General features: G+C 66.1%; 47 protein-coding genes, 2 tRNA genes and 3 rRNA genes (2 of these 52 cut by a window edge). 24 read left to right on the forward strand and 28 right to left on the reverse strand.

Annotated elements, in window-relative coordinates; genetic code table 11:
* Positions 1 to 1,781, reverse strand: the 5' portion of a protein-coding gene (locus RS901_RS03930; protein ID WP_316151611.1) for a molybdopterin oxidoreductase family protein. Its footprint begins 328 nt before the window's first position; the window shows 1,781 of its 2,109 coding nt (coding positions 1–1,781); the start codon lies at positions 1,779 to 1,781; the stop codon falls past the left edge of the window.
* Positions 1,782 to 2,069: 288 nt separating this feature from the next.
* Between RS901_RS03930 and RS901_RS03935 the strand changes: the two genes are divergently transcribed.
* A complete protein-coding gene (locus RS901_RS03935; protein ID WP_316151612.1) occupies positions 2,070 to 3,272 on the forward strand; it encodes an ABC transporter substrate-binding protein in 1,203 nt (400 codons plus the stop codon).
* A 110-nt stretch (positions 3,273 to 3,382) separates the two neighbouring features.
* Positions 3,383 to 4,741, forward strand: coding sequence for an IS1182 family transposase (locus RS901_RS03940; RefSeq protein WP_316153348.1), 1,359 nt, complete (start codon positions 3,383 to 3,385; stop codon positions 4,739 to 4,741).
* Positions 4,742 to 4,925: 184 nt separating this feature from the next.
* On the opposite strand, the gene RS901_RS03945 is transcribed toward RS901_RS03940, so the two are convergent.
* The 5 genes from RS901_RS03945 to RS901_RS03965 form a co-directional block, all read right to left on the reverse strand.
* On the reverse strand, positions 4,926 to 5,957 hold the full coding sequence (locus RS901_RS03945; protein WP_410054168.1) for an ABC transporter ATP-binding protein: 1,032 nt from the start codon (positions 5,955 to 5,957) through the stop codon (positions 4,926 to 4,928).
* A 26-nt stretch (positions 5,958 to 5,983) separates the two neighbouring features.
* Complete coding sequence (locus RS901_RS03950) at positions 5,984 to 6,982, reverse strand: ABC transporter ATP-binding protein (protein ID WP_316151614.1); 999 nt, start codon at positions 6,980 to 6,982, stop codon at positions 5,984 to 5,986.
* 13 nt (positions 6,983 to 6,995) lie between these two features.
* The gene (locus RS901_RS03955) at positions 6,996 to 7,928 is read right to left on the reverse strand and encodes an ABC transporter permease (protein WP_316151615.1); all 933 of its coding nucleotides are present in this window, start codon (positions 7,926 to 7,928) and stop codon (positions 6,996 to 6,998) included.
* 3 nt (positions 7,929 to 7,931) lie between these two features.
* Complete coding sequence (locus RS901_RS03960) at positions 7,932 to 8,909, reverse strand: ABC transporter permease (protein WP_316151616.1); 978 nt, start codon at positions 8,907 to 8,909, stop codon at positions 7,932 to 7,934.
* 153 nt (positions 8,910 to 9,062) lie between these two features.
* Complete coding sequence (locus RS901_RS03965; RefSeq protein WP_316151617.1) at positions 9,063 to 10,649, reverse strand: ABC transporter substrate-binding protein; 1,587 nt, start codon at positions 10,647 to 10,649, stop codon at positions 9,063 to 9,065.
* Positions 10,650 to 10,979: 330 nt separating this feature from the next.
* On the opposite strand from RS901_RS03965, the gene RS901_RS03970 reads away from it, so the two are divergent.
* Both RS901_RS03970 and RS901_RS03975 read left to right on the forward strand, forming a co-directional pair.
* A complete protein-coding gene (locus RS901_RS03970) occupies positions 10,980 to 12,173 on the forward strand; it encodes a M20 aminoacylase family protein (RefSeq protein WP_316151618.1) in 1,194 nt (397 codons plus the stop codon).
* Between the two features lie 50 nt (positions 12,174 to 12,223).
* The gene (locus RS901_RS03975) at positions 12,224 to 13,249 is read left to right on the forward strand and encodes a DUF2891 domain-containing protein (protein WP_316151619.1); all 1,026 of its coding nucleotides are present in this window, start codon (positions 12,224 to 12,226) and stop codon (positions 13,247 to 13,249) included.
* A 19-nt stretch (positions 13,250 to 13,268) separates the two neighbouring features.
* Here the strand turns inward: RS901_RS03975 and RS901_RS03980 are convergent, their stop codons facing one another.
* The 10 genes from RS901_RS03980 to RS901_RS04025 form a co-directional block, all read right to left on the reverse strand.
* On the reverse strand, positions 13,269 to 14,219 hold the full coding sequence (locus RS901_RS03980; protein WP_316151620.1) for a DUF3047 domain-containing protein: 951 nt from the start codon (positions 14,217 to 14,219) through the stop codon (positions 13,269 to 13,271).
* 277 nt (positions 14,220 to 14,496) lie between these two features.
* A 5S ribosomal RNA gene (gene rrf, locus RS901_RS03985) occupies positions 14,497 to 14,609 on the reverse strand.
* Between the two features lie 126 nt (positions 14,610 to 14,735).
* Positions 14,736 to 17,616, reverse strand: a 23S ribosomal RNA gene (locus RS901_RS03990).
* Between the two features lie 296 nt (positions 17,617 to 17,912).
* A tRNA-Ala gene (locus RS901_RS03995) sits at positions 17,913 to 17,988 on the reverse strand.
* A gap of 12 nt (positions 17,989 to 18,000) precedes the next feature.
* Positions 18,001 to 18,077 (reverse strand) — tRNA-Ile (locus tag RS901_RS04000).
* Between the two features lie 62 nt (positions 18,078 to 18,139).
* Positions 18,140 to 19,671, reverse strand: a 16S ribosomal RNA gene (locus RS901_RS04005).
* The 16S, 23S and 5S rRNA genes sit together here with 2 tRNA genes alongside, the layout of an rRNA operon.
* Positions 19,672 to 20,248: 577 nt before the next feature.
* Complete coding sequence (locus RS901_RS04010) at positions 20,249 to 21,025, reverse strand: enoyl-CoA hydratase (RefSeq protein WP_316151621.1); 777 nt, start codon at positions 21,023 to 21,025, stop codon at positions 20,249 to 20,251.
* Positions 21,026 to 21,118: 93 nt separating this feature from the next.
* A complete protein-coding gene (locus RS901_RS04015) occupies positions 21,119 to 21,871 on the reverse strand; it encodes an amino acid ABC transporter ATP-binding protein (RefSeq protein WP_316153366.1) in 753 nt (250 codons plus the stop codon).
* A 37-nt stretch (positions 21,872 to 21,908) separates the two neighbouring features.
* Positions 21,909 to 22,562 (reverse strand): amino acid ABC transporter permease, encoded by a 654-nt coding sequence (locus tag RS901_RS04020; protein WP_010809912.1) that lies wholly within the window; start codon positions 22,560 to 22,562, stop codon positions 21,909 to 21,911.
* Positions 22,563 to 22,672: 110 nt separating this feature from the next.
* The gene (locus RS901_RS04025) at positions 22,673 to 23,458 is read right to left on the reverse strand and encodes an amino acid ABC transporter substrate-binding protein (RefSeq protein WP_316151622.1); all 786 of its coding nucleotides are present in this window, start codon (positions 23,456 to 23,458) and stop codon (positions 22,673 to 22,675) included.
* Between the two features lie 258 nt (positions 23,459 to 23,716).
* On the opposite strand from RS901_RS04025, the gene paaG reads away from it, so the two are divergent.
* Genes paaG through paaK form a run of 3 tightly spaced genes read left to right on the forward strand, consistent with a single transcriptional unit; the run spans position 23,717 to position 26,388 of the window.
* Positions 23,717 to 24,541 (forward strand): 2-(1,2-epoxy-1,2-dihydrophenyl)acetyl-CoA isomerase PaaG, encoded by an 825-nt coding sequence (gene paaG, locus RS901_RS04030; protein WP_316151623.1) that lies wholly within the window; start codon positions 23,717 to 23,719, stop codon positions 24,539 to 24,541.
* A 40-nt stretch (positions 24,542 to 24,581) separates the two neighbouring features.
* Positions 24,582 to 25,034, forward strand: a complete 453-nt coding sequence (gene paaI / locus RS901_RS04035; protein WP_316151624.1) for a hydroxyphenylacetyl-CoA thioesterase PaaI — start codon at positions 24,582 to 24,584, stop codon at positions 25,032 to 25,034.
* A gap of 49 nt (positions 25,035 to 25,083) precedes the next feature.
* Positions 25,084 to 26,388, forward strand: a complete 1,305-nt coding sequence (paaK, locus tag RS901_RS04040) for a phenylacetate--CoA ligase PaaK (protein ID WP_316151625.1) — start codon at positions 25,084 to 25,086, stop codon at positions 26,386 to 26,388.
* Positions 26,389 to 26,452: 64 nt separating this feature from the next.
* Here paaK and RS901_RS04045 read toward each other — a convergent pair whose 3' ends face one another.
* Entirely contained in the window at positions 26,453 to 27,583 is a 1,131-nt protein-coding gene (locus RS901_RS04045; RefSeq protein WP_316151626.1) for a murein transglycosylase A, read from the reverse strand.
* A 114-nt stretch (positions 27,584 to 27,697) separates the two neighbouring features.
* Between RS901_RS04045 and RS901_RS04050 the strand changes: the two genes are divergently transcribed.
* The gene (locus RS901_RS04050; RefSeq protein WP_316151627.1) at positions 27,698 to 27,913 is read left to right on the forward strand and encodes a hypothetical protein; all 216 of its coding nucleotides are present in this window, start codon (positions 27,698 to 27,700) and stop codon (positions 27,911 to 27,913) included.
* 13 nt (positions 27,914 to 27,926) lie between these two features.
* Here RS901_RS04050 and apaG read toward each other — a convergent pair whose 3' ends face one another.
* Positions 27,927 to 28,301, reverse strand: a complete 375-nt coding sequence (gene apaG, locus RS901_RS04055) for a Co2+/Mg2+ efflux protein ApaG (protein ID WP_010809905.1) — start codon at positions 28,299 to 28,301, stop codon at positions 27,927 to 27,929.
* 238 nt (positions 28,302 to 28,539) lie between these two features.
* Between apaG and rpe the strand changes: the two genes are divergently transcribed.
* The 8 genes from rpe (at position 28,540) to RS901_RS04095 (ending at position 35,854) form a co-directional block, all read left to right on the forward strand.
* Entirely contained in the window at positions 28,540 to 29,241 is a 702-nt protein-coding gene (rpe, locus tag RS901_RS04060; RefSeq protein ID WP_010809904.1) for a ribulose-phosphate 3-epimerase, read from the forward strand.
* Positions 29,238 to 29,981 (forward strand): phosphoglycolate phosphatase, encoded by a 744-nt coding sequence (gene gph / locus RS901_RS04065; protein WP_316151628.1) that lies wholly within the window; start codon positions 29,238 to 29,240, stop codon positions 29,979 to 29,981. The genes rpe and gph overlap by 4 nt, the downstream gene beginning before the upstream one ends.
* Positions 29,982 to 30,402: 421 nt before the next feature.
* The gene (gene trpE, locus RS901_RS04070) at positions 30,403 to 31,920 is read left to right on the forward strand and encodes an anthranilate synthase component I (RefSeq protein ID WP_013958112.1); all 1,518 of its coding nucleotides are present in this window, start codon (positions 30,403 to 30,405) and stop codon (positions 31,918 to 31,920) included.
* A gap of 20 nt (positions 31,921 to 31,940) precedes the next feature.
* Positions 31,941 to 32,510: an aminodeoxychorismate/anthranilate synthase component II gene (locus RS901_RS04075; RefSeq protein WP_114134520.1), complete on the forward strand. Its 570-nt coding sequence runs from the start codon at positions 31,941 to 31,943 to the stop codon at positions 32,508 to 32,510.
* 62 nt (positions 32,511 to 32,572) lie between these two features.
* A complete protein-coding gene (trpD, locus tag RS901_RS04080; protein WP_316153368.1) occupies positions 32,573 to 33,598 on the forward strand; it encodes an anthranilate phosphoribosyltransferase in 1,026 nt (341 codons plus the stop codon).
* An 11-nt stretch (positions 33,599 to 33,609) separates the two neighbouring features.
* Positions 33,610 to 34,413: an indole-3-glycerol phosphate synthase TrpC gene (gene trpC / locus RS901_RS04085; protein WP_316151630.1), complete on the forward strand. Its 804-nt coding sequence runs from the start codon at positions 33,610 to 33,612 to the stop codon at positions 34,411 to 34,413.
* A gap of 3 nt (positions 34,414 to 34,416) precedes the next feature.
* Positions 34,417 to 35,046 carry a CYTH domain-containing protein gene (locus tag RS901_RS04090; protein WP_316151631.1) on the forward strand — a complete coding sequence of 210 codons (630 nt, stop codon included), beginning with the start codon at positions 34,417 to 34,419 and terminating at the stop codon, positions 35,044 to 35,046.
* Positions 35,047 to 35,077: 31 nt separating this feature from the next.
* On the forward strand, positions 35,078 to 35,854 hold the full coding sequence (locus tag RS901_RS04095; protein ID WP_316151632.1) for a uracil-DNA glycosylase: 777 nt from the start codon (positions 35,078 to 35,080) through the stop codon (positions 35,852 to 35,854).
* Between the two features lie 4 nt (positions 35,855 to 35,858).
* On the opposite strand, the gene RS901_RS04100 is transcribed toward RS901_RS04095, so the two are convergent.
* On the reverse strand, positions 35,859 to 36,137 hold the full coding sequence (locus RS901_RS04100) for an acylphosphatase (protein WP_316151633.1): 279 nt from the start codon (positions 36,135 to 36,137) through the stop codon (positions 35,859 to 35,861).
* A 212-nt stretch (positions 36,138 to 36,349) separates the two neighbouring features.
* Here RS901_RS04100 and RS901_RS04105 point away from each other — a divergent pair, with 212 nt between their 5' ends.
* A complete protein-coding gene (locus RS901_RS04105) occupies positions 36,350 to 38,101 on the forward strand; it encodes an ABC transporter permease subunit (protein ID WP_316151634.1) in 1,752 nt (583 codons plus the stop codon).
* 7 nt (positions 38,102 to 38,108) lie between these two features.
* Positions 38,109 to 39,452 carry a nitrate/sulfonate/bicarbonate ABC transporter ATP-binding protein gene (locus RS901_RS04110; RefSeq protein WP_316151635.1) on the forward strand — a complete coding sequence of 448 codons (1,344 nt, stop codon included), beginning with the start codon at positions 38,109 to 38,111 and terminating at the stop codon, positions 39,450 to 39,452.
* A 12-nt stretch (positions 39,453 to 39,464) separates the two neighbouring features.
* Here RS901_RS04110 and RS901_RS04115 read toward each other — a convergent pair whose 3' ends face one another.
* The 5 genes from RS901_RS04115 to RS901_RS04135 all read right to left on the reverse strand — a co-directional run bounded on the left by RS901_RS04115 (position 39,465) and on the right by RS901_RS04135 (position 47,019).
* Positions 39,465 to 41,861: an FUSC family protein gene (locus RS901_RS04115; protein ID WP_316151636.1), complete on the reverse strand. Its 2,397-nt coding sequence runs from the start codon at positions 41,859 to 41,861 to the stop codon at positions 39,465 to 39,467.
* Between the two features lie 50 nt (positions 41,862 to 41,911).
* Positions 41,912 to 43,726, reverse strand: a complete 1,815-nt coding sequence (locus tag RS901_RS04120) for a M61 family metallopeptidase (RefSeq protein ID WP_316151637.1) — start codon at positions 43,724 to 43,726, stop codon at positions 41,912 to 41,914.
* Between the two features lie 70 nt (positions 43,727 to 43,796).
* Positions 43,797 to 44,801: an MDR family oxidoreductase gene (locus RS901_RS04125; protein ID WP_316151638.1), complete on the reverse strand. Its 1,005-nt coding sequence runs from the start codon at positions 44,799 to 44,801 to the stop codon at positions 43,797 to 43,799.
* Between the two features lie 112 nt (positions 44,802 to 44,913).
* Positions 44,914 to 45,672: a DsbC family protein gene (locus RS901_RS04130; RefSeq protein ID WP_316151639.1), complete on the reverse strand. Its 759-nt coding sequence runs from the start codon at positions 45,670 to 45,672 to the stop codon at positions 44,914 to 44,916.
* Positions 45,673 to 45,723: 51 nt separating this feature from the next.
* On the reverse strand, positions 45,724 to 47,019 hold the full coding sequence (locus tag RS901_RS04135) for a UbiH/UbiF family hydroxylase (protein ID WP_316151640.1): 1,296 nt from the start codon (positions 47,017 to 47,019) through the stop codon (positions 45,724 to 45,726).
* A 121-nt stretch (positions 47,020 to 47,140) separates the two neighbouring features.
* On the opposite strand from RS901_RS04135, the gene ychF reads away from it, so the two are divergent.
* Positions 47,141 to 48,232, forward strand: a complete 1,092-nt coding sequence (gene ychF / locus RS901_RS04140) for a redox-regulated ATPase YchF (protein WP_316151641.1) — start codon at positions 47,141 to 47,143, stop codon at positions 48,230 to 48,232.
* Between the two features lie 74 nt (positions 48,233 to 48,306).
* On the opposite strand, the gene RS901_RS04145 is transcribed toward ychF, so the two are convergent.
* The 3 genes from RS901_RS04145 to RS901_RS04155 are packed head-to-tail and all read right to left on the reverse strand — an operon-like array spanning position 48,307 to position 50,938.
* Positions 48,307 to 48,804: a GDYXXLXY domain-containing protein gene (locus tag RS901_RS04145; RefSeq protein ID WP_316151642.1), complete on the reverse strand. Its 498-nt coding sequence runs from the start codon at positions 48,802 to 48,804 to the stop codon at positions 48,307 to 48,309.
* Positions 48,801 to 49,916 carry a DUF4401 domain-containing protein gene (locus RS901_RS04150; protein ID WP_316151643.1) on the reverse strand — a complete coding sequence of 372 codons (1,116 nt, stop codon included), beginning with the start codon at positions 49,914 to 49,916 and terminating at the stop codon, positions 48,801 to 48,803. Before RS901_RS04150 ends, RS901_RS04145 begins: the two co-directional genes overlap by 4 nt.
* Positions 49,913 to 50,938: a DUF2157 domain-containing protein gene (locus RS901_RS04155; protein ID WP_316151644.1), complete on the reverse strand. Its 1,026-nt coding sequence runs from the start codon at positions 50,936 to 50,938 to the stop codon at positions 49,913 to 49,915. The genes RS901_RS04150 and RS901_RS04155 overlap by 4 nt, the downstream gene beginning before the upstream one ends.
* Before the next feature lie 315 nt (positions 50,939 to 51,253).
* Between RS901_RS04155 and RS901_RS04160 the strand changes: the two genes are divergently transcribed.
* Positions 51,254 to 52,054 carry a 5'-methylthioadenosine/adenosylhomocysteine nucleosidase gene (locus RS901_RS04160; protein ID WP_316151645.1) on the forward strand — a complete coding sequence of 267 codons (801 nt, stop codon included), beginning with the start codon at positions 51,254 to 51,256 and terminating at the stop codon, positions 52,052 to 52,054.
* Between the two features lie 49 nt (positions 52,055 to 52,103).
* On the opposite strand, the gene RS901_RS04165 is transcribed toward RS901_RS04160, so the two are convergent.
* A complete protein-coding gene (locus RS901_RS04165; protein WP_013958131.1) occupies positions 52,104 to 52,349 on the reverse strand; it encodes a hypothetical protein in 246 nt (81 codons plus the stop codon).
* 180 nt (positions 52,350 to 52,529) lie between these two features.
* Here RS901_RS04165 and hemA point away from each other — a divergent pair, with 180 nt between their 5' ends.
* The 4 genes from hemA to prmC form a co-directional block, all read left to right on the forward strand.
* Entirely contained in the window at positions 52,530 to 53,834 is a 1,305-nt protein-coding gene (hemA, locus tag RS901_RS04170; protein WP_010809882.1) for a glutamyl-tRNA reductase, read from the forward strand.
* 98 nt (positions 53,835 to 53,932) lie between these two features.
* On the forward strand, positions 53,933 to 55,015 hold the full coding sequence (prfA, locus tag RS901_RS04175) for a peptide chain release factor 1 (protein ID WP_316151646.1): 1,083 nt from the start codon (positions 53,933 to 53,935) through the stop codon (positions 55,013 to 55,015).
* A 191-nt stretch (positions 55,016 to 55,206) separates the two neighbouring features.
* Complete coding sequence (locus RS901_RS04180; RefSeq protein WP_316151647.1) at positions 55,207 to 55,536, forward strand: hypothetical protein; 330 nt, start codon at positions 55,207 to 55,209, stop codon at positions 55,534 to 55,536.
* A 144-nt stretch (positions 55,537 to 55,680) separates the two neighbouring features.
* Positions 55,681 to 56,313 carry the 5' portion of a peptide chain release factor N(5)-glutamine methyltransferase gene (prmC, locus tag RS901_RS04185; protein WP_316151648.1) on the forward strand. It continues 261 nt past the right edge of the window, so the window shows 633 of its 894 coding nt (coding positions 1–633); it begins with the start codon at positions 55,681 to 55,683; its stop codon lies beyond the right edge, outside the window.

Genomic DNA, 56,313 nt, shown 5'->3' on the forward strand with positions numbered 1-56,313 from the left:
ACGAAGGAGCTGTTGAGGAAGTTGCGCGCCGGCGGCGAGATCATCGCCAGCGGATAGCGTTCCGCCAGCTCGGGCGCGGTCAGCGGCGCCTCGTACTGCGGCACATAGTCAGGCAGCGGGTCGAAGCCGTCGCGCGCCATCGGCTCCGAATAGAACTGGCACTTGCCCGATGCGGTCGGGAAACCGCCCTCGGCGAACGGCGCCGCCGGCAGCGCCAGCTTCTGCCAGCCCTGCTCCTTCAATGATTCCCAGCTGATGCCGGCCGCGCGCGCATCGCCCGGAATGATGGCCTGCGCGGCGATGGCGTCGTCGCTGTCGGCAAAGCACGCCTCGGTAAAGCCCAGGCGCTGCGCCAGCCGGCGGAAGATCTCGGTATTGGGCAGGGCCTCGCCCATCGGCGCGACGGCGGCGTTGTTGGCCAGGAAATAGGTATGGCCGTAGGCCTTGTGCACGTCGGTGTGCTCAAGCTGCGTGGTTGCCGGCAGCAGGATGTCGGCATAGTCGGCGGTGTCGGTGCGGAAGTGCTCCAGCACCACCGTGAACAGGTCCTCGCGCGCAAAGCCTGCGGCGACCTTGCCGGATTCCGGCGCCACCGCGACAGGGTTGCTGTTGTAGACCACCACGGCCTCGATGCGCGGCGCGCCGGGCGCCGGCTCGGCCAGCAGCGCGTCGCCGATGGTGCTCATGTTGACGATGCGCGGCAGCGTGTGCGGCCAGCCAGGCAGCAGATCGGGGCGCTGCAGCGCAGCTTCGTTGATCGGGAAGAAGCCCGACGTCGACAGCTGCAGCCCGCCCGCGGGCTGGCGCCAGGCGCCCACCAGCGACGGCAGGCACGCCACCGCGCGCACCGCCTGGCCGCCGCCGTGCACGCGCTGCATGCCGTAGTTCAGGCGGATTGCCACCGGCTGGCGCTCGCGCACCGCCAGCCGGCCGTAGAGCCCGGCCAGCCATTCGATGTCCTCTGCCGGGATGCCGCAGATCTCGGCCGCGCGTGCCGGGGTGTAGGCATGCGCGCGCTCGCGCAACGCCTCGAAGCCGACGGTGTGGCGTTCGATGTAGTCATGGTCGAGCAGGTCGTCGCGGATCAGCACATGGATCAGCGCCAGCGCCAGCGCGCCGTCGGTGCCGGGCATCGGGGCGATATGGCGATGGCACTTCTCGGCGCTCAGCGAGCGGTACGGGTCGATCGCCACCAGCGTGGCGCCGCGCCGCTTGGCTTCCTGCGCGCGGGTCCAGAAATGCAGGTTGGAGGCAATCGGGTTGCCACCCCAGATGATCACGAGCCTGGCATCGACCACGTGCTCCATGTCCATGCCCACGCTCGCGCCGTAGGTGTAGCGCAGTGCGGTGGCGCCGGCGCTGGCGCAGATGGTGCGGTCCAGCCGCGACGCGCCCAGCTTGTTGAAGAAGCGCGCGGCCATGCTCTCGCCCTGCACCAGGCCCATGGTGCCGGCGTAGCTGTACGGCACGATCGCCTGCGGATCGCGCGCCGCGATCGCCTGCAGGCGGGTGGCGATGGTGTCCAGCGCCTCGTCCCAGGAGATCGGCGCGAACTTGCCTTCGCCCTTCCTGCCGATGCGCTTCATCGGCGTCAGCAGCCGGTCCGGGTGGTAGGTGCGCTCGGTGTAGCGCGACACCTTGGTGCACAGCACGCCCTGCGTGCCGGGATGGTCGGGATCGCCCGCTACCTTGACGGCACGGCCGTCCTCGACGGTGACGAGCAAGGCACAAGTGTCGGGGCAGTCATGCGGACAGGCGGCGCGGACGATGCGGGAAGCCATGGGGTCTCCGGGCGGGGTGTGTTGTTTTCGTTCGGTCGTACGGAACTGGAGATGCCGGCGCAGGCGGCGGGTAGCGGCGCCTGCACCGCGCCGGCGGGCGGCGCATTTCCCGGCCGTGCAAGGTGATGGCGGGGAGTATCTCGGCCCGATTGTATTCGATTATGATGTGCCGGCGCGCTCGCGGCACAGACCGGGACGCGCACCATGCCGCACGATCCGGGCAACTTTCCGGCGACAGACCGGCCGGGCGCGGCGAATGGGTAACCGAACCACATTTCGCGGGGGTTTATGTCTTTCCGATCCGGGGTCAATGGCCGGCTTGCCGGCCTGCTGGTGGCGTGCGCCATCGGCACGGGTGGCGCATCCTGCGCTGCCTTCGCAGCCAATACGGCGGGCACCGCCGCCACATCCGAGAACGGCGTCACCGCCGACACCATCCTGCTGGGCCAGTCCGCCGCGCTGACCGGCCCGACCGCCATGCTCGGCAAGCAGATGAACTCGGGCGCGCGGCTGTATTTCGACCATATCAACCAGCAGGGCGGCATCTACGGCCGCAAGATCCGGCTGGAGGCGCTGGACGACTACTACGAGCCCGAGCCCGCCGCCAAAAACACCAAAAAGCTGATCGACGACGACCGTGTCTTCGCCCTCTTCGGCTATGTCGGCACGCCCACCAGCCAGGCCGCGCTGCCGCTGGCGATCCAGGCCAGGGTGCCATTCTTTGGCCCGTACACTGGCGCGCGCTCGGTGCGCGAGCCGCGCAACCGCTACGTCTTCCATGTCCGCGCCGGCTACAACGACGAGGCCACGGCGATCCTGCGCCAGATCCAGACCACCGGACTGAAACGCGTGGCCGTGGTCTACAACGACGACGCTTATGGCAGGGCCGAGCTCGAGGAGCTGGAACGCGCACTGAAGACCGTGGCCGACAGCGGCGTGCAGCTGGTGGCGCGCGAGGGCGTGGTGCGCAACACCACGGAAATCGGCGACGCCATGCAGGGTTCGATAAAGGCCAGGCCCGACGCCGTGGTCATGATCAGCGCCTACCGCACCGCCGGTGCCTTCGTGAAGGAAGCGCTGCGCCGCGGCTACAACGGCCAGTTCTACAACGTCTCCTTCGTCGGCACCCAGGCGCTGGCCAACGTGGTCGGCGCGCAGGGCAGCGGCGTGATCATCTCGCAGGTGATGCCGCACCCTGGCAACGCCACGCTGCCGATCGTGCGGGAGTACCTGCGCCTGCTGCAGGCCGCCGGCAAGGCCAGCGAATTCGACTACGCCAGCATCGAAGGCTTTATCGCCGCCAAGGCCTTCACCGAAGGCCTGCGCCGCGCGGGCAAGGACCTGAACCGCGAGAAGTTCGTCACCGCACTGGAAACGATGCGCAGCTACGACCTGGGTGGATACATCGTCAATTTCACGCCAGAGAACCACGTGGGTTCGAAGTTCGTGGAGATGACGATCATCAATTCGAAGGGGCAGGTGATCCGCTGAGCTTGCATGGCCTTTCCCCTCCCTGCACTAGGAGTTTGTCGGGCTTTGCAGTCTTCCGCAAGATGACGTTGTCCGAGATAATCGCTGGCGCACAACCAAAGACCTACCCGATGAGCCGCTTCGTTCCCGTAGACCGAGATACCGCGTACCTGTTGCCGCCCTCAGTGGACGAATGGCTGCCCGATGATCACTTGGCGCGCTTCGTAGTCGAAGTCATCGAGCAGCTCGATCTGAGCGAACTGACACGCCAATACGCGGGCCGGGGTTCGGCGGCGCACCATCCCGCCGTGTTGCTGGGCTTGCTGATCTACGGCTATGCCAATGGCGTGCACTCGAGCCGCAAGCTCGAACGCGCGACCTACGACTCGGTGGCCTTCCGCTATGTGGCAGCCAACACCCACCCGGATCACGACACGCTGGCGACGTTCCGGCGTCGATTCCTGAAGGAGGTGGAGGCGCTGTTTGTGCAGGTGCTGGTGCTGGCGCGCGAGATGAAACTGCTCAAGCTCGGGCACATTGCGCTGGACGGCACCAAGATCGACGCGAACGCGAGCAAGCACCGCGCCCTGTCGTGGGGTCATGCCCAAAAGATCGAGGCGCAGTTACGACAGGAAGTGCAGGCCCTGCTTGCGCTGGCCGAGAACAGCGACCGCGCAGCCATCCCGGATGGCATGGACGTGCCGGCGGAGATCGCTCGACGCGAAGACCGCTTGAGCGCGATGGCGCTGGCCAAGGCAAAGATCGAGCAGCGCGCCGCCGAGCGTCATCAACTCGAACAGCAGGAGTACGAGGCCAAGACGGCTAAGCGCAAGTCTCAGCGGGACGCTGGCAAGAAGCCGCGCGGCAAGGATCCCGAGCCACCAGAGGCGGGGCCCAAGGATGGCGATCAGGTGAACCTCACGGATGAAGAGTCACGCATCATGCCCGTCTCGGGGGGTGGCTTCGAACAAAGCTACAACGCGCAAGCCGGGGTAGACACAGAGACGATGATGGTGGTCACCCAGCACGTGAGCCAGGCGTGCAACGACAAGCGCGAAGTCGTGCCCACGCTGGAGCAGATCGCGGCGTTGCCTGCGGTGCTGGGCGAGGTGCGCACGCTGATCACGGACAACGGCTTCTTCAGTCAGGCCAACGTGATCGCGTGCCACGATGCAGGGATCGAGCCGCTGCTGGCGCTAAGGCGGGAGCCGCATCATGCCCCTGTGCTGGAGCGCTTTGCCCCCGATGTGCCGCAGCCCCAGACCACGGACCCGGTTGTGCAGATGGCGCACCGACTGGGCACACAAGCCGGGCGCGCCCTCTACAGCTTGCGCAAGCAGACGGTGGAGCCGGTGTTCGGCATCATCAAACGGGTAATGGGTTGGCGCCAGATGAGCATGCGCGGGCTGGACAAGGCGCAAGGCGAATGGAGTCTTGTGACCATGGCCTGGAACATCAAGCGCATGCACGTTCTGCGAGCGGTTGGATAGCAAAGTGCGCCTCGACTACCCAAAGCCGAGCCCCTAAGGCGCTCCAATGTGCCATCACAGTGCCTCGTCAACCATCAAGAGCGTTCGATCAGCGCGATTGCCGTCCAAAAATCTCGTCGCACCGATCATTCGGATTCGCCCGGGCTCAAGTCCGACGGACTCCTAGGGAGGAGAAAACCACGCCCTACTCCATATCGTTCAGGTGACACGCCGAGAACCGCATCGGCGCAATCTCCTTCAGCAGCGGCTGCTCTTCCCGGCAACGCGGCATCGCATGCGGGCAGCGCGGGTGGAAATGGCAGCCCGGCGGCGGGTTCAGCGGCGACGGGATCTCGCCGCGGATCGCCACATAGGTCTTGCGGGCCACCTCCAGCTTGGGCGCCTCGGCCAGCAGGGCCTGGGTATAGGGATGGTTGGGCGCGGCGAACACATCTTCGGTCGGCGCCGATTCCACCACCCGCCCCAGGTACATGATCACCACGCGGTCGCTGATGTGCTTGACCACGCCCAGGTCGTGGCTGATGAACAGGTAGGTCAGGTTCAGCTCTTCGCGCAGGCGCATGAACAGGTTCAGCACCTGGGCCTGGATCGACACATCCAGCGCCGCCACTGACTCGTCGCACACCAGGAATTCAGGCTTGACCGCCAGCGCCCGGGCAATGCCTATGCGCGCGCGCTGCCCGCCGGAGAACTGGTGCGGAAAGCGCCGCAGCACGGTCGGGTCCATGCCCACGCGCACCAGCATGTCTTCCACATAGCCCTTCTGCGCGCCGCGCTCGACCATGCCGTGCACCACCGGTGCCTCGCCGACGATATCCAGTACGCGCAGCCGCGGATTGAGCGAGGCATACGGGTCCTGGAAGATCATCTGGATCGCCAGCTGCTTCTCGCGGCGCTTGTCGGGCGGCAGGTGGTCGAGGTTGGTGCCGCGCCAGAAACGCTCGCCCTCGGTCAGTGAGTGCAGGCCTACAGCCATGCGGCCCAGCGTGGACTTGCCGCAGCCGGACTCGCCCACCAGGCCGACCACCTCACCGGCACGGATACTCAGGTCGACGCGGTCGACCGCGTGCACCACCTCGTCATGCGCATGGGCGCCGAACAGGTTGGCGATGCGCGCGGCGGCGTCGAGCGACTTGACGAAGCGCTTGGACACCCCGCGCAGCTCCAGGATCGGCGCGCTCGGCGTGGCCCCCTCTTCTGCGGCAGGATTCGTCATCGGTCGGGATTGCAGTTCAGTTGCGCTCATGCCGCCTCCTGGTTGGCCAGCACCGGATGGAAGCAGCGCAGGCGGCGGCCGTCGGCGGCGGTCTCCAGCGGCGGCTCGGTCTTGCAGGCAGCGGTGGCGTAGGGGCAGCGCTCACGGAAGGCACAGCCGCCCGGCAGGTTCAGCAGCGACGGCGTCATGCCCGGGATCTGCCGCAGCGGCGCGCCGCGCGGATTGCGCGACGGCGCCGAGCTGATCAGCCCGTGGGTGTAGGGGTGCTCTGGGTGTTCCAGCACCTGGCGCACGTCGCCGGCCTCGACGATCTTTCCGGCGTACATCACGCACACGGTATCGGCCAGCCCCGCCACCACCGACAGGTCGTGCGTGATCCAGATCAGCGCCGTGCCCGATTCGCGGCACAGGGTCTGCATCTCGTACAGGATCTGGCCCTGGATGGTGACATCCAGCGCGGTGGTCGGTTCGTCGGCAATGATCAGGTCGGGCTTGTTCAGCAGCGAGATCGCGATCGCCACGCGCTGGCGCATGCCGCCCGAGAACTGGTGCGGATAGGCCTGCAGGCGCTCATCCGGCGACGGGATGCCGACCCGCGCCAGCGCATTGCGCGCGCGCTCGCGCGCCACCGCCTTGCCCACCTTCTCATGGGCCAGCACCGCCTCGATCATCTGCGTGTCGATGCGCAGGACCGGGTTCAGCGTCATCATCGGGTCCTGGAAGATCATCGCGATGCGGTTGCCGCGCACGTCGCGCTGCTGCGCCGGCGTGAGCGCGCGCAGGTCGCGGGTGATGCCGTCGCGGCTGGTCAGCGCGATGCGGCCGTCGACGATCTTCCCGGGCGGGTCGATCAGGCCCATGATCGAATACCCGGTCATGGACTTGCCCGAGCCGGACTCGCCCACCAGCCCCATGATCTCGCCGCGGCCCACGGTGAAGGACACGTCGTCGACGGCCTTGGCGATGCCGCCGCGCGTGTGGAATTGCGTCTTCAGGTGTTCAACCACCAACGTCGGTTGTGCCATGTTCCGCTCCTGGTTATTGCGTCTGCAGGCGCGGGTTGAGCACATCGCGCAGCTGGTCGGCCACCAGGTTCATCGCCACGATGGTGACCACCAGCGCGATACCCGGGAAGAAGCTGATCCAGTACTTGCCCGACAGCATGTACTGCTGCCCGTTGGAGATCAGCGAGCCCAGCGACGGCTCGGTGACCGGCACGCCCAGCCCGAGAAAGGACAGCGTCGCTTCCAGCGTAATGGCCGAGGCCACCTGCAGCGCCGCGATCACGATCAGCGGCGGCAGGCAGTTAGGCAGCAGGTGGCGGAACATGATGCGCATCGGCGGCAGGCCCAGGCAGGTGGCGGCCTCGATATATTCCTTGCGCCGCTCCACCAGCGCGGCGCTGCGCGTGGTGCGGGCGTAGTAGGCCCACTGCACCGCCACCAGCGCGATCACGATATTGCCCAGCCCCGGGCGCAGGAAGGCCAGCAGGATCAGCGCCAGCAGGATCGGCGGGAACGACAGCTGCAGGTCGGCCACGCGCATGATGAAGGCCTCGGTGCGCCCGCCCAGGAAGCCGGCCAGCAGGCCGAGCGTGGCCCCCAGCAGCAGCGCGATCACGGTGCTGACCACGCCCACGCCGATGCTGATGCGCAGGCCGTACATCACCGCCGACAGGATGTCGCGGCCCTGCTCGTCCGAACCCAGCAGGAAGGTCATGCCGTTGCCGGCCTGCTCGCCCGGCGCCAGGCGCGCGTCAAGCACGTCCAGCGTGGCCAGGTCATAAGGGTTCTGCGGCGCCAGCCACGGCGCGAAGATGGCGATCAGGATGATGATGACCAGCGTGGCCAGTCCGGCCACGGCAATCTTGCTGGAGAAGAACTCCGCGGCAAAGCGCCGCCACGGCGATTGTTCGCGCGCCGCGGCGGGCGGCGGCGTCTTGTCCTCTTGTTCGACAGATACGGCACTCATGGCTCAGCCCTTGTTGTCGGCAATGCGCACGCGCGGATCGAGCATGCTGTAGATGATGTCCACCACCAGGTTGATCAGGATGAACAGCGTCACGATCACCATCAGGTAGGCGACGATCACCGGCCGGTCCAGCAACTGGATCGAGTCGATGATGAGCTTGCCCATGCCGGGCCAGGCGAAGATGGATTCCGTCACGATCGCAAAGGCGATGATCGAGCCGAACTGCAGCGCGATCACCGTGACGATCGGGATCAGGATGTTCTTCAGCACGTGCACGCCGACGATGCGGGTGTTCGACAGTCCCTTGGCGCGCGCGAACTTGACGTAGTCCTGCAGCATCGCCTCCTGCGTGCCGGCGCGCGTGAGCCGGATCACCATGGCGATGTTCAGGAGCGACAGCGTCACCGCCGGCAGGATCAGGTGGCGGATGCCGTCGGCGGTCAGGAAGCTGAGCGGGATCCCAAGCACGCGCACGGTCTCGCCGCGCCCGTTGGACGGCAGCCAGCCGAGCTGCACCGCGAACACCATGATCAGCATCAGCCCGACCCAGAAGGTGGGCAGCGAGAAGCCCAGGATCGAAACCGTCATGATCGACTTGCCGGCGATGCCCTTGGGCCGCAGCCCGGCCCACAGGCCCAGCGGGATGCCCAGCACGATCGCCAGCAGGATCGCGCAGATGGCCAGCTCCATGGTGGCGGGCATGCGCTCGAAGATCAGCTTGAGCGCCGGCGTGCCGTGCGCGAACGAGGTGCCCAGGTTGCCTTGCAGCGCGTTCTGCAGGAACACCCAGTACTGCTCCCACAGCGGCTTGTCCAGGCCCAGCGCCGCGATGGTGCGCTTGATGTCCTCCTGGTCGGCCTGCGGGTTGATCAGGATGTCGACGGGATTGCCGATGGCAAAGACGCCGAGGAAAACCAGCAGCGACATGACGAAGAGCACGACCACGCTCTGCATCAGGCGCCGGATGATAAAGACCAGCATAATCGAACCACTATCCTTTCGCGCGCGAATGCACGCCACGCCCGGGCCGCGCCGTGGCGCTTCCCGGGTGTGGCGCGGCAGCCATGCGCGGCACCGCAAACTCGGCCAGCAGACAATCCGCGGGCCGAGGCTCCTGTCTGAGCTGACCGGAGCTTACTGGGGCTTGAAGTTGTGCGCGTAGGTGCGCTCGTCGGTACGCGGCACGTAGACAATGCCCTTTTGCGTGGCCCAGGTGGTCACCTGCTGGTGGATCGGGACGATACCGCCATCGTTGATCGCGATTGCGGTGGCCTCCTGCAGCAGCTTGGAGCGCTCCTTGTCATCCACGGTGGACAGCGCCTTCTCCAGTACCACGTCCATCTTGGGGTTGCAGTACTCGCCCCAGTTGGTGGTGCCGAAACCCTTCTTGCTGTCCTCGCATGCCAGCAGCGCGCGCAGCGGCGAGCTGACCTCACCGGTCTGCGCGCCCCAGCCCAGCAGCCCGAACGACCACTCGTGCTTGATGCCCTTGGACGAGTACGTCGCCATCGGCATGCCTTCGACCTTGGTGGCGATGCCGATGCGGGTCAGGTTCTGCGCAATTGTCTGCGCGATCTTCTCGTCGTTGACGTAGCGGTTGTTGGGCGTATGCAGCGTCACGCCGAAGCCGTTCGGGAAGCCGGCGTCGGCCAGCAGCTTCTTGGCGGCCTCGGGGTCGTACTTGACCGTCTTCAGGTTGGGGTTATAGCCGAACAGCGTCGGCGGCACCAGGTTGTTGGTCGGCTCGGACAGGCCTTCCATCAGGCGGTCCTTGATGCCCTGCCGGTTGATCGCCATGCTGATGGCATTGCGCACGCGCGCGTCCTTCAGCGGGTTCTTGTCCAGCGGTGCGCCTTCCTTGGTGGTGACGTAGGGCGACTTGTCGCGCTTGGCATCGAAATACAGATAGATCACGCGGTGCGAGATCTTGGAGAAGAACGACAGCTTGGGATCCTGGCGCACCTTGGGCAGGTCAGGCGTGGGCACGTTCTCGATGGCCTGCACGTCGCCCGACAGCAGCGCCGCCAGGCGCGTCGCCGGATTGGGGATGAAGCGCAGCGTGACCTTGTCCCAGGCCGGCTTGGCGCCCCAGTAGTCGTTGTTGCGCACCAGCTCGACCCGGTCGTCGCGGGCATAGCTGACGAACTTGAACGGCCCGGTGCCGACCATGCCCTTGCCCTGCGCGAAGTCATCCGAGCTCAGCCCCTGCGTGGCCTTTTTCTGCACGATGAAGATCGACGTGAGGTCGTTCAGCATCAGCGGATAAGGCTGGTTGGTGGTCAGCTGGATGGTGTACTTGTCGATGATCTTCTTGTTGACGATCGCCTTGGTGTAGACATCGAACTTGCCCGGGCTGTTCTGGATGGTGGCCGGGCGGTCCAGCGACCAGATCACGTCTTCGGCGGTCAGCTCGGAGCCGTCGTGGAACTTCACGCCCTTGCGGATCTTGAATTCCCAGGTGAGGTTGTTGACCAGCTTCCACGACTCGGCCAGGCCCGGGATGATGCGGCTGTCCGGGTCCATCTTGGTCAGCGAGTCAAAGATATGCTCGGAAACGTTGATGTTGGAGAACAGGTTGTAGAAGTGCGGATCCATCGAGGTTGGCGGCGAACTCATGGCCAGTTTGAGGTCCGCGGCCTGGGCGGTGCCGGCAAGCGCCAGGCCAAAGGCCCCGGCTGCCGCCACCACACCAATTGCCTTCTTGAAAGTGCGAAGGGACATCGCGCAATTCTCCCTGTAGGAAGTGAAGCAGACGTTTTAGGATCGGCAATGCGCCGCGGGTCACGCGGCGGCGCTGCGTTTTGGTGCGGTTTGGGGTGCGGTTGCGCATCACAAAGCGACGAAATTGCCGGCCGGGCACTTCAAGCATGAACTGTTCCAGCAGTGCGCATGTCGCGGCAATGCGGGGAAACCCACCCGCGCTGGCATATTGCACTGCGCCAACCGGGCAAGCGCGCAGGAAATCGCCGCGTTTTGGCGCTTTGCGGAGAGGCATCGTATGATCGGGGTATCCAACGCGAACGCCCCTAACGTCCAGGGCAGCCAGGCATCATGAAGCTCATTCCCGAAATCCTGCAGGCACAAGCCGAAATCCGCGCGATCCGGCGCGACATCCACGCCCATCCGGAACTCTGCTTCGAAGAACAGCGCACTGCCGACGTGGTCGCGCAGAATCTGGAATCGTGGGGCATCGAAGTTCATCGCGGCCTGGGCACCACCGGCCTGGTGGGCGTGATCCGCAACGGCAACAGCCCGCGCACCATCGGCCTGCGCGCCGACATGGACGCGCTGCCGCTGCAGGAAGCGAACACCTTTGATCACCGCTCGCAGCACACCGGCAAGATGCACGCCTGCGGCCACGACGGCCACACCGCCATGCTGCTCGGCGCGGCGCGCTACCTGGCGCAGCACAAGCCCTTCGACGGCACCGTGCACCTGATCTTCCAGCCGGCCGAGGAAGGCGGCGGCGGCGCCCGTGAAATGATCAAGGACGGGCTGTTCGAGCGCTTTCCGTGCGACGCGGTGTTCGGCGTGCACAACTGGCCGGGCATGCCGGTCGGCGCGTTCGGCACGCGCGCGGGCCCGCTGATGGCATCGAGCAACGAGTTCCGCATCGTGGTGCGCGGCAAGGGTGCGCATGCGGCCATGCCCAACAACGGCAACGACCCGGTCTTCACCGCGGCGCAGATCGTGTCGGCGCTGCAGGGCATCATCACGCGCAACAAGCGCCCGATCGATACCGCGGTGATCTCGGTCACGCAGTTCCACGCGGGCGACGCCACCAATATAGTGCCGGACCAGGCCTGGATCGGCGGCACGGTGCGCACGTTCACGGTGCCGGTGCTGGACCTGATCGAACGGCGCATGGAAGAAGTGGCGCGCGCGGTGGCGGCGGCGTTCGACTGCACCATCGAATACGAATTCCACCGCAACTATCCGCCGACTGTCAACAGCGAGGCCGAGACCGGCTTTGCCACCGGGGTCGCCGCCGAACTGGTCGGGCCGGACAACGTCGACAGCAATGTCGAGCCCACCATGGGCGCCGAGGATTTCTCGTTCATGTTGCAGCACAAGCCCGGCTGCTACCTGTTCCTGGGCAACGGCGACGGCGGCCATCGCGACGCCGGCCATGGCATCGGGCCCTGCATGCTGCACAACCCGAGCTACGATTTCAACGACGAACTGCTGCCGGTCGGCTCGACGTTCTTCGTGCGGCTGGTGGAAAAGTGGCTGGCGCCTGCGTGACATTACGTACCTGAGCGCAGCACAACGATAACAACAGGGGAGCATCCGCGATGGGCCGCCTGGCGCTGGATCGCGAGACAGCGCGCAGCTTCGCGCGCGTGGCGCTGGACAATGTCCTGCGCCGCTATCCGTACAAGCTGGACCACATGATGGCCAGCGCCGGTGACCTGGCCGAGCCGTCGGCCTGGCATCCGGTCTTTTGCGGCAGCTACGACTGGCACTCCAGCGTGCACATGCACTGGTTACTGGTGCGGCTGCTGGCCCTGTCGCCGGACTTGGAGGAGGCGCCGCGCATCCGCGAAACGCTGGATGCCCAGCTGCGCCCGGAGCACATCGCGGTCGAGCTGGCCTACTTCCAGCGGCCCGATTCGCGCACCTTCGAGCGCCCCTATGGCTGGGGCTGGATGCTGAAACTGCAGGCGGAGTTGCTGGTGCTGGCGCGGCAGGACGCCCAGGCAGCCACCTGGGCCGAGGCGTGCGCGCCGCTGGCATCGCACCTGTCACGGCAACTGGCGGATTTCCTGGATGCAGCGGTTTTCCCAGTGCGCACCGGCACCCATTACAACAGCGCCTTCGCCCTGGTGATGGCCATGGCCTATGCACGCACGCACCAGGACCTCACCTTGCGGCGCGCCATCGTGCGGCGGGCCCACCGCTGGTTCGGACATGATCAGAAATACCCGGCGCGGTATGAGCCCGGCGGCGATGAATTCCTGTCCGGCGGGCTGACCGAAGCCGTGCTGATGCACGCCGTGATGGACGGCTGCGCGTTTTCAGAATGGTGGGAGTTGTTCGTGCCGGGGCAGGTGGAACTGGCCAACTGGCTGACGCCGGTCGAAGTGACCAATCGCAGCGATCCCAAGACCTCGCACCTGGACGGACTCAATCTGTCGCGCGCCTGGTGCTGGCGCATGCTGGAGCCCGCCCTGCCCGAGCCGCTGCGGCCGCTGGCCATCCGGGCCTGGTCGGACCATCTCGAGGCATCGCTGCCGCAGGCGGTCGAGGGCGAGTATGTGTCCACGCACTGGCTGGCCTCGTTCGCGGTGCTCGCACTGGCCGAGCCCATCGGCGGCTGAGGGGCGCCGCCGGCGTCCTTCAGTCCAGCGCGATGTCGCCGTACCAGGACTCGGCCTTGCTCTTGGTGTTGTCGGTATCGGTCATGATGCCCACGGCAATGACCCGGCCGGGATCGGTCCCGAAGGCCTTGCGGTAGTCGGCGCGCAGGTCGCGCTCATGGCAACGCCACTCATTGGCGTGCTTCATGCCGCTATCCACCACGATCATGCGCACCCGGTCGGTGTGCGGATTTTTCACCACCGCGCCTTCCGCGCGCCGTCCGCCCCAGATGTACATCAGCGTGGCGTAGGGCATTTCGCGGCCGGTGGTCAGCCGCGCCATCTCGTACATCAGCTGGTCCTTCAAGGACAGCGCACCCTTGTCGCCGTCGAAGGCGACAAACAGGCGCAACGGCGAATCCTCGCGCGGGCCGTGGCTGTTGTCGGCGTTGCGGATGATGCCGCTGGTCTTCCAGGTCCAGCGCAGCATGCCGGCATCGCGATCGCGCAACGGGACATACAGGCCGGAGGCCGAGCTCTCGGCCTGCGCATGGACGACCACGCGCTGATCGACCTCTACCATCGAATAACGGGTGGGCGTCTTGTTGCGGTTGATGGTCCACGGCTGCCAGCCGACCGGCAACTGGCCGCGATGCGGTGAGACCGAGAACAACGGCAGCGTGGCCAGGGTCGCCGGCGGCGCGGCATCGGCGACTTCGCCGTCGTCACCCGCCTCGGCTTCCGCCGCACTGGTGTTGGCGGCAGCCAGCGGGTCGGGCGACGACACCGCAGGCACCGCCGGGTCTGTCTGCGCTGCCACGTACGCGGTCATGCGCCTGGCGAACGTCTGGCAATCGATCGCGGAAGTGCCGGCCGTATTGGCCGTGTCATCCGGAGGAACCGCGGAAACAGGGGGAGTGGATGCGCATCCTGCCAGCAGCAGCGCGCCGGCGACACCAGTCAAAACCAGCCGAAACACCTTGGCCGTCATGTAACCCCTCGAAACCCGAATCCGGACCTGCTCTGTTGGCAAGGGTCCGGCTATTGCTCACTACTTGCTGCAAACTGATGTTGCAACCGCCTTCGTGCCGCATGTGGGCACTTGGGTGTCGACCATAGCAGAAGGCGGGCAGTCCCGGAATGCTCGGCGACCCGCGATGCGGCATGAAAACAACGAGGACACGCATGCCTGCGCCGGCCATTGCATTTTCGCCGCGCCAAAGCAAAAACCCCCAGCCTTTTGGGGCTGGGGGTTCTGCGGTATAAGAGCCTGGCGATGACCTACTTTCACACGGGTATCCGCACTATCATCGGCGCGGAGCTGTTTCACGGACCTGTTCGGGATGGGAAGGGGTGGTTCCAGCTCGCTATGGTCACCAGGCATGAGGGGTTGCAGCGCTGGGGTTGAGGTCAACGCTGCGAATAGGGATGTAGTTGGGGTTGTGCGTCTTGTGTCAACTGTTTCGGCACAGTCGCGATCACACACCAGGTGAAACACACTGGTTATAGGATCAAGCCTTACGGGCAATTAGTACTGGTTAGCTTAACGCATTACTGCGCTTCCACACCCAGCCTATCAACGTCCTGGTCTCGAACGACCCTTCAAGGAGGTCAAGCCTCCAGGGAATCCTCATCTTCAGGCGAGTTTCCCGCTTAGATGCTTTCAGCGGTTATCTCTTCCGTACATAGCTACCCTGCGATGCCTCTGGCGAGACAACAGGTACACCAGCGGTACGTCCACTCCGGTCCTCTCGTACTAGGAGCAGCCCCCGTCAAGATTCCAACGCCCACGGCAGATAGGGACCAAACTGTCTCACGACGTTTTAAACCCAGCTCACGTACCTCTTTAAATGGCGAACAGCCATACCCTTGGGACCGGCTACAGCCCCAGGATGAGATGAGCCGACATCGAGGTGCCAAACACCGCCGTCGATATGAACTCTTGGGCGGTATCAGCCTGTTATCCCCAGAGTACCTTTTATCCGTTGAGCGATGGCCCTTCCATTCAGAACCACCGGATCACTATGTCCTGCTTTCGCACCTGCTCGACTTGTCGGTCTCGCAGTTAAGCACGCTTTTGCCATTGCACTTTAGGTACGATGTCCGACCGTACCAAGCGTACCTTCGAACTCCTCCGTTACACTTTGGGAGGAGACCGCCCCAGTCAAACTGCCTACCATGCACTGTCCCCGACCCGGATTCACGGGTCAAGGTTAGAACCTCAAACAAACCAGGGTGGTATTTCAAGGACGGCTCCACGTGAACTAGCGTCCACGCTTCAAAGCCTCCCACCTATCCTACACAGATCGGTTCAAAGTCCAATGCAAAGCTACAGTAAAGGTTCATGGGGTCTTTCCGTCTAGCCGCGGGGAGATTGCATCATCACAAACACTTCAACTTCGCTGAGTCTCGGGAGGAGACAGTGTGGCCATCGTTACGCCATTCGTGCAGGTCGGAACTTACCCGACAAGGAATTTCGCTACCTTAGGACCGTTATAGTTACGGCCGCCGTTTACCGGGACTTCAATCAAGAGCTTGCACCCCATCATTTAATCTTCCGGCACCGGGCAGGCGTCACACCCTATACGTCCACTTTCGTGTTTGCAGAGTGCTGTGTTTTTATTAAACAGTCGCAGCCACCATTTTATTGCAACCCCTTCACCCTTCTGGCGCAGGCCAGTCAAGCTACCAGGGCGTACCTTATCCCGAAGTTACGGTACCAATTTGCCGAGTTCCTTCTCCCGAGTTCTCTCAAGCGCCTTAGAATACTCATCTCGCCCACCTGTGTCGGTTTGCGGTACGGTCTCGTATGACTGAAGCTTAGAGGCTTTTCTTGGAACCACTTCCAATTGCTTCGCAGCACTAGGCCGCTTGCCCCGCATCCTTGAATTCCGCGCCCGGATTTGCCTGAGCGCCTTCTCCAATGCAGGGACCGGGACTTCCAACACCCGGACAACCTTCCGCGATCCGTCCCCCCATCGCATCATACGACGGTGCAGGAATATTAACCTGCTTCCCATCAGCTACGCATCTCTGCCTCGCCTTAGGGGCCGACTCACCCTACGCCGATGAACGTTGCGTAGGAAACCTTGGGCTTACGGCGAGGGGGCCTTTCACCCCCTTTATCGCTACTCATGTCAGCATTCGCACTTCCGATACCTCCAGCATCCTTTACAAGACACCTTCACAGGCTTACGGAACGCTCTCCTACCACGCACATTACTGTGCGTCCGCAGCTTCGGTATATAGCTTAGCCCCGTTACATCTTCCGCGCAGGACGACTCGATCAGTGAGCTATTACGCTTTCTTTAAAGGGTGGCTGCTTCTAAGCCAACCTCCTGACTGTTTTAGCCTTCCCACTTCGTTTCCCACTTAGCTATATTTGGGGACCTTAGCTGGCGGTCTGGGTTGTTTCCCTCTTGACACCGGACGTTAGCACCCGATGTCTGTCTCCCGTGATTGCACTCTTCGGTATTCGGAGTTTGCTATGGCGGGGTAATCAGCAATAGACCCCCCAACCATGACAGTGCTCTACCCCCGAAGGTGAGACACGAGGCACTACCTAAATAGTTTTCGGAGAGAACCAGCTATTTCCAGATTTGTTTAGCCTTTCACCCCTATCCACAGCTCATCCCCTAACTTTTCAACGTTAGTGGGTTCGGTCCTCCAGTACGTGTTACCGCACCTTCAACCTGGCCATGGATAGATCATCTGGTTTCGGGTCTACACCCAGCGACTCAACGCCCTGTTCGGACTCGCTTTCGCTACGCCTTCCCTAATCGGTTAAGCTTGCCACTGAATGTAAGTCGCTGACCCATTATACAAAAGGTACGCCGTCACCCGTTGCCAGGCTCCGACTGTTTGTATGCATGCGGTTTCAGGATCTATTTCACTCCCCTCCCGGGGTTCTTTTCGCCTTTCCCTCACGGTACTGGTTCACTATCGGTCGATCACGAGTATTTAGCCTTGGAGGATGGTCCCCCCATCTTCAGACAGGATTTCACGTGTCCCGCCCTACTTGTCGTACACCTAGTTCCACAACGCTGTTTTCGCATACAGGGCTATCACCTGCTATGGCCGGGCTTTCCATCCCGTTCTGCTAACAATGCTGCTAAAGAGTACAAGGCTCTTCCCATTTCGTTCGCCACTACTTTGGGAATCTCGGTTGATTTCTGTTCCTGCAGCTACTTAGATGTTTCAGTTCGCCGCGTTCGCTTCCCTGACCTATGTATTCAGTCAGGGATGACCCATACGGGCCGGGTTTCCCCATTCGGACATCTCCGGATCAAAGCTTGTTTGCCAGCTCCCCGAAGCTTTTCGCAGGCTACCGCGTCCTTCATCGCCTGTGATCGCCAAGGCATCCACCACATGCACTTGTTCGCTTGACCCTATAACGAGTGTGTCTCGATTGCTCGAAACAGTCGCTACAGGATGAGTTCTCGCATTTGTGCCGTATTCCAAGTCATCTTTCGATCACTTAAATACATTTTGGTTGATACAATCACAACCCGGTATCGCGTTTGGTACTGCAGCGTCTCATCAACGCTTCGCGACACCTTTACTACATCCCATATTGTTAAAGAACAGCCGATCTTGCGATCGCTTGGCAATGCCAAATGAAAACACTCGCAACTCAGCGTCGCGAAGCGCTTTCATTTGACAACCAATCCAAGGTACCAGGTGATGGTGGAGGATGACGGGATCGAACCGACGACCCCCTGCTTGCAAAGCAGGTGCTCTCCCAGCTGAGCTAATCCCCCTTCCGGATAACTTGGTGGGTCTGGTAGGACTTGAACCTACGACCCCCGCCTTATCAAGACGGTGCTCTAACCACCTGAGCTACAGACCCTTGGCTGTAACAGCAAACAAACCGATAAGTGTGAACGCTAGGCTTGAGACACAAGCCTCTAGAAAGGAGGTGATCCAGCCGCACCTTCCGATACGGCTACCTTGTTACGACTTCACCCCAGTCATGAACCCTGCCGTGGTAATCGCCCTCCTTGCGGTTAGGCTAACTACTTCTGGCAAAACCCACTCCCATGGTGTGACGGGCGGTGTGTACAAGACCCGGGAACGTATTCACCGCGGCATGCTGATCCGCGATTACTAGCGATTCCAGCTTCACGTAGTCGAGTTGCAGACTACGATCCGGACTACGATGCGTTTTCTGGGATTAGCTCCCCCTCGCGGGTTGGCAACCCTCTGTACGCACCATTGTATGACGTGTGAAGCCCTACCCATAAGGGCCATGAGGACTTGACGTCATCCCCACCTTCCTCCGGTTTGTCACCGGCAGTCTCTCTAGAGTGCCCTTTCGTAGCAACTAGAGACAAGGGTTGCGCTCGTTGCGGGACTTAACCCAACATCTCACGACACGAGCTGACGACAGCCATGCAGCACCTGTGTCCACTTTCCCTTTCGGGCACCTAATGCATCTCTGCTTCGTTAGTGGCATGTCAAGGGTAGGTAAGGTTTTTCGCGTTGCATCGAATTAATCCACATCATCCACCGCTTGTGCGGGTCCCCGTCAATTCCTTTGAGTTTTAATCTTGCGACCGTACTCCCCAGGCGGTCAACTTCACGCGTTAGCTACGTTACTGAAGAAATGAATCCCCAACAACTAGTTGACATCGTTTAGGGCGTGGACTACCAGGGTATCTAATCCTGTTTGCTCCCCACGCTTTCGTGCATGAGCGTCAGTGACGTCCCAGGGGGCTGCCTTCGCCATCGGTATTCCTCCACATCTCTACGCATTTCACTGCTACACGTGGAATTCTACCCCCCTCTGACATACTCTAGCCTTGCAGTCACAAGCGCCATTCCCAAGTTGAGCTCGGGGATTTCACGCCTGTCTTACAAAACCGCCTGCGCACGCTTTACGCCCAGTAATTCCGATTAACGCTCGCACCCTACGTATTACCGCGGCTGCTGGCACGTAGTTAGCCGGTGCTTATTCTTCCGGTACCGTCATCGACCCCGGGTATTAACCAGAGCCATTTCTTTCCGGACAAAAGTGCTTTACAACCCGAAGGCCTTCTTCACACACGCGGCATTGCTGGATCAGGGTTGCCCCCATTGTCCAAAATTCCCCACTGCTGCCTCCCGTAGGAGTCTGGGCCGTGTCTCAGTCCCAGTGTGGCTGATCGTCCTCTCAGACCAGCTACTGATCGTCGCCTTGGTAGGCTTTTACCCCACCAACTAGCTAATCAGACATCGGCCGCTCCTGTAGCGCGAGGCCTTGCGGTCCCCCGCTTTCACCCTCAGGTCGTATGCGGTATTAGCTAATCTTTCGACTAGTTATCCCCCACTACAGGGCACGTTCCGATGTATTACTCACCCGTTCGCCACTCGCCACCAGGCCGAAGCCCGTGCTGCCGTTCGACTTGCATGTGTAAGGCATGCCGCCAGCGTTCAATCTGAGCCAGGATCAAACTCTTCAGTTCAATCTCTGTGTGGACCCTCGCGGGTCCTCGCTCTTTCGAGCGGTCGCTCACTCTCAGAAAACTGACTGACCAGATCCGAAGATCCAGTCACGTTTTGCTGTGCGAGCACTGTATAACTTGTGAAGCAACACCGTCCGAAGACAGTGGCGTCCGCTACCCAGCGCTCACACTTATCGGTTGTTTGTTTGTTAAAGAACTTCGCTGCCGGCTTTGCCGTTCAGCGCTGCTGCGTTGTCTGCAGCAGAGAAACGAGATTATGCAGAGCTTTCTTCGTTTCGTCAACCGTTTCAGCAATCTTTTTTCGCTGCGGTCAGCGCGCTAACTTCGCTGCGCCAACCTCTCCGGTCGACCCCGCAACCCTTGCTGCGTCTGCTTTGCAGCGCTGCGTTGTGTGTTGCGAGGGGGCGAATAGTAGGCCGGATTCGCACACCTTGCAACAACTTTGTCACAACGATCCGCTAGGGGTTCCAGCGATTATGTCGTAAGCCATTGAGTGGCAAAGGAAATCCCCGAAATGACGGGTGCGGGAGAAACATAATATCCCCGTACTGCTCTCGGGTATTCCCTGATCCAGTTCTTAGCGATGCTGGAAATTCGGGCTGCGCTTCTCGATGAATGCGGCCATGCCTTCCTTCTGGTCTTCGCTGGCGAAGGTGGCATGGAACAGCCGGCGCTCGAAGTGCACGCCTTCGGCCAGCGTGGTCTCGTAGGCGGTGTTGACCGACTCCTTGATCATCATGACCACCGGCAGCGAGAACCCGGCGATGGTTTCGGCGGCCGCCAGCACTTCGTCCAGCAGCTTGTCGGCCGGCACCACGCGCGACACAAGGCCCGAGCGCTCGGCTTCGGCGGCATCCATCATGCGCGAGGTCAGGCACAGGTCCATGGCCTTGGCCTTGGACACCGCGCGCGGCAGGCGCTGGGTGCCGCCGGCGCCGGGCATGGTGCCCAGCTTCACCTCGGGCTGGCCGAACTTGGCCGAATCTGCCGCAATGATGATGTCGCACATCATCGCCAGCTCGCAGCCGCCGCCCAGCGCATAGCCAGCCACGCCGGCGATCACCGGCTTGCGGATCTTGCGGATGGTTTCCCAGTTGCGGGTGATGTAATCGCCCTTGTATACATCCATGAAGGAATACTTGGCCATCATGCCGATGTCGGCGCCGGCGGCGAAGGCACGCTCGCTGCCGGTAATGACGATGGCGCCGATGCCCTCATCCTGGTCGAAGGCGGTCAGCGCGGCACCAAGCTCGTCCATCAGCGCGTCATTGAGCGCGTTCAGGGCCTTCGGGCGGTTCAGCGTGACCAGGCCAACACGGCCACGGGTCTCGACCAGGATGTTTTCGTACGGCATGTCTTCTCCTATGTATTTGCAGGCAGATGGCACCGTCGCCACCGGCTGCCGCCTATTCTGCCACCGGTTGCGGCAAGGCGGCGCAGGCGCCGCCTAAAGCATATGCGCCAGGAATTCGCGGGTGCGCGCGTGAGCTGGTGCCCCGAACACTTCCTCAGGCGGCCCTTCCTCCAGGATCCTGCCCTCATCCATGAACACCACATGGTTTGCCACTTCCCTCGCAAACCCCATCTCATGCGTGACGACAAGCATGGTCATATGTTCTTCAGCGAGTTGCCGCATGGTGCGCAGCACCTCCCCGGTCAGCTCCGGGTCCAGCGCGGAGGTCGGCTCGTCGAACAGCATGATGTCGGGCTCCATGGCCAGCGCCCGCGCAATCGCCACCCGCTGTTTCTGGCCGCCGGACAGGCGAGCCGGGTAGCTGTCCCGCTTGGCCAGCAGGCCGACCTTGCGCAACAGCTCCTCGGCCTTGGGCACCACCGCATCGCGCGCCAGTCCCTTGACGGTCATGGGGGCTTCGATGATGTTCTGCAGCACCGTCATGTGCGGAAACAGGTTGAACGACTGGAATACCATGCCCATCTTCCGGCAGATGCGGCGCACTTCCGCGTCCGCCACATATTTGGCTGCGCCGTCAGGGCCGGCTGCCGCCAGCGCCTCGCCTTCGATTTCAAGGGTGCCGCGGTCGATCACCTCAAGATGATTCAGGCAGCGCAGCAAGGTGCTCTTGCCCGAGCCCGAGGGCCCGATCACCGCGGTGACATCCCCCTTGTGCAAGGTCAGGGAGACACCGCGCAAGACCTCCAGTGTCCCGAACGATTTGAAGAGATCCCGCGCTGCGATCATGATGCCGGGCGCATTGTGGGAATTGGCGCCGGTCGGATTAGTCATCATGTTTGGCATAGCGTTTTTCGAGATTCTGGAAGAACCAGGTCAGAATCAGCGTCATCACCAGATAGAAGAGCGCGGCGACCAGGAATGGCGTGGTGGTGAAATCACGCTGCACGATGCCGCGCGCGGTGCGAAGAATATCGTTGAGGGCGAGCACGTAGATCAGGGACGTGTCCTTGATCAGCGTAATGGTTTCATTGCTTACCGGCGGCAACACCCGGCTGACCATCTGCGGCAGCACGACCCGCCGCATGGTCTGGAAATAGGTCATGCCCAGCGCCTTGCTGGCTTCATACTGGCCGCGATCGACCGACTTGATCCCGGCGCGGAAGATTTCCGCGAAATAGGCCGCGTAGTTCAGGGCGAAGGCCACCACCGCGGCGGGAAAGTCAGGCAGGCGCACGCCGATGACCGGCACGAACGGCAGCGCGAAATAGATAAACAGCATCTGCAGCATCAGCGGCGTGCCGCGCATCAGCCAGATATAGCCATTGACCAGGCCACTCAGCCAAGGCCATGACGAGATGCGTGCCAGCGCCAGCGCAAGCCCCAGCGGCACCGACAGGGCAAGCGTGATGGCGAATAGTGTGAGCGTGACTTGCGCACCCTGCGCCAATGGCGCCAGAAGAGATAAGACGTAGTCCATGCTCGCGCGAAACAGAAGGAGGTAGGATCCCAGGCGCCGGGCCGGCGCGTGAGTCCGGATGTGGCGCGGCGCCCTGCCGGAACGGCGCAGGGCGTCACGCAGCGTCTGGATTACTTGGTGATGTCAGTGCCGAACCACTGGGTGGCGATGCGGGCCGCCGTGCCATCCTGCTTCATGGAAGCCAGGGTCTTGTCGAGCTTGCCGAGCAGCTCGGCGTCATCCTTGCGCACGCCGACGCCATATTCTTCCGTGCCGAAGTTTTCTTCCAGCACCTTGTATTCGCCAGCACGCTTGCTGATCAGGTAGCGGCCCACCACTTCATCCACCACGATCGCATCGAGGCGGCCGGTCGACAGGTCCATCAGCGCCGTCACGTTATCGCCAAAGGTCTTGAGCTCCTTCAGGCCCGCGGCGACCTGGCTTTCCTTCTTGATCGCATCCACCGCGCTGCTGCCGTCCTGCGCGCCGACGATGCGGCCGGCGAGGTCGGCCTTGGCCTTCACCTGCGAGTTGGCACCGACGATGACGATCTGGTGGTTCGTCATATAGGGCGCGGTGAAGCTGATGTTCTTCTTGCGCTCTTCGGTGATGGTCAGCCCGTTCCACAGCACATCCACGCGCTTGCCGTTGAGTTCCGCCTCCTTGGCGCTCCAGTCGATCGGCTTGAATTCGACCGTCATGCCGAGACGGCGGCTGGCCTCCTTGGCCATATCGATATCGAAGCCGACGAGCTCATTCTTGTCATCGCGAAAACCCATGGGCGGGAAGTTGTCGTCCAGGCCGACAATGATCCTGGTGGCGGTGGCCGTGTCGGCAGCAGGGGCCGCTTCTTTCTTGCCGCACGCCGCAAACAGCGCCACGGACGAAATCAGGAGTAATGCAGCGATCTTCTTCATAGGATTTCCAATGCGAATAGGCGAGCATGCCGGTATCCGCACACAGATGTCGGCCGGCAGGTTTCAGATTGTTGTTGGCAGCGCGATTATAGAGCGACGCCCGCAACCGGCATTGCGGACCGCGCCTGCCTTGGAAGCCACGTGCCAACCCGCAGCCAAAAATTAGTGCTAACATTTGCCGACCGATCGGTCGGTTTATTTAAGAGGCGCCGCCGACAACAGCCGACCGCGACAATATATCCGGCAGGAGACAACCCAATGCCCCCGATGTCCACCTCCGCTGGCCAGCCGGTCAGCATCGATGCCGGCCCGGTCTTGCTGCAATGGCAGGGCCCGGTGGCCGTGATCACCCTGAACCGCCCCGACAAGCTCAACAGCTTCACCCGCGCGATGCACCAGGCGCTGCAGCAGGCGCTCGACCATGTCGAGGCCGGCGGCGCGCGCGCCCTGCTGCTGACCGGGGCGGGCCGCGGCTTCTGCGCCGGCCAGGACCTGGCCGACCTGGATTTCACGCCCGGCCACATGACCGACCTGGGCGAGCTGATCGATACCTGGTTCAACCCGCTGATCCGCCGGCTGCAGGCCCTGCCGCTGCCAGTTGTGGCCGCGGTCAACGGCACCGCGGCCGGCGCCGGGGCCAACCTGGCGCTGGCCTGCGACATGGTGCTGGCGGCGCGCTCGGCCAGCTTTATCCAGGCCTTCGTCAAGATCGGGCTGGTACCGGATTCGGGCGGCACCTGGCTGCTGCCGCAGCGCATCGGCATGGCGCGCGCGCTGGGCCTGGCCATGACCGGCGAGCGGCTGAGCGCCGAGGAGGCCGAGAAATGGGGTCTGGTCTGGGAGACCATGGACGACCCGCTGCTGCCGGAACAGGCGCTGGCGCTGGCCACACACCTGGCCGGACAGCCGACCCGCGCCCTGGCCGCGATCAAGCGCGCCATGTATGCCAGCGCCACCGCCACGCTGGACGCCCAGCTGGACCTGGAACGCGACCTGCAGCGCGAACTCGGCCAGTCCGCCGACTATGCGGAGGGCGTCAACGCCTTCCTCGAAAAGCGCGCCCCGCACTTCACCGGCAAGTAAGCCGCGCGGGCCTGCCCGCCCCTCTATATAGGAGACCAGCTTGAAACAGGACCCCCAGGCCCTCGCCGAAGCGGCCGCCGCCGCCATGTATGAAGCCGACACCTGCAGCCGCTGGCTGGGCATCACGGTCGAGGCCGTGCGGCCCGGCTATGCCCGGCTGACCATGCCGGTGCGCAAGGAATTCCTCAATGGCCACGGCATCTGCCACGGCGGCCTGATGTTCACGCTGGCCGATTCGACCTTCGCTTTTGCCTGCAACAGCCATAACATCAACACCGTGGCGGCGGGCTGCAGCATCGAGTTCCTCAAGCCCGTGCACGGCGGCGACGTGCTGACCGCCGAGGCCACCGAGCAGGTCCTGTCCGGCCGGCATGGCATCTACGATATCCGCGTGACCAACGCCGCGGGCCAGCTGGTGGCGATGTTCCGCGGCAAGTCGGCGCAGATCAAGGGACACGTGGTGCCGCCGCCTGAAGGGACAGAAGGCACCTGAGCAAATCCGGCAAGATACTTAAGACAAACGCCCCCGTGCAGGAGACGACATGAGCACGCGCCTGACCGATCTGCCCCTGGATGCGATCGAGACCGCCAGCCGCGCCGAGCTGCAGGCCTTGCAGCTGGAGCGGCTCAGATGGTCACTCAACCACGCCTACGCCAATTCGCCGGTGTACCGCCGCAAGTTCGACGAAGCCGGGGTCCACCCCGACCAGCTGCATTCGCTGGCCGACCTGGCGCGCTTCCCGTTCACCAGCAAGCAGGACCTGCGCGACAACTACCCGTTCGGCATGTTCGCCGTGCCGCAGGACCGGGTGGCGCGCATCCACGCCTCGTCCGGCACCACCGGCAAGCCCACCGTGGTCGGCTACACGCTCCAGGACATCGACAACTGGGCGACGGTGATGGCTCGCTCGATCCGCGCCTCGGGTGCGCGGCGCGGCGACAAGGTGCACATCAGCTACGGCTACGGCCTCTTCACCGGCGGCCTGGGCGCGCACTACGGCGTGGAGAAGGCCGGCCTGACCGCGATCCCCTTCGGTGGCGGACAGACCGAGCGCCAGGTGCAACTGATCCAGGACTTCAAGCCCGAGGTCATCATGGTGACCCCCAGCTATATGCTGGCGATCGCCGACGAGTTCGAGCGCCAGGGCATCGACCCGGCCAGCAGCTCTCTGCGCGTCGGCATCTTCGGCGCGGAGCCGTGGACGCCGGAAATGCGGCTGGCGATCGAGAAGCGCATGGGCATCTCGGCAGTCGATATCTACGGCCTGTCAGAGGTGATGGGCCCGGGCGTAGCCAATGAGTGCGCCGAGACCAAGGACGGCCCGACCATCTGGGAAGACCATTTCTACCCCGAGATCATCGATCCCGACACCGGCGCAGTGCTGCCCGACGGGGAGTTCGGGGAGCTGGTGTTCACCTCGCTGACCAAGGAGGCGATGCCGGTGGTGCGCTACCGCACCCGCGACCTGACCCGGTTGCTGCCGGGCACGGCGCGTGCGGCATTCCGCCGCATGGAGAAGGTCACCGGCCGCACCGACGACATGATGATCGTGCGCGGGGTCAACGTGTTCCCGTCGCAGATCGAGGAACTGATCCTCAAGCACGCCGAGCTGGCGCCGCACTACCAGTGCGTGCTGACCAAGGACGGCCACATGGACACGCTGACGGTGCGCGTGGAATGCGCCCACGGCAGCGAGCCCGCGCTGGCGCAAAGCGCGCGCGAGCGGCTGGCGCAGGAGATCAAGGCCTATATCGGCGTCACCGCCGGCATCGAGGTGCTGCCCGAGGGCGGCGTCGAGCGCTCGGTGGGCAAGGCGCGGCGGATCGTCGACCAGCGCCCGCGCTGAGGGCCGTCCACCATGAAGAAAGGGCGCCGCGATGGCGCCCTTTTCGCGTTGCCGGCTGCTGCGCTCAGCTGCGCGGCATCAGCACCCACATGCGGCCGCCCTGCTTCATGCGGCCCGCGGTCTCGCCGGCGGCGTCGCCCGCGCCCCAGAAGAAGTCCGCACGCACCCCGCCCTTGATGGCGCTGCCGGTGTCCTGCGCGAACATCAGCCGCTGGATCGGCTCGGTCGACAGCGGGCGCGTGGTCGACAGGAACACCGGCACCCCCAGCGGGATGGTGGCCGGGTCGACCGCGATCGAGCGCTCCGCGGTCAGCGGCACGCCCAGCGCGCCCACCGGGCCGTCGTTGTTGGCCGCCAGCTCGCGGAAGAAGACAAAGCGCGGGTTGATGTTGAGCATCTCGTCGACGCGGCCCGGGTTGGCGCGCGCCCAGGCCTTGATGCCCTGCATGGTGGCCTGCGCCGGCGTGATCTCGCCGCGGTCCAGCAGCCATTTGCCGAACGAGCGGAACGGCTGGTCGTTGGTGCCGCCGAAGCCCACCCGCATGATGCTGCCGTCGGCCATGCGGATGCGGCCCGAGCCCTGGATCTGCAGGAAGGCGGCCTCGACTGCGTCATCCACCCAGACCAGCTCGCTGCCGCGCATGGCCGGGTTCTGCAGCAGCTCGGCGCGGGCCGGCAGCGGGCGGTTGCCGAACTGCGCCGGCTTGCGGTACAGCGGCACCTGGAACTTGCCCTGGCGCGTGCGCGAGCCGTGCAGGATCGGCTCGTAATAGCCGGTGATCAGGCCGTTGTCGGTGCCGTCGCCGTTGAGCACGCGGTACGGCTGGAAGTTGCTTTCGAAATAGGCGCGCATGGCGTTGAGGTCGCCGGCATCGACCATCATGCCGGCGGCACAGGCGCGGCTCCACTCGGCGCGCTTCTTCAGCGCCTGGCAGCTGGCCTGCAGCGCGGGCCAGGCGGCGCGCACGTCGTCCTGGGCCCAGCCGCCGATCTCGGCCCAGCTGGCGGCCTGCAGACTGCCCTTCTGCGACGAGGCCGTCGGCGGCGTGGCCGGGCCGGTCTCGATGCGCGGCGGCGGGCCGCTCATGCAGCCGGCCAGCAGCACGGCCGCGCCGGACAGCGCCAGCCAGCCGCGCATGCACAGCGAGCGCCAGGGAGAAACTGAGGAAATCGGGAAAGAGTCTGCGTATGCCATCTTGCTATTGTTCAAAGTCCGGGCGGCGCAGCTTGCGGGGCCGATTGCCCCTACAATCCCACCGTCATCCTTCAACCATCGCCTGCGCCCCCGCGGGCCTGCGCTGCATCCGCCATGAGCAAGTTCTTCGAAGCCCATCCCATGCTGCTGTTCGCCCTGGAAGCCGGCGTGGCGCTGTTCCTGCTGATCTTTATCGTGGTCTGGACCATGGGCACGGCGAAAAAAAACCCGCGTCCCACGCGCGCCCCGTCCGAGCATCCGTCGCGCCAGCCGGCGCAGGGCGGCGCTGAAGCGCCGTCGCAGGATCAGGACAGCGCATCGCGCCAATAGGTTCCCCGCAGGGTCAGTGCAGCATGCGCGGCAGCACCAGCGCGAATTCAGGGATCGGCACCTCGAAGCGGTGGCCGTCCTCGGCCACGCAGAAGTATTCGCCCTTCATCGAGCCCACCGGGGTCGAGATGGTGGCCCAGCTGGTGTATTCGAAATGCTCGCCCGGCTTGAGCAGCGGCTGGTGGCCGACCACGCCCAGGCCCGCCACTTCCTGCGTGCCGTTGTCGCTGTCGGTGATGACCCAGTGGCGCGAGATCAGCTGCGCCGCCACCTCGCCGGTATTGTGGATGGTGATGGTGTAGGCGAAGGCATGGCGCCCGCGCTCAGGTTCTGACTGGTCCGGCAGGTACTGGGTGCGTACCGAGACGGAGAAAGCGTACTCGCTCATCGTGGGCAGGGCCGGCGTGAGGCGCCAGGCAGGGAAGTGGGTAGCCGCATTGTGCGGGATGGCCGCGGCACGGGCAAGAGCACCGGCAAGATCACCGCGCGCCGGGGCAGCGGTAGAATATAGCCCTTTCGGGGCCGGGCCGCGCCGGACGCCCCGCCTGATCCCCTCTGGCGCCCGCCCCTGGGCGCGCCAGAGACGCAAACAGCATTCCCCAGCACCCCACCTCCTAGCCGCCGACATGAGCACGCCCACCTACCGCATCGCCCCGTCCATCCTGTCCGCCGACTTTGCCCGCCTGGGCGAGGAAGTGCGCCGCGTGACCGAGGCTGGCGCCGACTGGATCCACTTCGACGTGATGGACAACCATTACGTGCCCAACCTGACCGTGGGCCCGCTGGTGTGCGAGGCGATCCGCCCGCACGTGACCGCGCCGATCGACGTGCACCTGATGGTGCGCCCGGTGGACCGGATCATCCCGGACTTTGCCAAGGCGGGCGCCAATATCATCACCTTCCACCCGGAAGCCAGCGAGCACGTGGACCGCTCGCTCGCGCTGATCCGCGACCACGGCTGCCAGGCCGGCCTGGTGTTCAACCCGGCCACGCCGCTGCACCACCTGGACCACGTGATGGACCGCCTGGACGTGATCCTGCTGATGTCGGTCAACCCGGGCTTCGGCGGCCAGTCGTTCATCCCCGAGACGCTCAACAAGCTGCGCGCCGTGCGCCAGCGCATCGACGAATACACCGCCCGCACCGGCCGCACCATCCTGCTGGAAGTGGACGGCGGCGTGAAGGTGGACAACATCGCCGAGATCGCGGCGGCCGGCGCCGATACCTTCGTGGCGGGCTCGGCCGTGTTCGGCAAGCCGGATGCGGACGGCGGCTACCGCGGCATCATCTCGGCCCTGCGCGGCGAACTGGCCAAGGCCGGCCAATGACCGAGGGCGTGTTCCTGCGCCGCACTGACTGGCGCGGCATCGAAGGCGTGATCGTCGACCTCGACGGCACCATGGTCGACACCGCCGGCGACTTCCACGCCTCGATCAACGCCATGCTGCTGGCGCTGGGCCGCCAGCACCCCAACCTCGGCCCGGCGGCGCCGATGTCCGAGGCGGAGATCGTCAGCTATGTCGGCAAGGGCTCGGAAAACCTGATCCGGCGCGTGCTGGACGCGCGCTTCTCGCCGCTGCACGCCAACAGCCTGTTCGCCGACGCCTATGCGCTGTACGACCGCGAGTACATCCGCATCAACGGCCAGTTCTCGCAGGTCTACCCCGGCGTGCGCGAAGGCCTGGCGGCGATGAAGGCGGCCGGGCTGCGCCTGGCCTGCGTGACCAACAAGCCCTACAGCTTCACCGAGCCGCTGCTGGCCAAGTCCGGGCTGGCCCAGTACTTCGAACTTGTCTATGGCGGCGACGCCTTCCCGCTGCGCAAGCCCGACCCCTACCCGCTGCTGAAAGTGGCCGACGCCTTCGGGCTGGAGCCGTCGGCCATGGCGGCGCTGGGCGACTCGGAAAACGACGCGCAGGCTGCCCGCGCGGCCGGCATGGGCGTGCTGCTGGTGCCCTATGGCTACAACCATGGCAACCCTGTACAAGCCGTTGACGCCGATGGTATAGTCGACTCCATTGCCCACGCCGCAGCGCTGTTTGCGGCACACTGGGCAGGTCATCGATAGTCCGAATTTCGTCGATCCCGACCAAATCCCAAACATTTCATGTTTCTCAACCGCAAACGCATCTCTTCTGGCAGTGATCGGCAGGCTTGGCCCTGGCGTCGCTGGCGCGCCTCCCAACAGGCGTAAAGTGCGTTCGCGAGTCTGCTGACGAGCCCTCGACCCGAGGGTCTCGCCACACCGGCCTAGCTGCCGGGCATTCCCACCAAAACCCGCCGCAAGCCAGCGTAGCCGCTATATTCGTGTGCTACGTTTAGCTCAAGAACGCGCCGCACGCCCTTCCCCGGCCGTGTGCAGTCTTGTCCGCAAGCCGCTTGCACCACGGCCCGCCAACGGGGCGGGTATCCATTCGCTCCAGCCTGATTGCCGATAAGCGGCGCCGCGCCCCTCCACCGCGCAGCGCGCGCCGCACAAGAGGACCGACATGACCGAACTGGAATTCAAATCGCTGGCCGACCAGGGCTACAACCGCATCCCGCTGATCGCCGAGGCCTTTGCCGACCTGGAAACGCCGCTGTCGCTGTACCTGAAGCTGGCCCAGTCGCAAACGCGCGGGGTCAACACCTTCCTGCTGGAATCGGTGGTGGGCGGCGAGCGCTTCGGGCGATTCTCGTTTATCGGCCTGCATGCCCGCACGCTGCTGCGCGCCTTCGGCAACCGCACCGAGGTGGTGACCGACGGCAAGGTGGTGGAAACCCACGAAGGCAACCCGCTCGATTTCATCGCCGAGTTCGAACAGCGCTTCAAGGTGGCGCTGCGCCCCGGACTGCCGCGCTTCTGCGGCGGCCTGGCCGGCTACTTCGGCTACGACGCGGTGCGCTATATCGAGAAGAAGCTCGCCGACACGCAGAAGCCCGACGACCTGAACCTGCCGGACATCCAGCTGCTGCTGTGCGAGGAACTGGCCGTCATCGACAACCTGTCGGGCAAGCTCTACCTGATCGTCTACGCCGACCCGACCACGCCCGAGGCCTACCCCCGCGCCCGCCAGCGCCTGCGCGAGCTGCGCATGAAGCTGCGCCAGCCGGTGGACGTGCCGGTCACCAGCCCGTCGGTGCAGACCGAGGTCTACCGCGAGTTCGCCAAGCCCGACTACCTGGCCGCGGTGCACAAGGCCAAGGAATACATCATGGCCGGCGACATGATGCAGGTGCAGATCGGCCAGCGCCTGGTCAAGCCCTACCGCGACGCGCCGCTGTCGCTGTACCGCGCGCTGCGCTCGCTGAACCCGTCGCCGTACATGTACTTCTACAACTTCGGCGACTTCCAGGTGGTGGGCGCCTCGCCGGAGATCCTGGTGCGCCAGGAAGAGCGCAAGGTCGGCACCAACGGCGACATGCGCAGCGAACATATCGTCACCATCCGCCCGCTGGCCGGCACGCGCCCGCGCGGCAATACGCCGGAGAAGGACGCCCAGCTTGCCACCGAGCTGCTGCAGGATCCCAAGGAGATCGCCGAGCACGTGATGCTGATCGACCTGGCGCGCAACGATATCGGCCGCATCGCCGAGACCGGCTCGGTCAAGGTCACCGACAAGATGGTGATCGAGAAGTACTCGCACGTGCAGCATATCGTCAGCTCGGTCGAAGGCACGCTGCGCGAAGGCATCAGCAACCTGGACGTGCTGCGCGCGACCTTCCCGGCCGGCACACTGTCGGGCGCGCCCAAGGTCCACGCCATGGAGATCATCGACGAGCTGGAACCGCGTAAACGCGGCATCTATGGCGGCGCAGTGGGCTACCTGTCGTTCGGCGGCGAGATGGACCTGGCGATCGCGATCCGCACCGGCATCGTCAAGGACGGCAACCTCTACGTGCAGGCCGCCGCCGGCATCGTTGCCGATTCGGACCCCGAAGCCGAATGGAGGGAAACCGAAGCCAAGGCGCGCGCCGTGATCCGCGCCGCCGAGCAGGTCCAGGATGGCCTGGACTCCGACATCTGAAAGAACAGGAGACAGACGCCATGCTGCTGATGATCGACAACTACGATTCGTTCACCTACAACCTGGTCCAATACTTTGGCGAACTGGGCGTGGACGTGCGCACCTACCGCAACGACGAGATCACCATCGAGGAGATCGAGGCGCTCAAGCCGGACCACATCTGCGTTTCGCCCGGGCCGTGCAGCCCCAAGGAGGCCGGTATCTCGGTGGCGGCGCTGCAGCACTTCGCTGGCAAGATCCCGCTGCTGGGCGTGTGCCTGGGCCACCAGGCCATCGGCGAAGCCTTCGGCGGCAAGGTGATCCGCGCCAAGCAGGTGATGCACGGCAAGGTCAGCACCATCGAGACCACGCAGCAAGGCGTGTTCGCCGGGCTGCCCAAGCACTTCGACGTGACGCGCTATCATTCACTGGCGATCGAGCGCGAGACCCTGCCCGATTGCCTGGAGATCACCGCCTGGACCCCGGACGGCGAGATCATGGGTGTGCGCCACAAGACGCTCGCCGTAGAAGGCGTGCAGTTCCATCCCGAGTCGATCCTGTCCGAGCATGGCCATGCGCTGCTGGCCAACTTCGTCAAGGCGCCGCGATGAGACTGCTCGATTCCGCACCTTCCAGCCCGCACCACGCCATCCAGACTGTCAACGAGAACGCCATGATCACGCCGCAAGAAGCCCTGACGCGCTGCATCGAGCACCGCGAAATCTTCCATGACGAGATGCTGCACCTGATGCGGCAGATCATGCAGGGGCAGATCTCGCCGGTGATGGCCGCCGCGATCCTGACCGGCCTGCGCGTGAAGAAGGAAACCATCGGCGAGATCTCCGCCGCCGCGCAGGTGATGCGCGAGTTCGCCAACAAGGTGCCGGTGGCCGATCGCGAGAACTTCGTCGATATCGTCGGCACCGGCGGCGACGGTTCGCACACGTTCAATATCTCGACCGCATCGATGTTCGTCGCGGCCGCCGCCGGCGCCAAGATCGCCAAGCATGGCAACCGTGGCGTCAGCTCCAAGTCGGGCAGCGCGGACGTGCTGGAAGCGCTGGGCGTGAACATCATGCTGACGCCCGAGCAGGTCGGCCGGTGCATCGAAGAGACCGGCATCGGCTTCATGTTTGCGCCCACGCACCACCCGGCAATGAAGAACGTCGCCCCGATCCGCAAGGAGATGGGCGTGCGCACCATCTTCAATATCCTGGGCCCGCTGACCAACCCGGCCGATGCGCCCAACATCCTGATGGGCGTTTTCCACCCCGACCTGGTCGGCATCCAGGTGCGCGTGATGCAGCGCCTGGGCGCGAAGCATGCCATCGTCGTGTACGGCAAGGACGGCATGGACGAGGTCTCGCTGGGCGCCGCCACGCTGGTCGGCGAACTGAAGGACGGCGAGGTGCGCGAGTATGAGATCCACCCCGAGGATTTCGGCCTGCAGATGATCTCCAACCGCGGCCTGAAGGTGGCCGATGCGATGGAATCGAAGGAAATGCTGCTGGAAGCGCTGACCAACGTGGCGGGCACCCCGCGCGAGATCGTTTCGCTGAACGCCGGCACCGCGCTGTATGCCGCCAATGTGGCCGACTCCGTCGAAGACGGCATCCGCCGCGCGCGCGAGGCGATTGCCAGCGGCGCGGCGCGCGAGAAGCTCGACCAGTTCGTGCGCGCCACCCAGCAGTTCAAGTAAGAGACGCGAATATGTCCGACATCCTGCAAAAGATCCTGGCCGTGAAGGCCGACGAAGTCGCCGCAGCGCGCAAGAAGCGCGACCTGCCCAGCCTGCGCGCCGAGGCCGAAAGCCTGCGCACTGAGCCAGGCCTGGCCCCGCGCGGCTTTGAGCGCGCGCTGCGCGAGAAGATCGCCGCCGGCCAGGCCGGCGTGATCGCCGAGGTCAAGAAGGCATCGCCGTCCAAGGGCGTGCTGCGCGAGCACTTCGTGCCGGAGGCCATTGCCGAAAGCTACGCCAGCCACGGCGCTGCCTGTTTATCGGTGCTGACCGACGTGAACTTCTTCCAGGGACACGCCGACTACCTGAAGCGCGCCCGCGGCGCCTGCCCATTGCCGGCCCTGCGCAAGGACTTCATGGTCGACCTGTACCAGGTCTATGAAGCGCGCACCTGGGGCGCCGACTGCATCCTGCTGATCGTCGCCGCGCTGGACCCGGGCCTGATGGCCGACCTGGAAGCCTGTGCGCTTGAGCTCGGCATGGATGTGCTGGTGGAAGTGCATGGCGACGACGAGCTCGACGCGGCGCTGCGCCTGAAGACTCCGCTGCTCGGCGTGAACAACCGTAACCTGCGCACCTTCGAGGTGTCGCTGGACAACACCCTGGACCTGCTGCCGCACATGCCGGCCGACAAGCTGGTGGTGACCGAGTCCGGCATCCTCGGCCCGGCCGATGTGCAGCGCATGCGGGATGCCAACGTGCATGCGTTCCTGGTGGGCGAGGCGTTCATGCGGGCGCCGGAACCGGGCGTGGAGCTGGCACGGCTGTTTTCCTGAGCCATGGCCCAGGAAATCGAACTCAAGCTGGCCGTCCCCGACGACGCGCTGGCCCCGCTGGCCGCCTGGCTCGACGCCAACGGCGCCCCGCAGGGCGAAGCCACGCTGCTCAATGCCTACCTCGATACCCCGGAACGCGACCTGGCGCAGGCGCGCGCCGCGCTGCGGTTGCGCCGCAAGGGCGAGCAATGGCTGCAGACACTGAAGACCGCCGGCAACAGCCAGGGCGGCCTGGCCACCCGGCATGAATGGGAATCCGAAATCGCCGGCGAGGCCATCGACCTCCAGCGCTTCCCCGCCGAGGCGCAAACCGTGCTGGCGCCACTGATCGGCCGGCTGGCGCCGGTGTTCCGCACCGACTTCGTCCGCCGCACCTGGCTGGTCACGCAGGACGGCGCGCGCATCGAGGCCGCGCTCGACACCGGCACCATCACCGCGCCGGCCGCCACCGCGCCGGAACCCATCCAGGAACTCGAACTGGAATGGCTCGACGGCGACGCCGCGCACGCGGCCAATGCCCTGCGCGCCTTTGCCGCGCGGCTGACCACCGTTGCCGCGCTGGCACCCTCGGACCTCAGCAAAGCCGCCCGCGGCTACCGCCTGGCGGGAATCGCCGAGGGCAAGGCCTCATAATCGCGGTTTTCCCGCCAAGCTTTCCTCACGCATGCAAGCCGATCTCTTCGCCGCCGAAGACCCCCGTGCCCCCGGCGAACCGTCCCCTGCCGCCAGCCTGCAGGTCCAGGCCGACGCCCTGCCCGCCGCCTGGCGCACATTGATGGACCCGTGCATCCGCGTGCCGGCGTGGCAGGAGCTGGCCGCCTTTGTCGACGGCGAACGTGCCGCCGGCAAGCCGGTGTTCCCGCACCACGTCTTCCACGCGCTGCATCTGACGCCGCCCGACGCGGTCAAGGTGGTGATCCTGGGCCAGGACCCCTACCACGGCACCGGCACGGTCGGCGGCGTGGAGCTGCCGCAAGCGCACGGGCTGGCGTTCTCGGTGCCGGAAGGCATCAAGGTGCCGCCCAGCCTGCGCAACATCTTCAAGGAAATCGCCGCCGAGTTCGGCACCAACGGCAACGGCGCGCCGCGCACCTCCGGCAACCTGGAAGGCTGGGCGCGCCAGGGCGTGCTGCTGCTCAACACCGTGCTGACGGTGGAACAGGGCCAGGCCGCCAGCCATGCGCGGCGCGGCTGGGAAGCCGTCACCGATTGCCTGACCCAGAACCTCGCCGCCAGCCGGCCGAACCTGGTGTTCATGCTGTGGGGCAGCCACGCGCAGGCCAAGAAGCCGCTGCTGGGCGCCGGCCACTGCGTGCTGGAAGCGCCGCATCCGTCGCCGCTGTCGGCGCACCGGGGCTTCCTGGGCTGCGGGCACTTCCGCGAGGCCAACCACTGGCTGGAAGCAAACGGACGCACTCCGGTCGACTGGACCGCTGCCTAGGCCACTAAATCGTCGGCCGGAACTCGAAGCCGCCAAACTCCCCTTCCCCGGGCCCGACCTCGACCAGCGTCACCTGTGCCGCCGGCGGGCCCTGTTCCATCCACGCCTGCAGGGCTTCGAGCTGCTTGACCGTGCCGTGCGCCATCACCTCGACGGTACCGTCGGTCCGGTTGCGCACCCAGCCGCCAAGCCCCAGGTCGTCCGCCGCGTCGGCGCAGGCGGCGCGGTAGCCCACGCCCTGCACGCGCCCATGCGCGACCAGGCGCCAGGTTTCCTTCTTCATGGCTTTTCCCTTTGAGCGCACGCCGGCAGCGTGCGCGAACTGTCATCCACACCAAGTAAACTAGACCGCCATGCCGGGCGTTACAAAGGGATGCGCGCCGCCCGGCGTGAAGCCGGCGGCATGCGGGCTTTGCCATTGTCCGCCGGGGCCGCGATCCAGGGCCGGGCCACAAGCCCCGCCATTCAAGCTCGATACAAGCCCGAGAAGCGCCCATGATGCCACCCGCCGACCGCCGCGCGGCCCCGCCCGCCCCTGGCTTTGACAGCCAGCTGCTGCGCGCCCCGCCCAACCGCTTCGACCTCGCGCTGCTGCCGATCATCCTGGCCGTGATCGTGATGGTCGCGTTCGCCGCGCAGCAGATGAACGCCCCGTTCCAGCCCGACCAGCAGTTGGCGGTGCACCTGGACGTGGCCTACCTGCCCTACTACCTGATGCGCACCAGCATCCGCATGCTGGCGGCGCTGGCGGCGTCGCTGCTGTTCTCGCTGGCGTTTGCCGCGCTGGCATCCAAGAGCCGCACGGCGGAAAAGGTGCTGGTGCCCGCGCTGGACATCCTGCAGTCGATCCCGGTGCTGGGCTTCCTGTCAATCACCGTGACCGGCTTTATCGCCCTCTTTCCCGGCAATATCGCGGGGGTGGAGTGCGCGGCGATCTTCGCCATCTTCACCTCGCAGGCGTGGAACATGGCGTTCAGCCTGTATCAGTCGTTCCGCACCATCCCGGGCGACTTGCTGGAAGCCGCAGCCATGTTCCGGTTGTCGCCGTGGCAGCGCTTCTGGCGGCTGGAAGTGCCGTTCGCCATGCCGGGCCTGCTGTGGAACATGATGATGTCGATGTCCGGCGGCTGGTTCTTCGTGGTGGCGTCCGAGGCGATCTCGGTCTCCGGCCACGATATCCGCCTGCCCGGCATCGGCTCCTATATCGCGCTGGCGATCCAGCAGCAGGACCTGGCCGCGATCGGCTGGGCCATCCTGGCGATGCTGGTGGGCATCCTGCTGTACGACCAGCTGCTGTTCCGCCCGCTGGTGGCATGGGCCGACCGCTTCCGCTTCGAGACGCTGGCGCAGGACAAGCTGCCGCAGTCGTGGCTGCTGGACCTGCTGCGCCGCTCGGCATGGGTGGGTGCGCTGCTGGCGCAGACGGCGGCGCTGGCCGGGCGCACGCTGGCGTGGGGCGCGCGCCGCGGGCAGGCCCCCATGCAGCCGGACAATCCGCGGCGCGCGTTGTGGTTCGGCCGCGTGCGCGACGCCGTGATCGTGCTGGTGGCATTGGCCGCGTTGCTGCGCGTGGGCTACTTCGTGCACAGCGAAGTGGGCTGGGCCGAAGTTGGCCATGTGCTGTGGCTCGGCACGATTACGATGGTGCGCGTGGTGGTGCTGATCGCGCTGGCGGCACTGGTGTGGGTGCCGATCGGCATCCGCATCGGCCTGAACCCGGAACTGGCGCGCATTGCCCAGCCGATTGCGCAGTTCCTGGCCGCCTTCCCGGCCAACCTGATGTTCCCGCTGGCGGTGATGCTGATCGTGCGCTTCGGGCTGAACCCGGAGATCTGGCTGAGCCCGCTGCTGATCTTCGGCACGCAGTGGTACATCCTGTTCAATGTGGTCGCCGGGGCCTCCGGCATCCCCACCGAGCTGAAGCTCGCCGCGCGCAACTTTGGCCTGCGTGGCTGGCTGCTGTGGAAGCGCTTCCTGATCCCCGCCGTGTTCCCGAGCCTGCTGACCGGGCTGGTGACGGCCGCCGGTGGCTCATGGAACGCCAGCATCGTGTCCGAGTACGTGACCTGGGGCGACCGCACCATCGTCGCAACAGGGCTCGGCAGCTATATCGCCGAGACCACCGCGCGCGGCGACTTCCCGCGCATTGCGCTGGGCATCAGCGTGATGGCGCTGTTCGTGGTCGGCTTCAACCGGCTGCTGTGGAACCGCCTGTATCAACTTGCGCAAGAGCGCACCCGCTTGTAAGGCAACGATGGCAGAGAACATTGCATCCACCGCCGCCCCCGCCGTGATCGAGCTGCGCGGCGTCGGCAAGATCTTCCGCACCGCCAGCCAGAGCGACCGCGCCGTGCTCGAAGGCGTGGACCTGACGCTGCGCGAGGGCGAGATCGTCGCCATGCTGGGCAAGTCCGGCTCGGGCAAGTCCACGCTGTTGCGCATCATGGCCGGGCTGGTCGGCGCCGACCGCGGCGAGGTGCACTTTCGCGGCGAGCGCCTGGCTGGCACCGCCGAGGGCATCGCCATGGTGTTCCAGTCGTTCGCGCTGTTCCCGTGGCTGACGGTGCAGCAGAACGTTGAGCTGGGGCTCGAAGCCCAGGGCGTGCCCACGGCCGAGCGCGAGCGCCGCGCCGAGGCCGCGATCGACATGATCGGGCTGGCCGGCTTCAACAGCGCGCTGCCGCGCGAGCTGTCGGGCGGCATGCGCCAGCGCGTGGGCATTGCGCGCGCGCTGGTGACCGAGCCGGACCTGCTGCTGATGGACGAAGCCTTCTCGGCCCTGGACGTGCTGACCGGCGAGACCCTCCGCGACGAGATGCTGGCGCTGTGGGAAAGCGGGCGTGCCAATATCCGGAGCATCCTGATCGTCTCGCACAATATTGAAGAGGCGGTGATGATGGCCGACCGCATCGTGATCCTGTCGAGCGACCCGGGCCGCATCCGCGCCGAGGTGCCGGTTGCGCTGCCGCGTCCGCGCAACCGCGACAGCGCGCAGGTGCGCGCGCTGGTCGACGAGATCTATGCCCTGATGACCGCCCCCGCCGCCGAAGCGCGCCTGCCCGCGCAAGCGCCCGCGCGCCAGATCGCCTACCGGCTGCCGGACGCCGACATCAGCCAGATGGAAGCCATCCTCGACCTGCTGTGCGAGGCGCCCTTCAACTGTCGCGCCGACCTGCCCCACCTGGCCGACGAAGCCGGCCTCACCGACGACGAACTGCTGCCTGCGTGCGAAGCGCTGCAGCTGGTGCAACTGGTGTCGATCGAGCGCGGCGACATCACCGCCACCGAGGCTGGCCGCGCCTGGTACGCCGCCGGGCCGCAGCAACGCAAGGTGATGTTCGGCCAGCAGTTGCTGGGCAACGTCGCACTGGCCGCGCACATCCGCCGCGAACTGGTGGCCAGCGAGGCCGGCGAGATCCGCGAGGAACAGGTGCTGCACGAACTGGAGCAGTTCCTGAAGCCCGCCGAGGCCGAGCGCGTGCTCAGCGTGGCGATCGGATGGGGGCGTTACGGCGAGATCTACGAGTACCGCTACAACAGCGGCATGCTGACACTGCCCGAGGAAGAACTGCCCGTAGCGCCGTCAGCCCAAGGCTGAACCACACCCGGCTCACACGCGAGCACGCATGGCGCGCCCGATGGCCCCCGTGCGCAGCGCGATCTTGGCCGCATCCTCGCGCAACGCGCGCAGGCGGCGGTCCAGCACCGCATTGGCCGGGCGACCGGTGGAGCTGGCGGTGGGGCCGGCCTCTTGGCTGGATTCGCCGGCGGCGGCCGCGTGCACCAGCACGTCGGTGCGGCGCTTGTCGGCCGAATCGGCCAGGCGGGCGCGGCGTTCGGCGACGGCGTCTTCGGCGGCCTCGGCGACTTCGGCACTGACGGTGGCCGCTACCGGTTCGGCACCGGCGACAGCTTCAGCAGGGGTTTCGTCCGCCTTGTCCGCGGCCGCGGGCGCTGCCTCCTTGCGTTCCACCGGCTTTTTCCCGCTGCGGATAAAGCCCGCGCCGCGGCCGCCGCCCCGCTCATCGGCATGCAGCCGCTCGCTGGCCACCTGCAGGCTGTGGCTGGCGGCCTCGGTGGCCTGCTCGATCGCGGCTTCCGCGGCCGGAATATCGAGCTCGTCAAAGTGCTGGCGCACCTGGATGCGCGCCGCCGCCACGTGCGCCGCCACCAGGTAGTTCTGCACGATAAAGCGGTTCAGATTGTCCACCGCGCGGTGCCGGCTCTTGGGCTCGTCCAGCATGCGCTGGAACGACGAGATCAGCGCCGACAGGTTGTCCATGAACTGCTTGCGCTGCACGCGGTAGGCAAAGTCATCCTTGGTCCGGCGCAGCAGCAGGTCGCGCGTGGCGCCGATATAGCGGCGGTTGGCCTGCAGCACACCCTCCACCAGCTTGGGGATGGCGCGGTATTCCCAGCTCGGCAGCACGAAGCTGAACAGCGACGCGATGATGCCGCCGATCACCGTATCCACCAGCCGCTCGCCCGCCACGGTGGGACTCCCCGGCATCAGCAGGTGGATCTGGATCAGCACCTGGATGCAGGCGGCAATCGCGGTATAGCGGTACTTGATGGTCACGAACGCGGCGCTGGCCACCAGCGACAGAAACAGCACGCCCAGCAGGATCAGCGGCTGGTGCACCACCTTCAGGATCGCGACCGAAACCACGCAGCCGATCAGCGTGCCGATCACGCGATCGTTGTAGCGCTGCTTGGTCATGCTGAAGTTGGGCTTCAGGATGACGATGATGGTCAGCAGGATCCAGTAGCTGTGCGACACATAGGGCACGTGCTCGGCGATCCACAGCCCCAGCGACACCGCCATCGAGATCCGCAGCGAGAAACGGAACGCCGGCGAACTCCACTTCAGGTTGTCGCGCAGCACGCTGAACTCATACTTCTGGCGCGTCAGGAACGGCGTCATGTCCGAGCCGGGCAGCACCCTGGCCGGCTCCACCGGCGTGCGCGACGCTTCGTGCAGCTGGCCGACCAGCGTGATCGCGCCGCGCATCATGTCGAGCGTTTCAACCAGCGCCGTCATCGCCGCCGGGTTGATATGGTGGTGGCGCAGCTGCGCGATCTCGGCCTCGACCGCGCGCAGGCCCGGGCGGTATTCCACCGTGGCGTATGAGGCGCGGCCGCGCGTGACCTCGTAGGCGATCTCTTCCACGTCCTTGCACATCTGCAACACCAGCCCGCGCAGGTGGTCCAGCACCGGCGTGCCGGCAAACGTCTGGCGCAGCAGCGGATAGTCGGTGTTGGTCGACAGGATGTACTCGTACAGGTCGAGCATGCGCATGTGCACCTGCACCAGCAGCCCGTCGTGCGGGGTGCGGTTGCCGCGCAGCACCAGGTCGCGCGCGGCCTGCTGGCGCTCGGCCACCACGATCTGCTGGCGCACCAGCTGGTTGAACTGGGCCTCGTAGTCGTTGCCGGCGTCGTAGAAGCCGGCCTTGATCTCGAGATAGCCGGCCAGCTCATACAACGATTCGGCCAGCACCTGCTGCTTGGTGCGGCGCTCGGTGATCCAGCTCACCAGCATCGCATAGCCGAGATAAGCGACCGCGCCAATGCTGAACAGCGCCGCGTGCTCCAGCGCGCGCCGCACCAGGAAGTCTTCGTTGATGGTCAGCGTCATCACAAACAGCGCCGCGAACTGCAGCGGCAGCGTCTTGTTGCCGTACACCGTCATCATGCCGGCCAGGAACGTTACCAGCACCAGCAGGAACGGCATCACGCGCGGGAACGGCGTGGCCAGCGCCACCACCAGCGTGACCACGCTGCACAGCAGCACGCTGGCCAGCATCTCGTTGAACTTGTGGTTCAGCGGACTGGGCAGGTCCATCAGGCTGGTGCACAGCGCCCCCATCGACACCACCATCGCGGTGGGCAGGTCGCTGAAGTGCAGCGCGATCAGCGTGGCGCCGATCACCCCGGTGGCCGAGCGCAGCCCCCGGTAGACGTAGTGCGAATACAGGAAGGTGCGGGGATCGTGCGCGTATTGCATGCAGCGGGGGCGATGGAGTGCGGTGGCGACTGTGGCAGCGGAAGGCTAGTTCACTGGCCCAGCCAGCGAGAGCGCGCCGCGTGCCGTCCGCTCTCCAGCTTCACCTTGAACTGCGCCGCAGGCTCGCGCGCCAGCGTCACCGGCCGCGCCTGCAGCTCGTCGCGGCGGAAGGCGTGCAGCTCGATGCGGTCGCCGGTGCGGTAGCGCGCCAGCAGCTTGTCGAGCTGGCCGGGCGCCACGCGCAGGCCGTCGAGGGCCACCAGCAGGTCGCCCGCGGACAGGCCCGCGGCCTGCGCCGCGCCGCCGTCCAGCACCTGGGTGACGCGCACCCAGCCGTCCTCGGTCTTGACCTTGATGCCCAGCGCCGCGGTGCGCGCCGGCTTCTGCGCTTCGGCCTTGACGCCGAACGTCCTGAACAGCGCCGGCAGCGGCAGCTCGCCGGTGCCTTCGGTCAGCGAGCGCAGCAGCGGCCCCATGCGCAGGCCGGTGACTTCATCGAACAGCGCGTGGACCTCAGCCTCGGTCACGCCACGCTGCACCGCGCCCGGCGCATAGAAGCCGCGGCCATAGCGGCGCCACAGCGCGCGCATGACATCGTCCAGCGAGCGTCGCCCGCGGGTCTTGTCGCGGATGGTCAGGTCCAGCGCCAGCGCCACCAGCGAACCCTTGTTGTAGTAGCTGACGATGGCGTTGGGGGCGTTCTCGTCCTGGCGGTAGTACTTGGTCCAGGCATCGAAGGAGCTTTCCGCCACGCTCTGCTTGGTGCGGCCGCTGCCGCGCAGCACGCCGTTCCAGGTCTTGGCCAGCATCTCGATGTACTGCGCATCGGTCACGCAGCCCGAGCGCACCAGCACCAGGTCGTCGTAGTAGCTGGTGAAGCCTTCGAACAGCCACAGCAGCGGCGTGTAGGTTTCCTCCGCCAGCCGGTACGGCACGAACGCGGCCGGCTTGATGCGCTTGACGTTCCAGGTGTGGAAGTACTCGTGGCTGCACAGTCCGAGGAAGGTGCGATAACCCTCGCTGGTGTCGCTGTCGCCGCGCACGGGCAAATCATTGCGCGCGCACATCAGCGCGGTGCTGGCGCGGTGTTCCAGGCCGCCGTAGCCGTCGGTGGTGACCATCGTCATGAAGACGTAGCGGCGGTTGCTGTCCAGGAACGGCGCCTGCGCGTTCTTGGGCTCGAACAGCCGGATCTGCGTTTCGCAGATGCGCTTCAGGTCGCGGCACACGCGCTCGAGGTCGAGTTGCGGCACGCGGCCGGTGAAGACCACGTCGTGCTGCGCGCCGCAGGCGCGGAAGCTGGCCAGCCGGAAAGTGCCCATCTCGACCGGATGGTCGACCAGCTCATCGTAGTCGGCCACCTGGTAGCGGCCGAAGCCGTAGCGCTTCGCGCCTGCGCGGCCCGGCGCTTCGCGCATGGCGGTGGCCACGCGCCAGTCGCGATAGGCCTCGCCGGCGGGCGCGTGGATATCGACGGTGCATGGCCGCTCGGCCTGCCCGTCCACGCACAGGAACACCGAGCTGCCGTTGAAGAAGCCGTGGGTGGTGTCCAGGTGCGCCGCGCGCACCGACAGGTCCCAGGCATAGACCTCGTAGCTTAGCGTCAGCGGGCCATCGGCCAGGCTGACCGGCGCGGCTTGCCAGCGCTGCTTGTCGAGCTTGGTCAGTTTGACCTCGCGCCCGCCCGCATCGGCGCGGATGCGCACGATATTGCGTGCGAAGTCCCGGATCATGTAGCTGCCCGGGATCCAGGCCGGCAGCGAGAAACACTGGCCGGCGGGATCGGGCTCGCTCACGGTGACGGTGACGGCAAACAGGTGCGCTTCAGGCTGAAGCGGGGCGATGGCGTAGCGGATCGGCGTCATGGGCTGGATTGTAACGTCGGCGCTTGCGGGCAGCGCCGACGCGGTGGTGCATCAGGGCGACGGCGCGCGATCAGCCGCGATTCACATCCACCACCACGCGCCCGCGCATGCCGCCTTCCATGATCTTGCGGCCCGCCTCGATCGCATCGCCCAGGCCGATCTCGCGCGTCAGCGCATTGAGCCGGTCCGGCTCCAGGTCGCTGGCCAGGCGCTGCCAGGCCAGCTCGCGCAGCGGCATCGCCGCCATCACGCTGTCGATGCCGTGCAAGGTGATGCCGCGCAGGATGAACGGCGCCACCGACCCCGGGAAGTCCAGGCCCTGCGCCAGCCCGCACGCCGTCACCACGCCGCCGTAGCGCACCTGGGCGCAGGCATTGACCAGCGTGTGCGAGCCGACCGAGTCGACCACCGCGGCCCAGCGCTCTTTCTGCAGCGGCTTGCCGGGCACGCCCAGTTCGGCGCGGTCGATCACGTCATCGGCGCCCAGCGCCTTCAGGAAATCCGCTTCCCTGGTCTTGCCGGTCGAGGCCACCACCTTGTAGCCAAGCTTGCTCAGCAGCGAGATCGCCACCGTCCCCACCCCGCCCGAGGCGCCGGTCACCAGCACCTCGCCATCGCCCGGGCGCACCGGGCCGTTGACGCCGCCGCGCTCCAGCGCCAGCACCGACAGCATCGCGGTATAGCCCGCGGTGCCGATCGCCATGGCCTGGCGCGTGGTGAAGGCGTCGGGCAGGCGCACCAGCCAGTCGCCCTTCAGGCGCGCGCGCTGCGCCAGGCAGCCCCAATGCGTCTCGCCCACGCCGTAGCCATTGAGCACCACCTTGTCGCCAGCCTTCCAGCGCGGGTGCGCGGACTCCAGCACCGTGCCGGCGCCGTCGATGCCCGCCACCATCGGCCACTTGCGCACCACCGGCGAGCGGCCCATGATCGCCAGCCCGTCCTTGAAGTTGATGGTGGAGTAGTCGACGGCAACCAGCACATCGCCGTCGGCGGGCAGTTGCGCCTCGTCGAGCGTGGCGATACTGGCCTGGGTGGCGCCGTCGGCCTGGGTCAGCAGCAATGCCTGGAAGGTCATGGTGTCTCCTTTGTCGCCTGCCGGCGATCGCATGGAATCAGGGGAAAGGCAGAAAGCAGAACGGCCGGACAAGTCCGGCCGTCGATCGGGCCGGGACAGGTCCGGCGCGCGCTTATTTCGTGATGCTGGCGAGCTTGCGTTCCAGCGTGGCGACGTCCGCCGCGCCGGGGATGCGGGTGCCGTCGGTGAAGAACACCGCCGGCGTGCCGTTCACGTTCAGGCTGTGGCCCAATGCCAGGTTCTCTTCCAGCGGGGTCTTGCAGCTGCCGTTGCCGCTCAGCGCCACCTGCTTTAGCATCCAGTCGCGCCAGGCCTTGGTGCGGTCGGACGCGCACCAGACCTGCTTGGCCTTGGTTTCAGAATCCGGCGACAACACTGGGTACAGGAAGGTGTACACGGTGATGTTGTCCATCTGCTGGAAGGTCTGCTCGATGCGCTTGCAGTAGCCGCAGTTGGGGTCGGAGAACACCGCCACCTGGCGGCTGCCATCGCCCTTGGTCCACTTGATCGCGCGCGCCAGCGGCAGGTCCGACCACTTGATGCGGTTGATCTCGGCCAGCCGCTCCTCGGTCAGGTTGGCGCCGGTGCGGGTGTCGATCATCTCGCCGTTCAGGATGTAGCGGCCCGAGGCGTCGGTATAGACCACCTGCCCGCCGATATTGGCCTCGAACAGGCCCGGCACCGGGGTCTTGCTCACGCTCTTCACTTCGGCGCGGCCGCCCAGCACCTTCTGCAGCGACTCCTTGATGCGGTCGGTGCCGGGCTCGCCAGCAGCCATGGCATGCAGCGCGAAGCCCGCCGCGGCCAGCCCGCCGGCGATGGCGGTGATCGCGGCGCTCATGGCGGGGCGGCGGCGCAGGAATGAGAACATGTGGGCTCCAGAGTATTCGGTAAAGGGATCGGATCGTGGGTGCGGCCGCGGTCAGCCGAGCGCGCGCGCGATCAGGAAGCGCTTGAGCAAGGACTGGCCGCCGACCGCGCGCATGCCGGTGTTGCGCACCACGCGCGCCACGCCGCCCGGCAGCGAGAACAGCCGGTGCAGGCCGTCGGTGGCCGCGGTCAGCGACAACAGGTCGGTGGCGCGGGCGCGCTCGTAACGGCGCAGCAGGCGCAGGTCACCCTCGCTGCGAAAAGGTTCTTTGTCTGCCATCACGCGGCCAAGTTCCGCCACGTCGCGCAGGCCCAGGTTCATGCCCTGCCCGGCCAGCGGATGCACCACGTGGGCGGCGTCGCCCACCAGCGCCACGTGCGGCTGCACGAAGTGGTCGGCACGCTGCAGCACCAGCGGGAAGCCCTGCGCCGGGGTCACGCAGCGCAACGCGCCAAACTGCGCGCCGATCGCGCCGCTGGCGCCCTGCATCACTGTGGCGGCCAGGGCCTCGGGCGGCAGCGCCAGCAGCTCGCGCGCGTGGGCCTCGTCGGCGGACCAGACCATCGACACATGGTTGTCCGGCAGCGGCAGTATCGCCAGCACTTCCCCGTTGGCGGGTTCCTCGTCGGCCATCAGCTTTTCGGGCGCGCCCAGGAACCACTGCCACGCGGTTTCGTGGTGCGGGCGCTCGCAGGCGAAATTGGCGACCACGCCCAGCTGGCGGTACTTGCGCGTGCTGACGCCGATATGGCATTGCTGGCGCAGCCAGGAGCGCGCGCCGTCGGCGCCGACCACGCAGGCCGTGCGCAGCTTCTCGCCATTGCCCAGGGTCAGCGTGACGCCGTCCGGATCGCGCTCGAACGCGCTCGCCGTGGCGTCGTGCCAGGTCACCTGGTGCTGGAAGCCCAGCGCCGTGTCCAGTGCGCGCTCGACGTGGCTGGATTCGATGATCCACGCCAGCTGCGGCACCGCGGCCGCGTAGGCAGAGAAATGCAGGTCCCCGTCCAGGCTCGGCGAAGTCTCGGCCGCGCTGACATCGCCGAACACGCGCATGTCGCGCACCGGCTGGATCCGCGCCGGGTCCAGCGCCTCCCACACCCGCATGCGCTCCAGCAGCGCCTGCGAGCTGGCCGAGAAAGCATAGATGCGGCTGTCCCAGTCATCCGGCCCGGCCGCCGTGCGGCCGCTGGCGCGGGGCGGCCTGGGCGCGACCAGCGCAACGTCCATGCCCTGCTGGGCCAGCAGCAGCGCGCAGGACTTGCCGACGATGCCGCCGCCGACGACAGCAACCTGGAAAGCGGAGGAGTTGCGCGCAGACGGGCGCGCGGACGCGTGGGATCGGGTCATGGCTGGATTATAGCCACGTCACTCCTGGCCCTGCCCCTCGCCCGCACGCCCCGGCCAGGCAGGCCGATGGCGAGGCCCCCTTCCGCTAGAATACGGGTTTTGCAATTTCCCGCCTTCTACCATGAGCCTCCAATGCGGCATCGTCGGCCTGCCCAACGTCGGCAAGTCCACGCTGTTCAATGCCCTGACCAAGGCCGGCATCGCCGCCGAAAATTACCCGTTCTGCACCATCGAACCCAATGTGGGCGTGGTCGAAGTGCCGGATCCGAGGCTCGGCAAGCTGGCCGAGATCGTCAAGCCGGAGCGCATCCTGCCGGCCACGGTCGAGTTCGTCGACATTGCCGGCCTGGTGGCGGGCGCCTCCAAGGGTGAAGGCCTGGGCAACCAGTTCCTCGCCAATATCCGCGAATGCGACGCCATCACCCATGTGGTGCGCTGCTTTGAGGATGACAACGTGATCCACGTGTCTGGCAGGGTGCACCCCCTGTCGGACATCGAAGTGATCAACACCGAACTCGCGCTGGCCGACCTCGCCACTGTCGAAAAGGCCCTGGCCCGCTACATCAAGCCGGCCCGCGCCGGCGACAAGGAAGCCCAGCGCCTGGTCGCGGTGCTGGAAAAGGCACAGGCCGTGCTCGACCAGGCCAAGGCCGTGCGCACGCTCGACCTGGCACCGGAAGAGTGGGAAGCCATCCGCCCGTTCTGCCTGATCACCGCCAAGCCGACCATGTATGTCGCCAACGTGCGTGAAGACGGCTTCGAGAACAACCCGCACCTGGACGCCGTGCGCGAGCACGCCAAGCAGACCGATTCGCCGGTGGTCGCCGTGTGCGCCGCCATCGAAGCCGAGATCGCCGACCTGGACGACGCCGACAAGGCCGAATTCCTGGCCGACCTGGGCATGGAAGAACCCGGCCTGGACCGTGTGATCCGTGCCGGCTTCAAGCTGCTCGGCCTGCAGACTTACTTCACCGCCGGCGTCAAGGAAGTGCGCGCCTGGACCATCCACGTCGGCGACACCGCCCCCAAGGCAGCCGGCGTGATCCACACCGACTTCGAACGCGGCTTTATCCGCGCGCAGACCATCGCCTATGAAGACTTCATCAGCTTCAAGGGTGAGACCGGCGCGAAGGAAGCCGGCAAGATGCGGGCGGAAGGCAAGGAGTATGTGGTGAAGGATGGGGATGTGATGAACTTCCTGTTCAACGTCTAAGACCGGCAGACCTCATGAAATAGCCACCGCATGCGGTGGCTATTTTCTTTGGGCCGGGCGACATCGCATTCGCCTCACAACCTCTCCACCCCCTTCCCCCGCAAACCCACCAGCAACGCCTGCCCGTCCGCCCCCACGCGGAACTCCCCATACTGCGCCTGCGCGAACCGCTCGCCCTGCCCCTCCTGGAAGAAATACGCATCGGTCGATACCTGCACCTGCATGCCGCCCCAGCGCGAGCGGGCGACCTGGTAGCGCAGCAGTTGCTCCCCTGCCGCCAGCGGCTCGCCACCGTGCACGCGCACGAAGCTGGCCACGCCCTGTTCGTCGCGGCGGATCACGGCCACGCCGTCGCGGGGTGGCCGGTCGTCCTGAGTTTGAGCGGTGCGGATCTGGTTGCCGATTTCAAAGTTCAGCGCCATGTAGTCGCCCTGCATCAGCGAGCGCGGGTCGACCGGGGCGAGCTTGAGGTAGACGGTCTCACCGCGCGCCAGCAGGCGCTCCTTGCCGGCGATGCCGGCGGCGGCGAGTGCCAGCGTCAGGGCCCAGGCGATCAGGATCCAGCGTTTCATGCGGCCTCCATCTTGGAGCGGCCCAGCAGCCAGTAGCGGCCTGCCAGCAGCAGTACGCCGGCCGCGGCAAGCGTGGCGGACTTGGCCAGCAGGGTCCAGTGCAGCGCGCTGTAGTACCAGATAAAGCCGATAGCGATGCTGGCGATGCCCAGGCCCAGCCACGGCATCGACGCGCGGCGCAACGCCAGGCCGAGCGCGAGAACTCCAGCCACGACCGCGGGCGCGGCCGCCATCAGCGCGCCGAAGGCCACCACGCCGGCAAGGACGGCACCCTGCATGGCGGGGCTGAGTGCCAGCCGGCGGCATTCGGCGAGCGCGAAGCCGGCCAGCACCACTGTGGCCAGCCCGCCCGCGACCCAGTGCGCCAGCGGGATGCGTCCGGCTTCCGGGCCGCCCAGCCAGGCCAGCGGATGGCTCATGCCGGTGACGACCAGTGCGACGGCCAGCGTGAACAGCAGCGTCGCGTCGGCCAGCGGTTCCAGCAGCGCGTGGCGGCCGGCCGCGCACAGGTGTGCTTCGGCCAGCGTGAAACCCGTCACCAGCGCGCAGCCGAGCGGCACCAGCCAGCCGAGGGACCACGTCAGCAACAGCCAGTCCTCCGGCTCGCTGCCGGCCAGGACGAGATGCACGGCGCCTGCCAGCCCGATCCATGCGCCCGCCGCGCACAGCAGCCGGTGCAGCCGGTTGGGGACCAGCAAGGCGAGCGCTGCCTCGAACAGCGCCAGTCCGGCCCAGAAGCCTGCGCTCTCGGTGACGCGCGTGAAGCCCAGGGCCTCGGCCAGCCCGAACACGGCCATGCCCTGTCCGCTCAGGCTCACGGCCAGCGCGAACTGCCCCGCGGCAATGCCGCCGCCACGCCAGTACAGCAGCGCGGCCAGCGCGATCATGGCCAGGCCGGTCACCGCCATAGCGATGCCGTTCTCGCGCGCGGCGACGAAGACGGTGCCGACCAGGAAGAGCTGGAAGAACAAGGCACCGAGCCAGCCCGCCGCGCCCATCAGGCAGCGTACGGCCCAGGGGGTGTGGGTGTGGTCGGGCCGCTCGCCCTGTACCTCGCCGCGCGCGGCGAGATCCTGCCAGAGCCGTTGCTCGGTCTGCAGTTGGGTCGTCATGCCTGCTCCAGTTGGCCGCGCCAGGCACGCATCAGCCAGGCGGCCGCGCCGGCGGCAAGGCCGATGGTCACCAGCCCGAGCAGCAGGAAGGCGCCGAAATCGTCCTTGCCCTCGAACAGCAGCTTGGCGATCGCGGCCACCGCCAGCACGATGCCGGTCAGGCAGGCCAGGCTCAGCACCACGATGTCGAAGGCGCACTGGCGGAACCACCAGACCAGGGCGGCCAGTACCACCAACGCCAACGCGAATGCGGCGCCGTCGAAGTGGCTGTCCAGCAGGCTGGCCAGCCCGAGCGAGCCGGCGTGCACACAGGCCAGCGCGGCCAGCATGCGGCTGCCGGTCTGCCCGCGCAAGCCCAGCGCCGGCGCCCGGGCGCACAGCAGCTGCCACAGCACCAGTTGCAGCAGCACAGCGCCCAGCAACGCCAGCGTGGCGGTGCGCATATGGCGCGTATCGAACAGCAGCGCGAACACGCCTTCGACACCGAAGCGGATACTGAAATAGCGCAGCAACGCCACGTTGCCGACCACGATCACCAGCCACCAGTGCGGTGCGGCGCGCGCCGCCAGCGCCCAGGGCACCGCCAGCAACGCCCACAGCGCAAACAGCTGCCAGGCGTCGGCGCCGGTCTGGTAGGTCTGCCCGATCACCGCGAGCAGCACGCCGGCGACGACCTGCGCGCCGCCCAGCGCGGCCCGGCCCGCGGTGTCGCCAGCCGGGCGCAGCCAGGCAAAGGCGGCGAGCAGCGTGAGCGCGCCGGCCAGCAGGCCGAACTTGGAAAACTTGTGGAGATCCTGCCAGTTGAAGGCGAAGAACACGATCACGCCCGCGCACAGCAGCGCGGTGCCCAGCGCCATCAGCGCCATGTCCAGCCAGTGGCGCCAGTCGGTGGCGACGGGCTCGGTGCGCGCCCACGGCTCAGGGACGCCAGCCGCGTCCAGGCGCCCCAGTGCGCGCCAGTCGGCCAGTGCCCGGCGGATGGCGCGCCGTTCGCCGTTGGCTACGGTGGGTGTGCCTTGCATGTAAGTGTCCGGTTCCGCAAATACCTTGCCATGAAATCGTCCAGTTGGCCGCCATGCGTCGTTGCTCGTCGTTGCCATAGCTACGGCTATGGCGCCTCCTCGTGCCTAGCCTGAAAGCCAACTGGACGATTTCACTTTGGCAAGTTATCTGCGGAACCGGACACTAGCCCTTGCGTGCTGAGATGACGGGAACTTTAGCAAAGCGGCGCGGGGGCCGCACCTGTTCCGTGGGAGGGGGTGGTGCGGTCGCGCTCTAATCTATGCCCGGCCTGCGCGGGCCGGTATGCTGTGGGTTTCTCGTCCTTCGCCCGTTCCATGACTCTCGGAATCCTTGCCGCCATCCATGATGAAGTCGATGGCCTGGTGGCCGCCATGCGCCATGACGACAGCCGCGCCACGGTGCGCACGATCGGCATGCGCGACTACTATGCCGGCCAGCTGTTCGGGCAGCCGTGCGTGCTGGTGCTGGCGCGCATGGGCAAGGTGGCGGCGTCGGCGACCACGGTCACGCTGATCCGTGAGTTCGGCGCGACGCAGATTGTCTTCACCGGGCTGGCCGGGGGCATCGGCGCCGACACCAATGTCGGCGACATCGTCATCGCCGACCGCACCATCCAGCATGACCTCGACGCACGTCCGTTCTTCGGCCGCCATGAAGTGCCGCTGCTGGACCGTGCCGAGTTCCCGGCCGACCCGGCGCTGACCGCCGAGCTGGAAGCCGCCGCGCGCGAATTTCTGCAGCTGGACCTGCCTGCCGAGGTGCCGCGCGAGGCGCTGGAACGATTCGGCGTGGCCGCGCCGGCGCTGCACCACGGAATGATCGCCAGCGGCGACCAATTCATCGGCTCACCGGCGGCGGTGACGGAGTTGCGTGAGCGGCTGCCCGGATTGCTGGCGGTGGAAATGGAAGGTGCCGCGGTGGCGCAGGTCTGCCACGAATACGGGGTGCCGTATGCCGTGATGCGGACCATTTCGGACCGGGCCGACGATAGCGCCCATGTGGACTTCGCGGCATTCCTGAAGGATGTCGCCAGTCACTATTCCAGCGGCGTGCTGCGCCGGCTGCTGGCGGGAAGAGCCAAGGCCGACACTGCCCAAACGCCGGTCCGCTTCTGATCGCGATCAAGCGGCGAGCGGATTCCCGCCGCCGCGGTCAGTTCTGTTCTTACCGCCCGCGCGGCCGCACCGCGCCCCAGGCCCCCACCAGCAGCGCCGAGCCGGCGATCACCGCCAGCCAGCTGCTGAGCTGCCCGTCGATAAACAGGTGCAAGGCCCGGCCGCCGTAGAAAGCGCCCGCCGCACCCGCCGCGCCCAGCACCAGCGCGGCCGGCAGGGTCACCACGCGCCCTGCCGGATGCAGCCGGCGTGCCGCCAGCCCCACCAGCAAACCCACGATCAAGGTGCCCAGCATCCGCTTCTCCTGTGTTGTCAGCATCACAGCCGCAAGGGCTGCGGCGTAACGATACTGCAATCCGGGACCGCTGCCACGCCGCCCCCCGGCCCCGGATGGCGCCGCGCCTGCAATTAGCGATCCCGGCGGTATAATGGCATCCGGTCCGGCCACGTGCCGGACCGTACCCGTCCCCTACAAATGCAACTGCTCGCGATCGGCATCAATCACACAACGGCACCCGTCTCGCTGCGCGAGCGGGTGGCGTTTCCGCTCGAGCAGATCAAGCCCGCGCTGGGTGCGCTGCGCTCCCACCTGTCGGGGCGCAGCGGCACCGAAGCCGCCATCCTGTCCACCTGCAACCGCACCGAGATCTACTGCGCGACCGACGTCCTGACGCCGGGCACGGATGGTTTCGAGCACACCCTGCGCTGGCTGTCGCAGCACCACAACGTGCCCGCCGGCGAACTGGCGCCGCACCTGTACGCGCTGCCGCAGTCCGAAGCCGTGCGCCATGCCTTCCGCGTGGCCAGCGGCCTGGATTCGATGGTGCTGGGCGAGACCCAGATCCTGGGCCAGCTCAAGGACGCCGTGCGCACCGCCGGCGAAGCCGGCTCGCTGGGCACGTACCTGAACCAGCTGTTCCAGCGCACCTTCGCGGTGGCCAAGGAAGTGCGCGGCCAGACCGAGATCGGCGCGCATTCGGTGTCGATGGCCGCGGCCGCGGTGCGGCTGGCGCAGCGGATCTTTGAAAGCGTTTCGACCCAGCGCGTGCTGTTTATCGGCGCGGGCGAGATGATCGAACTTTGCGCCACGCACTTCGCCGCGCAGCAGCCGCGCCAGATCGTGGTGGCCAACCGCACCGTGGAGCGCGGCGAGAAGCTCGCCGAGCAGCTCTCCGGCCAGGGCCTGACCGCCAACGCGATCCGCCTGACCGATCTGGGCGAGCGCCTGCATGAGTTCGATATCGTGGTGTCCTGCACCGCCAGCTCGCTGCCGATTATCGGCCTGGGCGCGGTGGAGCGCGCGGTCAAGCGCCGCAAGCACCGCCCGATCATGATGGTCGACCTGGCCGTGCCGCGCGACGTCGAGCCCGAAGTCGCGCGCCTGGACGACGTCTTCCTGTACACCGTCGACGATCTCGGCGCGATCGTGCGTGAAGGCAACGCGATGCGCCAGGCCGCGGTCGCACAAGCCGAAGCCATCATCGAAAGCCGGGTGCAGAACTTCATGCACTGGCTGGAAACCCGCAGCGTGGTGCCGGTCATCCGCGAACTGCAGACCAGCGGCGAAGCCATCCGCCAGGCTGAACTGGAGCGCGCGCGCCGTATGCTCGCGCGTGGCGACGATCCTGAAGCGGTGCTCGAGGCCCTCTCCGGCGCGCTGACCCGCAAGTTCCTGCACGGCCCCACCCACGCGCTGAACCACACTCAGGGCGAAGACCGCGAGGCGCTGCTGCGCCTGGTGCCGGGCCTGTTCCGCCACAGCAGCCACTCCGAGCGCTAGCCGCTCTGCCCTTGCGCCGCGCGCCCTGCCGCGCCGGCACGCCGCCGCCCGTCCGCGGGTAGCCCCGGCCCCTGGCCCACCTCTTTCCCCCGCATCCGATGAAAGCCAGCATGCTTGCCAAGCTCGACCAACTGGCCGAGCGACTCGATGAAGTCAACGCCCTGCTCGCGCGCGAAGACGCGACCGCCAAAATCGACCAGTACCGCAAGCTCAGCCACGAACATGCCGAGTTGTCACCGGTGGCCGAGCAATACGGCCAGTACCGCCAGGCGCAGGACGACCTGGCCACCGCGCAGGCGCTGCTGGACGATCCGGAGATGAAGGACTTTGCCGCCGACGAGATCGCCAGCGCGCGCGCGCGGCTGGAAGCCCTGGAAGCGAGCCTGCAGCGCCTGCTGCTGCCCAAGGATCCCAACGACGACCGCAACCTGCTGCTGGAAATCCGCGCCGGCACCGGCGGCGAGGAAAGCGCGCTGTTCGCCGGCGACCTGCTGCGCATGTACACGCGCTATGCCGAACGCCAGCGCTGGCAGGTCGAAGTGATGAGCGAGTCGGAATCAGACCTGGGCGGCTACAAGGAAGTGATCGTGCGGATCGCCGGCGATGCGGCATTCTCCAGGCTGAAATTCGAATCCGGCGGCCACCGCGTGCAGCGCGTGCCGGCGACCGAGGCGCAGGGGCGCATCCATACCTCGGCCTGCACGGTCGCGGTGATGCCCGAAGCCGATGAAGTGGGCGAGGTCGAGATCAACCCGGCCGACCTGCGCATCGACACTTTCCGCGCCTCGGGCGCGGGCGGCCAGCACGTCAACAAGACCGATTCCGCGGTGCGCCTGACCCACCTGCCGACCGGCATCGTGGTCGAGTGCCAGGACGACCGCAGCCAGCACCGCAACAAGGACAAGGCGATGAGGGTGCTGGCGGCCCGCATCAAGGACATGCAGACGCGCGCCGCCCAGGCCAAGGAGGCCAGCACGCGGCGCAACCTGATCGGCTCGGGCGACCGCAGCGACCGCATCCGCACCTACAACTTCCCGCAGGGGCGGGTGACCGACCACCGCATCAACCTGACGCTGTACAAGATCGACATGATCATGGACGGCGACATGGATGAGCTGCTGTCGGCGCTGGCCTCAGAGTATCAGGCTGATCAGCTGGCAGCGCTTGGCGAAGGTTCGTAAGCGCCACTCAGCGCATCCCCAAAAGGCTTCCGCCACGAACACCGCGTAAAGTCGCCGATATCTTTGTATTTCTTGTAAATGCTTGAAACAGCACTGGCAGGGGTAAAGCGGCTGTCTATAATCGATTTCGACCGGCAAACGGAGAATGGTGCCGGCGTAGTCTCTCCCGAGAACATACCTAGGACGAAATCATGAAAAGACTGCTCGCGCTGTTGATGATCACCGCGGCCATGGCCGCTTGCAGCAAGAAGGAAGAAGCTCCGCCTGCCGCCTCGAACGCCGAGAGCGCCATGCAAAGCGCCGCTGAATCCGCCAAGGCCGCCGCCAGCGATGCCGCCGCTGCCGCCAGCAACGCCGCTGACGCAGCCAAGTCCGCCGCCAGCGGTGCTGCGGCCGACGTCTCGGCCGCCGCCGAAAAGGCCAAGGAAGACGCCGGTCACGCCATGGCAAATGCCAAGCAGGCCGCCAAGGATGCCGTCAACACGGGTGCCGACAAGGCCAAGGACGCCGTCAATAAGTAATCGTCCGGGCGGGGGCATTGCGCCGCCCGCTGTCGATGAGCGGTACACTGGCGCCAAGCTGGAAGTCCCGCCCCAAAGCCCCGCCAGGCCTTTGCGCCGGTGGGGTTTTTTGTAGCCGGCAAAAGAACCGTCCCCTCCCTTTCGATGTCTTCCCCAAACTCTGCCGCGCTGCCGGCGACCCCCACGCTGCGCGAAGCCCAGACCCTCGCCGCCATGGCCGGGCTGCCTGCCCTGGAAGTGCGCATGCTGCTGACGCATGTCACCGGCCTGAGCCGCACCCAGCTGATCACGCGCGACACCGACACCCTCACCATCGCCCAGCGCGACGCCTTTGCCACGCTGCTGGCGCGGCGGCTTGCGGGCGAGCCGATGGCCTACCTGATCGGGGAGCGCGAGTTCTTCGGCCGCAAGTTCCGGGTCACGCCTGATGTGCTGATCCCGCGCCCAGATACCGAAGTCGCCGCCGAAGCCTCGCTGGCGCGGCTGGCCGAGGTGCCGCAGCCGACCGTGCTGGACCTGGGCACGGGCTCGGGCATCCTGGCCGTGACGCTGGCGCGCGAGCGCCGGGATGCGCAAGTCTGGGCCACGGACATCTCGCCCGGCGCGCTGATGGTGGCGCAGGACAACGCCAGCGCGCTCGGCGCCGACCGCATCCACTTCCTGGTGTCGGACTGGTACGCGGCGCTGCCGCCGGGCCTGCGCTTTCACCTGATCGTCAGCAATCCGCCCTATATCGCCGAGGGCGACCCGCACCTGGCCGAAGGCGACCTGCGCTTC

This window comes from Cupriavidus sp. BIC8F (assembly GCF_032465815.1).
GTDB classification, from domain to species: domain Bacteria; phylum Pseudomonadota; class Gammaproteobacteria; order Burkholderiales; family Burkholderiaceae; genus Cupriavidus; species Cupriavidus necator.

What these genes read in the sequence shown, in the direction of transcription:
- RS901_RS04130 (WP_316151639.1), bottom strand. Translation starts at nt 45,672, where the DNA reads ATGTTCTCATTCCTGCGCCGCCGCCCCGCCATGAGCGCCGCGATCACC.
- ychF (WP_316151641.1), top strand. Translation starts at nt 47,141, where the DNA reads ATGAGCCTCCAATGCGGCATCGTCGGCCTGCCCAACGTCGGCAAGTCC.
- RS901_RS03940 (WP_316153348.1), top strand. Translation starts at nt 3,383, where the DNA reads ATGAGCCGCTTCGTTCCCGTAGACCGAGATACCGCGTACCTGTTGCCG.
- prfA (WP_316151646.1), top strand. Translation starts at nt 53,933, where the DNA reads ATGAAAGCCAGCATGCTTGCCAAGCTCGACCAACTGGCCGAGCGACTC.
- RS901_RS04015 (WP_316153366.1), bottom strand. Translation starts at nt 21,871, where the DNA reads ATGATCGCAGCGCGGGATCTCTTCAAATCGTTCGGGACACTGGAGGTC.
- RS901_RS03935 (WP_316151612.1), top strand. Translation starts at nt 2,070, where the DNA reads ATGTCTTTCCGATCCGGGGTCAATGGCCGGCTTGCCGGCCTGCTGGTG.
- RS901_RS04100 (WP_316151633.1), bottom strand. Translation starts at nt 36,137, where the DNA reads ATGAAGAAGGAAACCTGGCGCCTGGTCGCGCATGGGCGCGTGCAGGGC.
- RS901_RS04165 (WP_013958131.1), bottom strand. Translation starts at nt 52,349, where the DNA reads ATGCTGGGCACCTTGATCGTGGGTTTGCTGGTGGGGCTGGCGGCACGC.
- RS901_RS04150 (WP_316151643.1), bottom strand. Translation starts at nt 49,916, where the DNA reads ATGACGACCCAACTGCAGACCGAGCAACGGCTCTGGCAGGATCTCGCC.
- RS901_RS03970 (WP_316151618.1), top strand. Translation starts at nt 10,980, where the DNA reads ATGAAGCTCATTCCCGAAATCCTGCAGGCACAAGCCGAAATCCGCGCG.
- RS901_RS04105 (WP_316151634.1), top strand. Translation starts at nt 36,350, where the DNA reads ATGATGCCACCCGCCGACCGCCGCGCGGCCCCGCCCGCCCCTGGCTTT.
- RS901_RS04050 (WP_316151627.1), top strand. Translation starts at nt 27,698, where the DNA reads ATGAGCAAGTTCTTCGAAGCCCATCCCATGCTGCTGTTCGCCCTGGAA.
- RS901_RS03945 (WP_410054168.1), bottom strand. Translation starts at nt 5,957, where the DNA reads ATGACGAATCCTGCCGCAGAAGAGGGGGCCACGCCGAGCGCGCCGATC.
- paaG (WP_316151623.1), top strand. Translation starts at nt 23,717, where the DNA reads ATGCCCCCGATGTCCACCTCCGCTGGCCAGCCGGTCAGCATCGATGCC.
- RS901_RS04120 (WP_316151637.1), bottom strand. Translation starts at nt 43,726, where the DNA reads ATGACGCCGATCCGCTACGCCATCGCCCCGCTTCAGCCTGAAGCGCAC.
- RS901_RS04020 (WP_010809912.1), bottom strand. Translation starts at nt 22,562, where the DNA reads ATGGACTACGTCTTATCTCTTCTGGCGCCATTGGCGCAGGGTGCGCAA.
- RS901_RS03975 (WP_316151619.1), top strand. Translation starts at nt 12,224, where the DNA reads ATGGGCCGCCTGGCGCTGGATCGCGAGACAGCGCGCAGCTTCGCGCGC.
- RS901_RS04115 (WP_316151636.1), bottom strand. Translation starts at nt 41,861, where the DNA reads ATGCAATACGCGCACGATCCCCGCACCTTCCTGTATTCGCACTACGTC.
- apaG (WP_010809905.1), bottom strand. Translation starts at nt 28,301, where the DNA reads ATGAGCGAGTACGCTTTCTCCGTCTCGGTACGCACCCAGTACCTGCCG.
- RS901_RS04025 (WP_316151622.1), bottom strand. Translation starts at nt 23,458, where the DNA reads ATGAAGAAGATCGCTGCATTACTCCTGATTTCGTCCGTGGCGCTGTTT.
- RS901_RS04010 (WP_316151621.1), bottom strand. Translation starts at nt 21,025, where the DNA reads ATGCCGTACGAAAACATCCTGGTCGAGACCCGTGGCCGTGTTGGCCTG.
- RS901_RS04075 (WP_114134520.1), top strand. Translation starts at nt 31,941, where the DNA reads ATGCTGCTGATGATCGACAACTACGATTCGTTCACCTACAACCTGGTC.
- RS901_RS04135 (WP_316151640.1), bottom strand. Translation starts at nt 47,019, where the DNA reads ATGACCCGATCCCACGCGTCCGCGCGCCCGTCTGCGCGCAACTCCTCC.
- RS901_RS04125 (WP_316151638.1), bottom strand. Translation starts at nt 44,801, where the DNA reads ATGACCTTCCAGGCATTGCTGCTGACCCAGGCCGACGGCGCCACCCAG.
- RS901_RS04045 (WP_316151626.1), bottom strand. Translation starts at nt 27,583, where the DNA reads ATGGCATACGCAGACTCTTTCCCGATTTCCTCAGTTTCTCCCTGGCGC.
- RS901_RS03965 (WP_316151617.1), bottom strand. Translation starts at nt 10,649, where the DNA reads ATGTCCCTTCGCACTTTCAAGAAGGCAATTGGTGTGGTGGCGGCAGCC.
- trpC (WP_316151630.1), top strand. Translation starts at nt 33,610, where the DNA reads ATGTCCGACATCCTGCAAAAGATCCTGGCCGTGAAGGCCGACGAAGTC.
- RS901_RS04095 (WP_316151632.1), top strand. Translation starts at nt 35,078, where the DNA reads ATGCAAGCCGATCTCTTCGCCGCCGAAGACCCCCGTGCCCCCGGCGAA.
- RS901_RS04155 (WP_316151644.1), bottom strand. Translation starts at nt 50,938, where the DNA reads ATGCAAGGCACACCCACCGTAGCCAACGGCGAACGGCGCGCCATCCGC.
- RS901_RS03950 (WP_316151614.1), bottom strand. Translation starts at nt 6,982, where the DNA reads ATGGCACAACCGACGTTGGTGGTTGAACACCTGAAGACGCAATTCCAC.
- hemA (WP_010809882.1), top strand. Translation starts at nt 52,530, where the DNA reads ATGCAACTGCTCGCGATCGGCATCAATCACACAACGGCACCCGTCTCG.
- RS901_RS03960 (WP_316151616.1), bottom strand. Translation starts at nt 8,909, where the DNA reads ATGCTGGTCTTTATCATCCGGCGCCTGATGCAGAGCGTGGTCGTGCTC.
- RS901_RS04145 (WP_316151642.1), bottom strand. Translation starts at nt 48,804, where the DNA reads ATGAAACGCTGGATCCTGATCGCCTGGGCCCTGACGCTGGCACTCGCC.
- trpE (WP_013958112.1), top strand. Translation starts at nt 30,403, where the DNA reads ATGACCGAACTGGAATTCAAATCGCTGGCCGACCAGGGCTACAACCGC.
- RS901_RS04160 (WP_316151645.1), top strand. Translation starts at nt 51,254, where the DNA reads ATGACTCTCGGAATCCTTGCCGCCATCCATGATGAAGTCGATGGCCTG.
- RS901_RS04110 (WP_316151635.1), top strand. Translation starts at nt 38,109, where the DNA reads ATGGCAGAGAACATTGCATCCACCGCCGCCCCCGCCGTGATCGAGCTG.
- paaK (WP_316151625.1), top strand. Translation starts at nt 25,084, where the DNA reads ATGAGCACGCGCCTGACCGATCTGCCCCTGGATGCGATCGAGACCGCC.
- RS901_RS04180 (WP_316151647.1), top strand. Translation starts at nt 55,207, where the DNA reads ATGAAAAGACTGCTCGCGCTGTTGATGATCACCGCGGCCATGGCCGCT.
- trpD (WP_316153368.1), top strand. Translation starts at nt 32,573, where the DNA reads ATGATCACGCCGCAAGAAGCCCTGACGCGCTGCATCGAGCACCGCGAA.
- RS901_RS03980 (WP_316151620.1), bottom strand. Translation starts at nt 14,219, where the DNA reads ATGACGGCCAAGGTGTTTCGGCTGGTTTTGACTGGTGTCGCCGGCGCG.
- RS901_RS03955 (WP_316151615.1), bottom strand. Translation starts at nt 7,928, where the DNA reads ATGAGTGCCGTATCTGTCGAACAAGAGGACAAGACGCCGCCGCCCGCC.
- gph (WP_316151628.1), top strand. Translation starts at nt 29,238, where the DNA reads ATGACCGAGGGCGTGTTCCTGCGCCGCACTGACTGGCGCGGCATCGAA.
- rpe (WP_010809904.1), top strand. Translation starts at nt 28,540, where the DNA reads ATGAGCACGCCCACCTACCGCATCGCCCCGTCCATCCTGTCCGCCGAC.
- RS901_RS04090 (WP_316151631.1), top strand. Translation starts at nt 34,417, where the DNA reads ATGGCCCAGGAAATCGAACTCAAGCTGGCCGTCCCCGACGACGCGCTG.